The sequence below is a fragment of the Stenotrophomonas pictorum JCM 9942 genome (assembly GCF_001431585.1).
Taxonomy (GTDB): Bacteria; Pseudomonadota; Gammaproteobacteria; order Xanthomonadales; family Xanthomonadaceae; genus Stenotrophomonas; species Stenotrophomonas pictorum.
In genome coordinates this window covers 1-47,338 of sequence record NZ_LLXS01000022.1, presented here as the reverse complement: position 1 = coordinate 47,338, position 47,338 = coordinate 1, and the positions used below count along the sequence as shown (strand labels likewise).

General features: G+C 65.5%; 47 protein-coding genes and 1 pseudogene. 26 read left to right on the top strand and 22 right to left on the bottom strand.

The features are described from left to right. The first annotated feature begins 138 nt into the window (after positions 1 to 138). From ARC78_RS09090 to ARC78_RS09060, 7 genes are all read left to right on the top strand, one after another. Positions 139 to 2,100 carry a Z1 domain-containing protein gene (locus tag ARC78_RS09090; protein WP_241772713.1) on the top strand — a complete coding sequence of 654 codons (1,962 nt, stop codon included), beginning with the start codon at positions 139 to 141 and terminating at the stop codon, positions 2,098 to 2,100. Beyond that, entirely contained in the window at positions 2,084 to 3,112 is a 1,029-nt protein-coding gene (locus tag ARC78_RS09085) for a PD-(D/E)XK motif protein (protein WP_054659941.1), read from the top strand. The genes ARC78_RS09090 and ARC78_RS09085 overlap by 17 nt, the downstream gene beginning before the upstream one ends. Continuing rightward, positions 3,103 to 4,896 carry an AIPR family protein gene (locus tag ARC78_RS09080; protein ID WP_057506145.1) on the top strand — a complete coding sequence of 598 codons (1,794 nt, stop codon included), beginning with the start codon at positions 3,103 to 3,105 and terminating at the stop codon, positions 4,894 to 4,896. Before ARC78_RS09085 ends, ARC78_RS09080 begins: the two co-directional genes overlap by 10 nt. Positions 4,897 to 5,098: 202 nt before the next feature. Then, positions 5,099 to 5,596, top strand: coding sequence for a hypothetical protein (locus ARC78_RS09075; RefSeq protein ID WP_241772712.1), 498 nt, complete (start codon positions 5,099 to 5,101; stop codon positions 5,594 to 5,596). A gap of 600 nt (positions 5,597 to 6,196) precedes the next feature. Further along, a complete protein-coding gene (gene trmY / locus ARC78_RS09070; protein WP_054659711.1) occupies positions 6,197 to 6,790 on the top strand; it encodes a tRNA (pseudouridine(54)-N(1))-methyltransferase TrmY in 594 nt (197 codons plus the stop codon). Positions 6,791 to 6,898: 108 nt separating this feature from the next. After that, entirely contained in the window at positions 6,899 to 7,153 is a 255-nt protein-coding gene (locus tag ARC78_RS09065; protein WP_054659717.1) for a hypothetical protein, read from the top strand. 208 nt (positions 7,154 to 7,361) lie between these two features. After that, positions 7,362 to 8,420 (top strand): S66 peptidase family protein, encoded by a 1,059-nt coding sequence (locus ARC78_RS09060; protein WP_054659713.1) that lies wholly within the window; start codon positions 7,362 to 7,364, stop codon positions 8,418 to 8,420. Positions 8,421 to 8,559: 139 nt separating this feature from the next. On the opposite strand, the gene ARC78_RS16855 is transcribed toward ARC78_RS09060, so the two are convergent. After that, positions 8,560 to 9,168: a hypothetical protein gene (locus tag ARC78_RS16855; RefSeq protein ID WP_199398904.1), complete on the bottom strand. Its 609-nt coding sequence runs from the start codon at positions 9,166 to 9,168 to the stop codon at positions 8,560 to 8,562. Positions 9,169 to 9,415: 247 nt separating this feature from the next. Here ARC78_RS16855 and ARC78_RS09050 point away from each other — a divergent pair, with 247 nt between their 5' ends. Continuing rightward, a complete protein-coding gene (locus tag ARC78_RS09050) occupies positions 9,416 to 10,246 on the top strand; it encodes a DUF5694 domain-containing protein (protein WP_054659715.1) in 831 nt (276 codons plus the stop codon). A gap of 594 nt (positions 10,247 to 10,840) precedes the next feature. On the opposite strand, the gene ARC78_RS09045 is transcribed toward ARC78_RS09050, so the two are convergent. Both ARC78_RS09045 and ARC78_RS09040 read right to left on the bottom strand, forming a co-directional pair. Next, positions 10,841 to 11,623 carry a hypothetical protein gene (locus tag ARC78_RS09045; protein WP_054658927.1) on the bottom strand — a complete coding sequence of 261 codons (783 nt, stop codon included), beginning with the start codon at positions 11,621 to 11,623 and terminating at the stop codon, positions 10,841 to 10,843. A gap of 182 nt (positions 11,624 to 11,805) precedes the next feature. Continuing rightward, complete coding sequence (locus tag ARC78_RS09040) at positions 11,806 to 12,054, bottom strand: hypothetical protein (protein WP_054658926.1); 249 nt, start codon at positions 12,052 to 12,054, stop codon at positions 11,806 to 11,808. 392 nt (positions 12,055 to 12,446) lie between these two features. Between ARC78_RS09040 and ARC78_RS09035 the strand changes: the two genes are divergently transcribed. The 3 genes from ARC78_RS09035 to ARC78_RS09025 all read left to right on the top strand — a co-directional run bounded on the left by ARC78_RS09035 (position 12,447) and on the right by ARC78_RS09025 (position 14,865). Next, entirely contained in the window at positions 12,447 to 13,331 is an 885-nt protein-coding gene (locus ARC78_RS09035; RefSeq protein ID WP_054658925.1) for an acyltransferase, read from the top strand. Between the two features lie 249 nt (positions 13,332 to 13,580). Next, on the top strand, positions 13,581 to 14,504 hold the full coding sequence (locus ARC78_RS09030) for an N-acetylmuramoyl-L-alanine amidase (protein ID WP_096144937.1): 924 nt from the start codon (positions 13,581 to 13,583) through the stop codon (positions 14,502 to 14,504). Positions 14,505 to 14,514: 10 nt separating this feature from the next. Further along, complete coding sequence (locus ARC78_RS09025) at positions 14,515 to 14,865, top strand: hypothetical protein (protein ID WP_057506143.1); 351 nt, start codon at positions 14,515 to 14,517, stop codon at positions 14,863 to 14,865. Positions 14,866 to 14,944: 79 nt separating this feature from the next. Here ARC78_RS09025 and ARC78_RS09020 read toward each other — a convergent pair whose 3' ends face one another. Then, positions 14,945 to 15,316, bottom strand: a complete 372-nt coding sequence (locus ARC78_RS09020) for a glycine zipper 2TM domain-containing protein (RefSeq protein WP_054658921.1) — start codon at positions 15,314 to 15,316, stop codon at positions 14,945 to 14,947. A 183-nt stretch (positions 15,317 to 15,499) separates the two neighbouring features. Here ARC78_RS09020 and ARC78_RS09015 point away from each other — a divergent pair, with 183 nt between their 5' ends. Continuing rightward, positions 15,500 to 16,423, top strand: coding sequence for a M14 family metallopeptidase (locus ARC78_RS09015; protein ID WP_057506142.1), 924 nt, complete (start codon positions 15,500 to 15,502; stop codon positions 16,421 to 16,423). A 93-nt stretch (positions 16,424 to 16,516) separates the two neighbouring features. Here the strand turns inward: ARC78_RS09015 and ARC78_RS09010 are convergent, their stop codons facing one another. After that, complete coding sequence (locus ARC78_RS09010) at positions 16,517 to 17,422, bottom strand: LysR family transcriptional regulator ArgP (RefSeq protein ID WP_057506141.1); 906 nt, start codon at positions 17,420 to 17,422, stop codon at positions 16,517 to 16,519. 136 nt (positions 17,423 to 17,558) lie between these two features. Here ARC78_RS09010 and ARC78_RS09005 point away from each other — a divergent pair, with 136 nt between their 5' ends. Next, positions 17,559 to 18,194, top strand: a complete 636-nt coding sequence (locus tag ARC78_RS09005) for a LysE/ArgO family amino acid transporter (protein ID WP_057506140.1) — start codon at positions 17,559 to 17,561, stop codon at positions 18,192 to 18,194. A 42-nt stretch (positions 18,195 to 18,236) separates the two neighbouring features. On the opposite strand, the gene ARC78_RS09000 is transcribed toward ARC78_RS09005, so the two are convergent. Beyond that, positions 18,237 to 19,031 (bottom strand): carboxylesterase family protein, encoded by a 795-nt coding sequence (locus ARC78_RS09000; protein WP_199398903.1) that lies wholly within the window; start codon positions 19,029 to 19,031, stop codon positions 18,237 to 18,239. 125 nt (positions 19,032 to 19,156) lie between these two features. On the opposite strand from ARC78_RS09000, the gene ARC78_RS08995 reads away from it, so the two are divergent. From ARC78_RS08995 to ARC78_RS08985, 3 genes are all read left to right on the top strand, one after another. Next, positions 19,157 to 20,365, top strand: coding sequence for an MFS transporter (locus tag ARC78_RS08995; RefSeq protein ID WP_054660290.1), 1,209 nt, complete (start codon positions 19,157 to 19,159; stop codon positions 20,363 to 20,365). Between the two features lie 69 nt (positions 20,366 to 20,434). After that, positions 20,435 to 20,722 carry a hypothetical protein gene (locus ARC78_RS08990; protein ID WP_145974306.1) on the top strand — a complete coding sequence of 96 codons (288 nt, stop codon included), beginning with the start codon at positions 20,435 to 20,437 and terminating at the stop codon, positions 20,720 to 20,722. Positions 20,723 to 20,840: 118 nt separating this feature from the next. Further along, a complete protein-coding gene (locus tag ARC78_RS08985) occupies positions 20,841 to 21,920 on the top strand; it encodes an HDOD domain-containing protein (protein WP_096144936.1) in 1,080 nt (359 codons plus the stop codon). Here ARC78_RS08985 and ARC78_RS08980 read toward each other — a convergent pair. Further along, entirely contained in the window at positions 21,917 to 23,494 is a 1,578-nt protein-coding gene (locus tag ARC78_RS08980; RefSeq protein ID WP_241772711.1) for a phospholipase D family protein, read from the bottom strand. The genes ARC78_RS08985 and ARC78_RS08980 overlap by 4 nt on opposite strands. 123 nt (positions 23,495 to 23,617) lie before the next feature. On the opposite strand from ARC78_RS08980, the gene sstT reads away from it, so the two are divergent. Then, positions 23,618 to 24,826: a serine/threonine transporter SstT gene (gene sstT / locus ARC78_RS08975; RefSeq protein ID WP_057506137.1), complete on the top strand. Its 1,209-nt coding sequence runs from the start codon at positions 23,618 to 23,620 to the stop codon at positions 24,824 to 24,826. Positions 24,827 to 24,985: 159 nt separating this feature from the next. Here the strand turns inward: sstT and ARC78_RS08970 are convergent, their stop codons facing one another. Next, entirely contained in the window at positions 24,986 to 25,696 is a 711-nt protein-coding gene (locus tag ARC78_RS08970; RefSeq protein ID WP_057506136.1) for an rRNA pseudouridine synthase, read from the bottom strand. A 66-nt stretch (positions 25,697 to 25,762) separates the two neighbouring features. Beyond that, on the bottom strand, positions 25,763 to 26,260 hold the full coding sequence (locus ARC78_RS08965; protein ID WP_054660805.1) for a M48 metallopeptidase family protein: 498 nt from the start codon (positions 26,258 to 26,260) through the stop codon (positions 25,763 to 25,765). A 70-nt stretch (positions 26,261 to 26,330) separates the two neighbouring features. On the opposite strand from ARC78_RS08965, the gene ARC78_RS08960 reads away from it, so the two are divergent. Together ARC78_RS08960 and ARC78_RS08955 are read left to right on the top strand one after the other, a co-directional pair. Next, on the top strand, positions 26,331 to 26,885 hold the full coding sequence (locus tag ARC78_RS08960; protein ID WP_057506135.1) for a DUF2058 domain-containing protein: 555 nt from the start codon (positions 26,331 to 26,333) through the stop codon (positions 26,883 to 26,885). An 82-nt stretch (positions 26,886 to 26,967) separates the two neighbouring features. After that, positions 26,968 to 27,231 carry a DksA/TraR family C4-type zinc finger protein gene (locus ARC78_RS08955; protein WP_054658794.1) on the top strand — a complete coding sequence of 88 codons (264 nt, stop codon included), beginning with the start codon at positions 26,968 to 26,970 and terminating at the stop codon, positions 27,229 to 27,231. 18 nt (positions 27,232 to 27,249) lie between these two features. On the opposite strand, the gene ARC78_RS08950 is transcribed toward ARC78_RS08955, so the two are convergent. The 3 genes from ARC78_RS08950 to ARC78_RS08940 all read right to left on the bottom strand — a co-directional run bounded on the left by ARC78_RS08950 (position 27,250) and on the right by ARC78_RS08940 (position 30,715). Next, positions 27,250 to 28,506 carry a sugar transporter gene (locus ARC78_RS08950; RefSeq protein WP_057506134.1) on the bottom strand — a complete coding sequence of 419 codons (1,257 nt, stop codon included), beginning with the start codon at positions 28,504 to 28,506 and terminating at the stop codon, positions 27,250 to 27,252. Positions 28,507 to 28,641: 135 nt separating this feature from the next. Then, on the bottom strand, positions 28,642 to 29,223 hold the full coding sequence (locus ARC78_RS08945; RefSeq protein ID WP_057506133.1) for a mechanosensitive ion channel family protein: 582 nt from the start codon (positions 29,221 to 29,223) through the stop codon (positions 28,642 to 28,644). Between the two features lie 133 nt (positions 29,224 to 29,356). Then, positions 29,357 to 30,715: an Hsp70 family protein gene (locus ARC78_RS08940; RefSeq protein WP_054658792.1), complete on the bottom strand. Its 1,359-nt coding sequence runs from the start codon at positions 30,713 to 30,715 to the stop codon at positions 29,357 to 29,359. Between the two features lie 107 nt (positions 30,716 to 30,822). Here ARC78_RS08940 and ARC78_RS08935 point away from each other — a divergent pair, with 107 nt between their 5' ends. Next, complete coding sequence (locus tag ARC78_RS08935; RefSeq protein ID WP_054658790.1) at positions 30,823 to 31,155, top strand: zinc ribbon domain-containing protein YjdM; 333 nt, start codon at positions 30,823 to 30,825, stop codon at positions 31,153 to 31,155. A 9-nt stretch (positions 31,156 to 31,164) separates the two neighbouring features. On the opposite strand, the gene ARC78_RS08930 is transcribed toward ARC78_RS08935, so the two are convergent. Next, entirely contained in the window at positions 31,165 to 32,259 is a 1,095-nt protein-coding gene (locus ARC78_RS08930) for a tetratricopeptide repeat protein (RefSeq protein ID WP_083468457.1), read from the bottom strand. A 276-nt stretch (positions 32,260 to 32,535) separates the two neighbouring features. Between ARC78_RS08930 and thpR the strand changes: the two genes are divergently transcribed. The 4 genes from thpR (at position 32,536) to ARC78_RS08910 (ending at position 35,467) form a co-directional block, all read left to right on the top strand. After that, the gene (thpR, locus tag ARC78_RS08925; protein WP_057506132.1) at positions 32,536 to 33,123 is read left to right on the top strand and encodes an RNA 2',3'-cyclic phosphodiesterase; all 588 of its coding nucleotides are present in this window, start codon (positions 32,536 to 32,538) and stop codon (positions 33,121 to 33,123) included. Positions 33,124 to 33,189: 66 nt separating this feature from the next. Next, a complete protein-coding gene (locus ARC78_RS08920; RefSeq protein ID WP_054658786.1) occupies positions 33,190 to 33,789 on the top strand; it encodes an HD domain-containing protein in 600 nt (199 codons plus the stop codon). Between the two features lie 62 nt (positions 33,790 to 33,851). Then, complete coding sequence (locus ARC78_RS08915; protein WP_054658784.1) at positions 33,852 to 34,034, top strand: oxidoreductase-like domain-containing protein; 183 nt, start codon at positions 33,852 to 33,854, stop codon at positions 34,032 to 34,034. Between the two features lie 68 nt (positions 34,035 to 34,102). Next, entirely contained in the window at positions 34,103 to 35,467 is a 1,365-nt protein-coding gene (locus ARC78_RS08910) for a virulence factor family protein (RefSeq protein ID WP_096144935.1), read from the top strand. Here ARC78_RS08910 and mprF read toward each other — a convergent pair. Then, entirely contained in the window at positions 35,436 to 37,991 is a 2,556-nt protein-coding gene (mprF, locus tag ARC78_RS08905) for a bifunctional lysylphosphatidylglycerol flippase/synthetase MprF (RefSeq protein WP_057506130.1), read from the bottom strand. The two genes, ARC78_RS08910 and mprF, sit on opposite strands and share 32 nt — an antisense overlap. A 164-nt stretch (positions 37,992 to 38,155) precedes the next feature. On the opposite strand from mprF, the pseudogene ARC78_RS08900 reads away from it, so the two are divergent. Together ARC78_RS08900 and ARC78_RS16315 are read left to right on the top strand one after the other, a co-directional pair. Next, positions 38,156 to 38,788 (top strand): annotated as a pseudogene (locus ARC78_RS08900) (DUF998 domain-containing protein); the annotation flags it as partial. A 57-nt stretch (positions 38,789 to 38,845) separates the two neighbouring features. Next, positions 38,846 to 39,193, top strand: coding sequence for a RidA family protein (locus tag ARC78_RS16315; protein ID WP_054660472.1), 348 nt, complete (start codon positions 38,846 to 38,848; stop codon positions 39,191 to 39,193). Positions 39,194 to 39,259: 66 nt separating this feature from the next. On the opposite strand, the gene rnfB is transcribed toward ARC78_RS16315, so the two are convergent. The 8 genes from rnfB to ARC78_RS08860 form a co-directional block, all read right to left on the bottom strand. Then, complete coding sequence (gene rnfB, locus ARC78_RS08895; protein ID WP_057506129.1) at positions 39,260 to 39,679, bottom strand: Rnf electron transport complex subunit RnfB; 420 nt, start codon at positions 39,677 to 39,679, stop codon at positions 39,260 to 39,262. Positions 39,680 to 39,710: 31 nt separating this feature from the next. Next, a complete protein-coding gene (locus ARC78_RS08890; RefSeq protein ID WP_054659099.1) occupies positions 39,711 to 40,301 on the bottom strand; it encodes an HAD family hydrolase in 591 nt (196 codons plus the stop codon). A 49-nt stretch (positions 40,302 to 40,350) separates the two neighbouring features. Continuing rightward, complete coding sequence (gene metG, locus ARC78_RS08885) at positions 40,351 to 42,429, bottom strand: methionine--tRNA ligase (RefSeq protein ID WP_057506128.1); 2,079 nt, start codon at positions 42,427 to 42,429, stop codon at positions 40,351 to 40,353. A 96-nt stretch (positions 42,430 to 42,525) separates the two neighbouring features. Continuing rightward, a complete protein-coding gene (locus ARC78_RS08880; protein ID WP_054659101.1) occupies positions 42,526 to 42,969 on the bottom strand; it encodes a DUF2147 domain-containing protein in 444 nt (147 codons plus the stop codon). A 170-nt stretch (positions 42,970 to 43,139) separates the two neighbouring features. Then, positions 43,140 to 43,532: an SMU1112c/YaeR family gloxylase I-like metalloprotein gene (gene gloA2, locus ARC78_RS08875; RefSeq protein ID WP_054659103.1), complete on the bottom strand. Its 393-nt coding sequence runs from the start codon at positions 43,530 to 43,532 to the stop codon at positions 43,140 to 43,142. Next, a complete protein-coding gene (locus ARC78_RS08870; RefSeq protein ID WP_054659105.1) occupies positions 43,529 to 44,602 on the bottom strand; it encodes a serine hydrolase domain-containing protein in 1,074 nt (357 codons plus the stop codon). The genes gloA2 and ARC78_RS08870 overlap by 4 nt, the downstream gene beginning before the upstream one ends. Positions 44,603 to 44,622: 20 nt before the next feature. Continuing rightward, positions 44,623 to 46,524, bottom strand: a complete 1,902-nt coding sequence (locus ARC78_RS08865) for a DUF885 domain-containing protein (RefSeq protein ID WP_057506146.1) — start codon at positions 46,522 to 46,524, stop codon at positions 44,623 to 44,625. Positions 46,525 to 46,680: 156 nt separating this feature from the next. Next, entirely contained in the window at positions 46,681 to 47,319 is a 639-nt protein-coding gene (locus ARC78_RS08860) for a DUF502 domain-containing protein (RefSeq protein WP_096144938.1), read from the bottom strand. Positions 47,320 to 47,338 lie beyond the last annotated feature (19 nt).

The following is a 47,338-nucleotide window of genomic DNA, read 5'->3' as shown; positions in this document are numbered from 1 at the left end:
TGTGGATGTACAACCATGAACGCCCAAACATGGCCTTGGGCGGCATCACCCCCAAGCAGCGGTTGGCCATGGCCGCATAGCTCTACTTCTCAGAACTCTGGTTAATGGGGGGATTACCATGAGGCTGACAATGCATCCGTGGATACGGCCGACGACGTAATGGATGAGGCTACAGAGCTTCCAGATCAAGAGCATGACCCGACAGTTATAAACAAGCTGATCCGGCGCATATTGCACTCCTTCTCCCGATCCGCCTATGTAGGCTATACCGCCACACCTTTCGCCAATATTTTCATCCATGAGCGTGGCGAGACAAAAACCGAAGGAGCGGATCTTTTTCCTTCGGCCTTCATCCAGAACTTGGCTGCTCCCAGCAATTACGTGGGACCTTCCGTCGTGTTCGGCCATCCGTCCCCTGAAGGACGAACAAAAAAATTGCCGCTGGTGAAGGAAGTAGAGGATTTTCAGTCGAAAGACGGGCATACAGATTGGATGCCGGTCAAACACAGGAATGGGCATGTTCCTGTCTGGAGCGCCACAGAGCAGCTTCCCCCCAGCCTGCGCGCCGCAATCGATTCTTTTGTACTTGCTTGCGCTGCTCGCGTTCTGCGGGGCCAAGTCAATATGCACAGTTCGATGCTTGTCCACGTGACGCGCTTCAATCAGGTGCAGCAGTACGTCAAGGCTGACGTCGAAAACTACGTCAAGTCTTTGCGGCAGAGGATTGGCCGGAGAATGGGGCACGAGGAGATCTTGGAGCGATTTCGCGTCATATGGGAGTTGGATTTCCTGCCAGCCACGCACGAAGTCAGGGCCGCCGGACTTGGCGACATTCCCCTTGACGATTTTTCATGGGATGAGGTGCTGAAGGCTCTTCCCGACGTTCTTGAGGACATAGATGTCCGGATGATCAATGGCACCGCAAAAGATGCCCTGGACTATGAGGAGAACAAGGAGAAGGGGTTGAAGGTTATCGCCATCGGCGGGGATAAACTGGCTCGTGGGCTTACCTTGGAAGGGCTTTGCACCAGCTACTTCCTGCGTGCCTCGAAGATGTACGACACGCTGATGCAGATGGGCCGCTGGTTCGGCTATCGCCCTGGCTATCTCGACCTGTGTCGTCTGTACACCTCTCCCGATCTGGTTGAGTGGTTCCAGCACATCTCCGATGCCGCAGCCGAGCTACGGGAGGAGTTCGACCTGATGGCGAATTCAGGGGCTACCCCGAGGGAGTTTGGTCTCAAGGTGCAGTCCCACCCGGAACTCATGGTGACATCCCAGATCAAGATGCGGAGTGCCAAGACCCTGCTCCTCTCCTACAGCGGTCAACTCATGCAGACGATTTCGTTCTCAAAGGGGGATGCGCAAAAGAACATGGCTGCCACGCGCAGATTCATCGGGAACCTGGGGGATCCTCAAGAAAGGAACAAATTTGGAAACTCTTTCGGTGAAATTTCGAACTCGTGGAGCGGCCACCTGTGGAGCAATGTGTCTGTGCAAGCGGTTGTGGATTTTCTTGCCGATTACCGAACGAACAGTAACGCCCATCGGGTCAACAGTGCTGTCCTCGCCGAATTCATCCAGAAGATGTCGATGCTTGGTGAGCTGACCAGCTGGAATGTGGCCGTACTCGGCAAGCAGAGCGGTACTCCAATATTGCTTTCCCCAGGCATTGAAATTAACAAGATCAGTCGTGGTGCTGAGCTATTCGATGGTGGAAGATTCGCCATCGGTGTTCTGTCGGATCCGAAAGACGAAACCATTGGATTGAATCATCAGCAATGGGAAGCTGCCCTGCAATCCACAATTGAAATGTGGGAAAGCAAGAAAGAGGCGAAATCGACGGAGCGACCCACGACACCTGGTGGCCCAGCCATCAGAAAAGTTCGAGGACTCGGTGCCTTGGGAGTTCCTCCTGAGCCTGATAGGGGACTTCTTCTTCTGTATGCCGTGGATCCTCAGTTTGAGAAAAACACGTCGGATGGCTTGTCTGATGTCATAGGCTTTGCCATCAGCTTTCCGGGCAGTAAAGCCGATGCCCGGGTCGAATACAAGGTCAACAATGTAGGCTGGGAGCAGGATTATGGTGCCTCTGAATGAAGAGGAGCAGCTTGCCTCAGCGTGGCGGGCATTGAGTGGCGAAGCCGGAAGTGTGGGCTGGAAGGTCATTGATCTGTTCAGTGCCAACGGTTGCAAGGTCATGGCTGGAAGAAAGGGCACTGGTAACGAGGAGAGCCTTCTGGTTGGAATCTCTGGTGCAACGGTACCCGTCGAATCCCAGCTGCCTCGTGGACAAGGCTTCATATTCATCCACACCGAGTTGCCTGGAGATGCATCGAAGCGAACATGGTTTGCCTTGGTGCGTCAGCAGGGCGGTCAGCTTCCGCTGTTCTCCTTGATGGCCGCCGATCTCGTTTCGTTGCTCGCGCGCTTAGGTGGTGATGGAGGAGAAGGAATTCTTTCTGCCCTGATGACACGGATCCATGCATGGCAGAACTTCATGAAACACAACCGGCCAGACCTTCTCTCCGCAGAGGAGGAGATTGGTTTGGTCGGGGAGTTGTTTGTACTTGGAAATTTGATATCCGATGGGATGCTCGCGGCAGACGCGATCCAATCATGGGTCGGGCCCACCGACGGATTGCATGACTTCAGGATCGGTCCCGGCGGGATTGAAGTGAAGTCCACCACCGCTCCGAAGGGATTTGTGGCCAAGATCGGGAATCTGGATCAATTGGACAATAGCCTCTATCAGCCGCTCTATGTCGGTTCGGTCAGGCTTGGGCAATCCAACAACGGGAGTACGTTGCCCGATCTCGTTGATTTGCTCAAAGAGAAAATTCATGACGAAGCCGCGATCGCGCTGCTCTCCAGCAGGCTTGTTGCCGCCGGCTACATCGACTCCATGCGGAATAATTACGTGAGGCGCTTCGTAAATCGCGAGTTGGCCTATCGCTTGGTAGAGGATGACTCTCCTCGATTGACAAGGGCGAACGTGCCCAGCGCTATTTACGATGCCAAGTACACGATGGATCTGGATGTGATACCGGTGGTTGCGATCACGTTCAGTGAAATTTCTTCAAATCTAGGAGTGAATGCAGCATGGAGTTGATCGAGTTTCTGGGGCAGATTCGTGCCGAGGTGAGAGATGAGATCGCCGACAGGGCAGTCGCATCGGGAACAGCGTATCCCTATCCTGAGCTGGTCTTCTCGGAGATCGTCATGAAACACATGGAGGACGTAGGAATGACCTACGAGCCCCAGGTCTGTCACGTGGACGGCAGGGCCGGAAGGGGGAACATCCGATTGAGCGGGTACTCCATTTCCGAGGATGGAGATCGTCTTGATCTGTTTGTCACCGTGTATCTCGATTCTGAGGAATTGACGCCAATTCCAGACTCGGAGACCAAGCAAGCCGCCGAGTACTGCTTCCGCTTTCTGAAGTTGTCTGCGGAAGGGAAGATGGCAAAGACCCTAGATCCTGCCCATGACGGACATGAGCTCGCTGTTCATATCGAACGGGGATATGGGGAGCTGGAAGAAGTCCGGATCTACGTACTTACCGATGGGCAGGTCAAGACAAAGAATTTCAAGTCGCAGGAGATTGCGGGAAAGACCATTCGCCTCGAGGTAATGGATATTGAGCGACTGCATCGCCACCTTTCGGAAGGCAAGCCGAGGGACGAGCTGGTCGTAAACTTCACGGATGTCGCCGGCGGCCCACTGCCTTGTGTCTACATTTCCGGTGGAGACAATTCCTACGATTATGCAATGACCGTTTTCCCCGGAGAGGTTTTACGCCATCTCTATGACAAGTATGGAGCCCGCCTTCTTGAGGCCAATGTCCGATCATTCCTCAGTGCAACAGGCAAGGTGAATAAGGGGATACAGGTGACCCTGCGGTCAGAGCCGGAAAAATTTGTCGCCTATAACAATGGAATTGTGGTTGTTGCCGACGAGGCAAGCTTGGGGAGGACCACTCAGGGCGGTCCTGGGATTGCTTGGTTGAAAGGCATGCAGATCGTAAACGGTGGGCAGACAACGGCCTCGATTTATTTCACCAAGAAGAAATATGCTGACACCGATCTTGGAAGAGTTGGCGTTCCCGCAAAGGTCGTTGTCCTCAAAGCCGATAATCCAGCTGCGGAGGAGGCGTTGATCAGCGACATCTCCCGGTTTGCCAATAGCCAGAATACTGTCAAACAATCCGATCTCTCCGCGAACTCTCCTTTCCATGTTGAACTGGAAAAACTCTCGAATTCAGTGTATCTGCCCGATGGCGTTGGGCGCTGGTTCTATGAGCGCGCGGCCGGCAGCTATACAACCATGTTGGCCCGCGAAGGAAGTACACCAGCGAGGTACAGGAACCTTAAGACGAACGTTGTTCCGCCTGCACGTCGGCTGACCAAGACGGATCTCGCAAAGTTCCTCAATTCGTGGGATGGCAGGCCGGATCTGGCAAGCCTTGGTGGGCAGAAAAATTTTGCCCGGTTCATGGATGATGTGCGTGAGCGGGAAGAGCGTGGTGAGTCGATCATTCCAGATGCTCATGCATTCAAACGCATGATCGGCAAGGTGATTCTTTTCAAGCAGGTCCACTCGCTTGTCAGGCCAATGTTCCCGGCATTTCAAGGAAATGTGGCCATCTATCTTGTGTCGCTGATTGCCAAGGCCCATGGGGGCAGGGTTGATCTTGTTCGTATATGGGAGCAGCAGGGTATTTCTGGCGCGTTCAAGGATCAGATTCGGGTGTGGGCAAGGGAGGTAAATGCCGCCTTGCACTCGACGGCAAACGGCAGGATGGTCAGCGAGTGGGCAAAGAAGGAGGACTGCTGGAAAGAGCTTCGGGAGCTGTCGTTGGCAGACACTGCGGGTTTCATTCCCGAGATCAAATAGGGAGATCGCGGCCAAGCCTGCATTACTTTTTTTTGCGCATGTACCCTGATGCAGGCACGCTTGAGTGCGTGGAAAACCGGGCGCTGTCAGAGTTTTCTGACAGTTTCATCGGCAATCTGTGACAGCACAGAAAGACAAGGCCTGATAGTCATCTGATGCGCCATTGCCCGCAATAGGCCTGCCGCCAAGAAGGTGGCTTTCTATGAAAGGGAAGTTCGAAATGGCACAGAGCAAGGCTTCTTTGGTGTTGTCGCAAGAACAGGTAGACCGGATCAACGCAGCGTTGCTCAGCTTGGAAACGGAGCTGAGCCAGTTGACGGCCATGCAGCCGTTTCAGCGCCGGCGGATGTTGAAGATGGGGCCGGGCTCAGAAGTGTTCGCTCGCCGGGCATTGGAGGCGTTGGAGCAGAACCCGGACATCATTCCGCCCAGCCTGTCGGCAGCGCTGCCCGGTGCCAAAGCCGATTTGGTGGCGGTCGATCAGTTGCGGCCGATCATGGATCGCCTCAATCGGCTCGGCGGTCGTGCATCGGATACCGAAATGACATTGGGCAGCGACGTGATGACCGTGGCCTTGGAGGGCTACAACCAGCTCAAGGTCTCGGGTCGGGACAAGGGCTTGGACGCCTTGCGCAACGAGTTGGGCTTTCGCTGGAAGAAAAGCCGCCGCCGTTCCGAGCCGGAGCCCGAGTCGGCGTAAGCGGTAGTTATTGCGCATGCGTTCTCACAGGCCGCCCTAGGGCGGCCTGTTTCGTTGTGGGGGCGTTCGATGCCTCGGTGCAAGGCCAAAGCCGTTCGTGTTTGGGGCGCCAGGCCGGGGGCGCCGGAAGCAGTCCGAGGACTCGGTGGAGTAGCTGAGAAGCTATCCGGAATAGAAAAAAGGTTCAACGGAGTAGCTCGGAAGCTATCCGGAATAGAAAAAAGGCTCAACGGAGTAGCTCAGAAGCTATCCGGAATAGAAAAAAGGCTCAACGGAGTAGCTCAGAAGCTATCCGGAATAGAAAAAAGGCTCAACGGAGTAGCTCAGAAGCTATCCGGAATAGAAAAAAGGCTCAACGGAGTAGCTCAGAAGCTATCCTAGCGGGCTTTGCGCCTACCGGGGGGCGGCAATGGGAGGGCTGCCGCGGTGCTGGACACCTTGGGCCCCACTTTGCGGCTGCCGGCCCGGTGGCCGCCTGTCTAAGATGAGGGCAGGGAGGGCGCCCGGGCGTTCCGTAACATGGCCCAGTGGCTGGTTTCACGCGACAATGCGCCGGCGGCACTGCGCTGTCGCGTTTCCCCCGGACCCCTCACGAGCCCCATGCGAACTTTTGTAATGCGCGCGCGCGCCGCGCCCACCGACCGCCAGAAGCTGCTGGCCTCGGTGGGGCAGGACGCCCATACCGAAATCCTGGCGCACACGCTGATGAACGCCATCTTCGTGGCCCAGTCGCACCGCGCCGATGTGGTGGTCTATCTGGTGCTGGAAAGCACCCAGGACTTCTCGCGCACGGTGCGTTTCGAGGTCAATGCCATGCACGAGTTCAACGGCTTCCACGAGGCCGCGCTGCTGGGCAAGGTGGCCAAGGCGCTGGATGTGTCGCAGGGCATGGGCAAGGAACAGAGCCGGCCGGTGGAATCCGGGGTCACGGTGCGCACGCTCAGCTTCGAGCGGCTGATGCAGGAGCTGGCCGAAGACCACCAGCTGTTCCTGATGGACCCCAAGGGCACGCCGATCGGCGAGCAGGTGTTCGCCGACAAGCCGTGCTTCGTGCTGACCGACCATATCCCGATGCCGAAGAAGGTGATCCCCAGCCTGGAACGGATGGGCGCCAAGAAGATCACGCTGGGGCCGACGATGCTGTTCGCCTCGCAATGCGTGGTGTTGATCCATCACGCGCTGGACCAGCGCTGAGGCCGGGGCGCCTCAACCAAATGCTTCCCCCGATGTTTCCCAATGGCCACGTACAGGCGCAGTGCTTTGCGCCTGGCGGTGATGCCGATCCGATCAGAGATGCACGTCATGACGAAAAGCTACGATCCCCCTCTTACCGTGGGTTTGAACGGTCCTCTCTATCGCGTCGACAAAGCGATAAAGCTGGCCCAGAAACGGCTCGATACCGCGATGGACGCAAAGCGTCTGCACACCAGCCACAGTCTGGCAAACGAGGTGGTCAAAGAGGCGCGCGAAGCGCTGCGCAAGGCGGAGCAGGCGCGGGTGCTCAAGATTGCGGAGCTCGGCGCGGCGGCGGAAAAATACCGGCAGCGGCCGGCGTAATCCGTTGTTGTTGGCTCCCCGGTAATCAAGCGCCCCGCACTGCGGGGCTTTCTGTTTTCCGCGGCCACGTCGCGCGCGTGCGGCGCGCTGCAGGCACATATCGCGACGCGGTGCCGGAAAAACACCGGGCCCCCGTGCTGCGTTGCAGGTTGGCGGGCGTTGCGCGGGGTTGCTAGGCTGCGGAACGTTTTTCTTTGCGGGTGTGGGCATGGATAGAAGGCGTTTTATCGGCGGTGCGGCACTGGCGGCGGCACTCCCACTGACCGGCCTGCAGGGCGCAATGGCGGCGACGGCCGCGCCGCGCCGGTTGTTGCCGCCGGCATTGAACAAGGGCGACACGGTGGGGCTGGTCAGCCCGTCCGGTGCCACCAGCGAGCGGCTGGGCCTGCAGTTGGCGGGCGAGGCGATGGAAGCGCTGGGCTTGAAGGTGAAAACCGGTGCCCACTACGGCGCCCGCCACGGCCATCTGGCCGGCACCGATGCCGAGCGGGCCGGGGATTTGAACGCCATGTTCGGCGACAGGCAGGTCAAGGCCATCGTCTGCGTGCGCGGTGGTTCCGGTGCGGCGCGGCTGCTGCCGATGCTCGACTACGCGCGCATCCGCGCCAATCCGAAGGTGCTGCTGGGCTATTCGGATATCACCGCGCTGCATTGCGCGATCCAGGCCAAAACCGGGCTGGTGACCTTCCACGGCCCGATCGGCGCCGGTAGCTGGCCGCGTTTCAACGTTGACCAGTTCGAGCGCCTGTTCTTCAACCGCGAGCTGATGAACTACCAGAACACGACCGGCAGTGATGACGAGCTGGTGCCGCGCAAGAACCGTACCGTGACCCTGCGTGGCGGGCGCGCACAGGGCGAGCTGATCGGCGGCAACCTCACCGTGTTGACCGCGCTGGCCGGCTCGCCGTACCTGCCGGACTTCACCGGCAAGATCCTGTTCCTGGAGGACGTGGCCGAGGCGCCGTACCGCATCGACCGGATGTTCAGCACCTTGAAGCTGATGGGCGCGCTGGACAGGATCGCCGGCTTCATCTTCGGCGACTGCAACGACTGCAAGCCGGGCGATGGTTATGGTTCGCTGACGTTGGACCAGATCCTGGATGACTACATCCTGCCGCTGGGCATTCCGGCCTATACCGGCGCGATGATCGGCCACATCCGCGAGCAGTTCATTGTGCCGGTTGGCGGCAAGGTGGAGATGGACGCCGATGCCGGCACGTTCCGGCTGCTGGAGCCGGTGTTCCAGGCGCCGGCGGCCAAGGGCTGAGCCCGGTCCGCCGCGGATGCCAGATGGACAAGGCCCCGCCGTGCGGGGCCTTTGTCGCCTCAGGCGTGCTCAGTCATGCATTTCCCTGCGCCGGCCGCGCGCCTGTCCATCGCCGCCGGGGTCTGGCCGGTGGTCTCAGTCAATAGCCGTCGCTCGTCAGCGCCATGACGTCGATGAAGCGCCCCGTGGCATCGAACCGGCATCTGAATTGCTTGATGCCTTCGCTGCCCTTGTCGACCGTACCGTCGATCGAGGTGCTGCCGTCCTTGGCGCGGGCGACCGGATCGGTCTTCACATAAGCAGGCCGGGTAGCAAACATCCCGGATACCTCGCCACGACAAAACGCCGGCATGTTGCCTGGGGTTACAACGGGGCCACGCGCGGCCGGTGAGGCGGCCACAGTGGGCTGTGCAGCGTGAGACGCACCGCTCACGTCGGCCGTCGTGTGCATCTGGCACACGCCGTTCGCGCCGCCGCGTCCCGTATACGAGGCCGACAGCGTGCCGTCCGGGTTCTTGGACAGCGAGAGGGTCGTGCCGGTCGCCGCATCCCTGGCTTCGTAGTAGTTATCGTTGAATTTCTTCAGTACGGCTTCCTTGCCATTCACGTACACCGGCCCGCCTTCATCACCATGGACCTCCAGTCCAAGAGGACAGGTCGCGTTGAAGAGCGGCAGCCCGCCGCTGGATGCGGCCCATGTTGGCGGACTGATGAGCAGGACCAGGCCCATGGTGATTCCGATACGCATGATGTTGCTCCTGGACAGATAGGTGTGCCGCTGGCGCGGGCGGGAGTGGGGAGCGCCACGTTACGCCGATTCTCGTTGCGATGCCGTCAAGCGCACGGTCGGCCATCTGGCAGATCGTTGTCGTTGGGTGAGATCCAGCGGGTCCACTCGGGTTGGTGCTGGTGCCCTGCCGGTTTGGCGGTAAGGTCCCGTTGATCTGGCAGTGGTACCCGACTCGATGGCCGTACATACAACCTGAGGGCAAGAGATGAGTTTCAACCGATGGCAGCGCGCTGCGCTGCTGATGTGTGTGATGGCATTGCCTGCGGTGGCGGGTGCGACCGGGGGCACGCCGGCGCCGGGCAAGGTGCTGATGCTGGGGGCTTTCCACTTCGCCAATCCGGGGTTGGATATGGTCAAGTCCGGCGTGATCGACGTGATGACCCCGGCCAACCAGGACTATCTGGACGGGCTGGCCACGCGGCTGGCGGCCTTCGCGCCCACCGATGTGCTGGTGGAGTGCGAGGCGTCGGCGCAGCCCCGGCTGGATGCGGAGTTTGACGGTTACCGGAAAGGCACCTTCGCGCTGAAGTCCAACGAGACCTACCAGATCGGATTCCGCGTGGCGAAAGCGGCGGGACTGGACCGGGTGACCTGCTTTGACGAGGGCCAGGTGGGCTGGGAGGCGGAGCCGATGTTCAATTACATCAAGGCACACGATCCGGCGATGCAGGCGGCAATGGAGGCGACGTTCAAGATGTTGTCCGAGCGCACCGGGCAGGAGCAGGCCACGTTGTCGCTGCCGCAGCTGCTGCAGCTGCTGCAGCTGAGCAACGATGTGGCGCGTGATCGCGAGAACAAGGATCTGTATATCCGCACCAATGCGGTGGATGCCGGTGGCAGCTTTGCCGGTGCCGATGCCTCGGCCAGCTGGTGGCACCGCAATTTCCGCATGTATGCCAACGTGCAGAAGGCGGCCGCGCCGGGCCATCGCGTGCTGGTGATTGCCGGCTCCGGGCACACGGCCATCCTCAAGGATCTGCTGGCCATAGACAGCCAGCGGCAGGCCGAGGAGGTGAGCGGGTACCTGACGCCGTGATACCGGCGGGACAGTACCGGGTTCATTGGCCGGGCGAGCAGGGTGCCGGTCCGCGCCGGGATGGGGCATGACTGGCACGAATGCGGTGTGGCCGTCGGCGCAGTCGCGGTAGCGCCGGGGCGGCGCCTGTCCTGTTCAACGGGGACGTCGAGCAGGTGGTGTTGCCAGGGGGCGGCCCGTGCCGCCGGGGGGTGTGGTGCGGGCGTCGTTTGCGCGCCCGTCGCCGCGACGGACAACGTCACGGCGACACCGCTTGCCTTACTTGGCTTTCTTTTCCCGCTTCTCGGCCTTCTTTTCCTTCATCGTCTTGGCCGGTTTCTTCTTCTGGTCCTTCTTCTGGTCCATACCCTTGCTCATCATTTTCTCCTGGAGGTCGGGGGCGCCGTCCGGCAGCAGCCGTCGGCGGCGCAACAAGCGCACGCCAGCATAGCCGGTTGAGCGCCCCTGAAAATGGACTCACGTAGGAACCGGCGGCTTTTCCGGCAACGTCCCGACAAAACCCGGCGGGCGGTTACCTCGACCTCCACCGGAATTGAAAAAGCCCCGCATGGCGGGGCTTCTTTTTTCAGCGGGCGATCGGGCGTGTGCCGGTGCTCAGATGTCCTGGTAGGACGTGGCGGCGGCGATCACGCTGCGCAGGCGTTCGATTTCCGCGCTGGGGTCTTCGGGCAGGTAGTGGCGGTCGCCAAAGTCCTGCACGCTGGTGGCCAGCGGTTCGAGCACCACCCGGGTGCGTTTTGCATTGCGGATTTCCAGCGTGGTCCAGGTCTCGTCGCCGCGCACAAAGCCGATGGCGAACTCGCGCTTGTGCCGGCCGCCCGGGACCAGGCCCCCCCGGTCGCGGTAGTTGTCGGTCAGGGTGGTGGTCACTACCGGCGTTTCGGCGTCGTCCAGATACAACGCGGCGTTCCACTCCAACGCGCTGATCGGCAGCGGGCTGTTGTTCTCGATGGTGGCGCTGATCTTCGGTGCCAGACCGAAGAAGTCCTTCTCGATCCGGAAGGCGGTCTGCACGGCGGTGACCTGTGCCAACTGCGCACGCACTTGCGCCGCCTGCAGGGCCTGCGGCTCCAGCGCCGCGATCCGCGCCGGATAGGTTTCCAGCACCTGCGCCACTTCACCGCGGATGATCTGGCGCGGACTGTTGCCGGGGTAGCGGCTGTGCAGGCGGTCCAGATCCAGGTCCGACACGGCCCAGTTGAAGCCCTGCTGTTCGTGTTCGCTCATCTTGGCAAAGACCGGGTTGAGCGAGGCGAAGTACGGATCGGCGCCGTTGCCGGTCACCAGGGCGGTATCCATCGGGCCACCACAGGCGGCAAGGACCAGCATCAGTGGCACAGCCACGAGCAGGCGCAGGCGGGAGAGGGAAAGCGGCATCACAGGGCTCCTGGTGAAAACAGCGGTCACATCGACGACGAAGCAGGGATATCGGCCGCAGCGGCGTGTGCTTGAGGCCGGTCGCCTGTTGCGCGGGTTGCCCTCCACCAACGAAGAAGGCCCCGCAATGCGGGGCCTTCCGGAGACGGGGCGCGAGGATGCCGCGCCCTGTGCTGGCGGCGTTACGCCTTGGCCGCCTCGGGGGCGGCAGCCTTCTTGCGCTCGGTGTTGCCCTTGGAGCGGAAGGCGGTGACGTTCACGCGCATCGGCGTGTTGCCCAGCACCTCGACCTTGCCACCTTGCTTGCGGAATGCGGCCAGGTCCGAGGCGATGCTTTCGCTGGTGATATCGAAGCTCATGCTCTTGCTGGCACTGGCCTGCTTCAACTTCGAGGACGTGCTGCTGCGGTGGGTTGTAGCCTTGCGGGGCATCGGATTTCCTTCTGTCGATTCGCCGTTGGCAGGCGCATTGCCGCCCGGCGGAACGGCAACGCTGCCGCTGACGGCGTCGTTGCCACGATCGTGACTTCCCGTGGAGGTGGCGCGGAATGAGCGCCGGTACGCCCCCGGTAGTGGGGTGCGCGAAGGAGGGCGGGGAAGCGCGGACATCCTGCACAACCGTCGCTGAACTTGATGTTATTTGGCCCGGAATCCGCAAAAGCCGATGTGATAGGGCGGCGGGGCGTCTGCTGCCGCAGGACCGGGCGCCGTTGCCGGGCCTCAAGCGCCCGCCCGCGTCTACCCCTTTGGTCGGACAGGGGAACGGTGGCGGTTTTGCTACCCTGTGGCACTTTCCTGATTTTCGGGGTTGCCCCGGTGCTCTTATGAAGTGGCTGCGCGTTGCTCCCATCCTGTTGCTGATCGCCCTCAATACGCTGGCCCATTGCCTGCCGCTGTTCGTGGTGGCGCTGGTCAAGGCGGTATTGCCGTTCGAGCGGGTGCGGCTGGCCTGCAATCCGTTGCTGACCGGTCTGGCCGAGAGCTGGGTGGCGGTCAACAGCGCGATGCTGGCGCTGTTCACCCGCACCCGTTTCAGCGTGGAAGGCCAGGCCGACCTGCAGCGTGACGGGCACTACCTGGTGCTGGCCAACCACCAGAGCTGGGTGGACATCGTGGTACTGCAGAAGGTGTTCAACCGTCGCATTCCGCTGCTGCGCTTTTTCCTGAAGCGTTCGCTGTTCTGGGTGCCGGTGCTGGGCCTGGCCTGGTGGGCGCTGGATTTCCCGTTCATGGGCCGCTACACGCGCAAGCAGATCGTCAGGAACCCGGAACTGGGCCGTCGCGATATGGAAGTCACCCGCAAGGCCTGCGAGAAGTTCCAGAGCATTCCGGTGGCGGTGATGAACTTCGTCGAGGGCACGCGTTTCACCGCTGAAAAGCACGCCGCGCAGTCTTCGCCGTTCCAGCACCTGCTCAAGCCCAAGTCCGGCGGGGTGGCCTTCGTGCTCGATGCGATGGGCAAGGGGCTGAACGCGTTGCTGGATGTCACCATCGTCTATCCCAAGGGCATCCCGTCGATGATGGATCTGATGAGCAACCGGGTTCCGGAGATCAAGGTGCTGATCCGCCAGCATCCGATTCCGGCCGAGTTGATCGGCGGCAATTACCAGGACGACCGCACCTTCCGCGCGCAGTTCCAGAAATGGATGAACGGCCTGTGGCTGCAGAAGGATGCCGACATCAGCGCGCTGCTGGCCGGCAGGAACTGAGCATCGTAGAGAGTTAAAGCAAAGGCCCCGACAGGGGCCTTTGTTGTATGCGGTGCTGGCTGTTCAAGGGCGGTGCTGTGCCGTCACACCATTGCGTATCCGTGATGGGCTTTGGAAAAGCCATACGGTGCGATGAGTCGCGGGCAGCGCATCACTGGAAGTGTGATGACAGTCCTGTTCGATTAACCCGTCATTGACGGTGAGGTTGCTACATCTCCGCCTGCAGGGGCCATCAGGGATGGAGGCAGCATGGAAAGAGCGACAGATCCGGCGGTGCAGACGACTCCGATGTCGTTACGGGAGCAATTGCAGGGTTCCATCGTCGAGCTGGGGCTTGGCGCGGCATTGGAACAGGGGTTACTCGAAGCGCTGCATGCCGAAGTGAAGCGAAATCCGGTAATGGCGCGCGTGGATCAGGTGCTGGTCAACGAGGACCGTGTGTTCGCTGTGTATCGCCCCTTCGGCGAGCAGCCTCCGGTCCATCATGTGAATGTGCCGTTGCGCGGGGTGCAGCAGACGAGCGCCACGGAGCCGGTGGTGGGAGCGGATGGTTACCTCACCGATCAGGCGGTCACCCGGCATGAAGTGCCGGGGCTGGGGCGTTCGTCCATGGGCGAGCCTGTTGCGCTGGTGATGCACCGGACCGAGTCGGCAACCGCCGCGAGCGCTTTGAAGAGCTTTGCCAGCGGCCGCGATGGGGTCCAGTACGGCACCCACTTCCTGATCGACAAGGACGGGACGATCTACCAGACCGCGTCCCTTGGCCAAAAGACCCTGCATGTGGGCAAGATCAAATCCCGCTGCGTGGAGGAGGGAACCTGTTCGGAGGAGGAATCCCGGCTGGCGGAAAAGCGCGGCTTCAATCCGACGGCGACCCACAATCATGAAAAAGCCAAGCAGTACCCGCAGCGCTATCCCCTCAATGAAGACAGTGTCGGAATCGAGGTGGTGGCGCGACATGTCGATGGCAGTTGGGAGGCCCCTACCGCGGCCCAGACCGTCGCAATCAACCGTCTGGTTGGAATTCTTCAACAGCAGTACGGACTGGGAGAACAGGACGTCTATGCGCACGATGTCGTTTCATACAAGACCCTCGGGGAGGGGGCTGGCCTGTATCAGCCTGCTGCTGTTGTCGACAATGAGCGGGTGCAGCAAGGGGGACCCTCGCGCTGAGCAGGAGCGCATGGATCTGCCGCAGGTGCTGAGTATCCAGGGTGCCCGCCTGGCGGACGAACCGGCAGCTGGCGGCGTCCAGTTGCCCAGGGCGTGCAGCGAATGGAGGCTGGATGCCGATGCGGCCGGCCGGTTCTTCGCGCTTGCCACCGAGTACCCGCAGATGCCGACGCAAGGGTTCTATCAGCTGCCCTGCAGCATCGAAGGCGTGGTGCAGGCCGATGGCAAGCGTTGGGATTTCAGTATCAATGCCGCCGGAACTGCGGTGTGGAAAAGTGGCGATGTCACCCGCTATTTCGGCTGCAGCACGGCGGCCTGCGCACCGCTGGTACTGCTGATGCCCGACAACGGTGAGCCCTGAGCGCAGCGGCTGTGGCAGTGGCTTCCCTTCGATAACAAAGGCCCCGACAGGGGCCTTTGTTGTTTGCGGGGACGGAAGATCAGCGATAGACCCGTTCGCAGCGGGTTTGGACCACGCGCTGGCCGTTGCGCTCCTGGTTGCGGCCCTGCACATTGCGGCCGACCAGGCCGCCGGCCACTGCGCCGCCGACAGTGGCGAGCTTGCGGCCATTGCCCTTGCCGACCTGGTTGCCGAGCAGGCCACCGATCACCGCGCCGGTGGCGGTGCCGGCGACGCGGTTCTGGTCGCGGGCGTTGTTGGCCACTTCCACGTCGTGGCAGACCACGCGGCTGCCATCGTCGAAGCGGCGGCCTTCATCGCGTGGGCCATAGGTCTGTGCGTGCGCGCCACTGGCGACCAGCATGCCTGCAGCGAGCAGGGTCGCTGCCAGCGGGAAGGAAACAATGCGCATAAGAGGCTCCTTGGCGTGTTGGAAACGGCGTGTTGCAGCCTGCCTGTGCAGGCCGAAACGGAAAATGAAACGGCGCGATCGCGGTTGCGTTGCGGTTCATGCAAACGCCCATGCCCGGCATGAACCGGCGCGTGGCTTGGGTGTAGAGTTCGGCCCTGTCTTCGACCTTTGACGAGTGTGTGTATGAATACCGCTGCCGCTTTCTATCCCGTGGGCACGCCCGGCCAGCCGTGGGGCGCGCCCGAACGGGCGCAGTGGCTGGCGCGGCAGACCGTGCAGCGCAGCTACGCCGCGGAAGTGGTGAGCAAGATCGACGCGCTGCGCGAGCGCTTTGATGTGTCGCAGTACGGGGAGCTGGACTATCCGTCCGGTCGCTATCCGTTGTTTGCGATCCGCAGCCGCAACTGGGACGAGGCGTTGCCGGTGATGCTGGTGACCGGGGGTGTGCACGGCTATGAGACCAGCGGCGTGCAGGGCGCACTGCAGTTCGTGGACCAGCATGCGGCCGACTACACCGGTCGCTGCAATCTGCTCATCGCGCCGTGCGTGAGCCCGTGGGGCTATGAGCGCATCCAGCGCTGGAACGCGCTGGCACTGGATCCGAACCGCTCGTTCGTGCCCGACAGCCCGGCGCAGGAATCGGCCGCCCTGATGGCGCTGGTGGCGCCGCTGCAGGGCCGCTTCCTGGTGCATATCGATCTGCATGAGACCACCGACAGCGACGAATCCGAATTCCGTCCGGCGCTGGCCGCGCGCGACGGCAAGCCGTTCGAACCGGGCGAGATTCCCGATGGTTTCTATCTGTGTGCCGATTCGCTCAACCCGCAGCCGGCATTCCAGCAGGCGGTCAACGCCGAAGTGGCCAAGGTGACGCATATCGCCCCGGCCGATGCGCAGGGGCAGATCATCGGTTCGCCGGTGGTGGCGCCGGGCGTCATCGAGTATCCGCTCAAGGCGCTGGGACTGTGCGCCAGCATCACCGATGCCCGCTACACCACCACCACCGAGGTCTACCCGGACAGCCCCAAGGCCACGCCGCAGCAATGCGATCTGGCACAGGTGGCGGCAGTGCGCGGGGCACTGGACTACGCGCTGGCCCATCGCTGAGTGCGGGGGGCGCGACGCGGAGCCGGCCCATCCGGGTGAGCCGGGTGGGCTTTCTGCGGGATTGCAGGCGTGCCGGTGAGGGCGCGCAAGGCGTTACCTGCGCTTGCGCACCAGCATCGCCGAAGCCTGCAGGATGGCGCGGGTCAGCAGCGCCATCGAGTTCACCTCGCCCTTCCAGTGCTGCCAGTACAGCGGCACGTCCTCCCACGCGCGCGCTTTGACGTAGACCAGCCGGCCGCTTTCCAGGTGGCGGCGCACCAGCGGCAGCGGGTTCATGGTCCAGCCCAGTCCGCCGAGGTTGGCATGGACGAAGGCGCGGGTGGAGGGAATCCACCAGGTGGGCGCATCGAGCGGATGGTCGACGCCGGCCAGACGCCGCGCGTAGCGGGCCTGCATGTCGTCCTTGCGGTTGAATACCAGCACCGGCGCCTGCGCCAGCGACTGGGCGTTCACGCCCTTGGCGAAATGGCGGGCGTGGAATTCCGGGGTGCAGGTGGCGGCGTAGCGGATGCTGCCCAGCGCGTGGATCTGGCAGCCCTGCACCGGTTCGGACAGGGTGGTCACCGCGCCGAGCACCGCGCCCTGGCGGAGCAGGGCCACGGTGTGGTCCTGGTCTTCGGTGTGCAGATCCAGCGTGGTGGAGGTGTGCTGCGAGAAGGTCTGCACCGCCTCGGGGAACCAGGTTTCCATGCTGTCGTGGTTGACCGCCACGGCGATGCTGGCGCGTGGCAGTTCGTTGTCGGAGATGCCGATGCGCTCGAAGGCATCGCGTTCGAGCAGGGCGGTCTGCTCGGCCAGCTGCACCAGGATCTGTCCTTCGGCGGTGGCCACGGTCGGGCTGGAGCGCTTGACCAGCAGCTTGCCGACCCGGTCCTCCAGCGCCTTGATCCGCTGCGATACCGCCGAGGCGGTGACATTGAGCGACAGCGCGGCGCGCTCGAAACTGCCTTCGCGGATCACCGCGGCCAAGGCCCGCAGCTGGGCGTGATCGATGCGCATCGATTAAGTTCCGCTAAAGATGGTTAACGAAGTTTAGCTCCACTTTTTGATGCTGCATTGCGACAATTGCGTCGTTCAGTCGCGGCGGTGATTCCCCCCGCTGCGGCGCTCCCCCTCGCAACAAGGCAGTTTCCCCATGTTTTCGGTTATCTCCACCCAGGCTGCCGGCAGCGCCTGGCTCAGTGGCGCCGGTATCGGTATCGGTCTGTTTGCCATCGTCGGCGCGCAGAGCGCCTTCATCCTGCGCCAAGGCATCATGCGCCAGCACGTGGTCCCGATCATCGCCACCTGCTTCGCCATCGACGCCAGTTTCATCTTCGCCAGCGTCGCCGGGCTGCGCACGCTCACCGACCAACTGCCATGGCTGACCACGGTCCTGCTGTGGGGCGGCGTGGCGTTCCTGGCCTGGTATGCGCTGCAATCGGCACGCCGCGCGCTCAGCGGGGGCGGCGGCATGCAGCTGGACGATGACGCCGAGCAGTCGCTGCGCACCGCGCTGATGGCGGCGGCGGGTTTTTCGATCATCAATCCGCACTTCTGGCTGGACATGATGGTCATCGGCTCGATCGCCGACAATTTCGGCAACAACCGCATGGCCTTCGCCGCCGGTGTGGTGACCGCCAGCGCGGCCTGGCTGACCATGCAGGGACTGGGCGCGCGCCTGCTGGCGCCGCTGTTCACCAAGCCCTCCACCTGGCGCGTGCTTGACGGCACGATCGCGGTGATCCTGAGCGTGCTGGCGCTGACCCTGGCGATCCGCGGCGTCGGCTGAGCCGCGCATCGCGCCGGTGAGCCGGCACGGCGCGCGCGCCGCTCAGGGACGCCGTTGCTGGAACAGCCACGCCCACATCGCCGGATCGCGGTAGGTCGGATCCCAGGCGTTGTGGCCGACACCAGGCAGTTCGGTGTAGCGCAGGTCGGCGCCGACCCGCTGTGCGGCCTGCGCGATCAGGCGCGCATCGGTCGGTGGCACCACGGTGTCATCGGCGCCATGGAACATCCACACCGGTACCCCGCGCAGCCGGGTGGCCACGGCGGTGTAGGGATCGGTCTCATCGGCCACCTGATCCACCCGCAATGTGGTGCGGCCTATGCGCGGGGCGGTGATCGCCGCACACACCGGCACCAGCGCGGCGAAGCGCTGGGGCTGCATCAAGGCCAGTTCCCAGGTGCCGTAGCCGCCCATCGACATGCCGGTGAGGTAAATGCGCTGCGGATCGGCGTGGAACTCGGTACTGGCCGCATCCAGCGCGGCCAGCGCCATGCGCGCGTTGCGGCCCAGCCATTCCTCGTCCTGGGGCACCTGCGGCAGTACCACCAGCGCCGGGAAGCTGTCGGCGTTCTTTTCCAGCCACGGGCCGAGCCCTGCCAGCAACTGGCGGCGGCCATCGTCGCCGCGCTCGCCCGAGCCATGCAGGAACAGCACGACCGGTGTCCCGGACGGATCCCGGCGGGCCGGAACGAAGACCTGGTAGCGGAACAGGCGGCCCTCGAACGGCAGCTCGCGCGCTTCGAAATGACCGCGGCCGGCGACCGCCGTACTCGTGCGTGCAAGGGTGCAGGCGGTGGACATCAGCAGCATCGACAGCACGATCAGCAGGCGGGTCATGGGCGGCTCCGGCAGCGCGGTGGCGGCCAGCTTAAGCGCAGCGGCGGTGCGCCGTCATCGCTTCGGGCGGCCGGCGCAGGGCGTTCCGCGGCAGGTCATGCGCCGCTGGCTAGACTGGCTGCAATATGACCGAGCTCAAACCTGTCCTGTGGACGCCGGGTTTCCTGCTGGCGTGCCTGGCCAACTTCCTGATGGGCCTGTCGTTCTACGTGTTGATGCCGACGTTGCCGTTCCACCTGGTGGAGCAGCTGCAGATCGGTGAAGCGACGGTGGGCGGCATTCTTTCCAGCTATGTGATCGCCGCGCTGCTGGTGCGGCCGTTTTCCGGCTTCATCGTCGACCGATTCAATGCCAAACATGCCTACCTGGCGGCGCTGGCCGGGTATGTGCTGCTCACGTCCGGCTATCTGCTGGCGCATACCGTCCTGGCCTTCGTGATCGTGCGGCTGGGCATCGGCGTGACCTTCGCGGTGCTCAGCACGGCGGCGGCGACCCAGGCGATCGACATCATTCCCTCGGTGCGCCGCGGGGAGGGCATCGGCTTTTTCGGTCTGATGAGCAGTCTGGCGATGGCGCTGGGGCCGATGGTGGGGCTGTGGCTGATGGACCACTATCCGTTCGAGCTGATCTTCAAGGTGTCCATCGGCGCCGGTATTGGCGGATTGCTGGTGGCCACCCGCGTGCGTTCATCACACAAGCAGCGCCGGGGCACGGCAACGGTGCTGTCGCTGGACCGGTTCCTGCTGGTGCGGGGTCTGCCACTGGCGTTGAATCTGGCGGTGATCGGGCTGGGCTACGGCATGCTGCTGGCGTTCGCGGCGATCTATGGCAAGCAGCTGGGTGCGGCCAACACCGGGATCTTCTTCACCCTGATGGCGGTGGGAATGATGGTTTCGCGTGCGTTCTCCGGGCGGCTGATCGATGGCGGCAACGTGGTGCGGGCCACCCATGGCGGCACCGCCGCGATTGTGGCCGGGCTGGGGATGATGGCCATGGCGCCGGGGCCGGGGCTGTATTACGCCGCCGGCGTGCTGGTCGGCTTCGGCTTTGGCGTGGTCTATCCGGCCTACCAGACGATGATGGTAAATCTGGGCGGGCATGCGCAGCGCGGTACCGCGGTGGCCACCTATTTCTCCGCGCTGGATGTCGGCATCGGACTGGGCATGGTGGTGGCCGGATTGATTGCCTCGCAGGTCGGCCTGGCCAGCGCGTTCGCCACCGGTGCGGTGCTGACCATCGGTGCGGGGCTGACATTCGCGCTGGTGCTGGTGCGCCGCGTTGTTCCCACCACCGCCACGCAAACACCGGTAACGACGGGCGCCAGCGAGCGTTGATGTGCCAGAATCGCCGGCGCCGGAAGCGGCGTATGGAAGCGCGGTATCTACACATCACAGGGGAAAACAATGAAAAAGCTTTTTGGCGTGGCACTACTGTGCCTGTTGTCTGCATGTAGCCAGGGTTTGAACGGCACCTATGGCGATCAGCTGGGGATCACCCGTTATGCCTTCCAGTCCAATGGCGAGGTGACGGTTGAAGCCATGGGCGTGTCACAGAAGATGAGCTATGAACGCGACGGCCAGTCGCTGAAAGTGCAGTTGCCGCAGGGCAATGCCCAATTGAACTTCACCATCAAGGAAGACGGTTCGCTGGAAGGCCCGATGGGGATCGTCCTGGAAAAGGTCGAAGAGTAAGCAACACCGCGTCACGCCGGCCCTGTCCGGGGCCGGTTGCCTGGGCGCCGGGCGTTGTTCGGCGCTCTGCTCAACTCGCTGCCGCCACGGCCGATAGGGATGGTGGGGTTCTGCACGGATGGCGCATACGTTGAACATGGTGATTCTGGCGGCCATCGCGGCTGCATTGGCAGTGGTTCTGATCGCGCGTCTGGCCGGAGGCCGGAAGCTGCCTGCGCGCTGGTCGTCGCGGTCACCTTCCGACACCGGCCCGCAGGCGTCATTGCCGCAGGTGCAACCCATTGCACTGAGCGCATTGCGCCAGCAGTTCCATGTGCTGGCACTGGGCCTGCCCGCGCTGCCCGAGGAAACGCCGGGGCCGGCACATCAGGCCCTGCTCACCGAGGTCAGCACCACGCTGGGACGGGCGGACCTGTCGCCGCGCTACACGCCGCGCCGTCCACAACTGCTGCCCCAGCTGATCCAGAGCGTGAATGACAGCACCGCTTCGGCGCGTTCGATCAGCCGCATTATCGGCAGTGATCCGGTGCTGGCGGTCAACCTGCTGCGGATCGCCAACAGCCCGCTGTACCGCTTCCAGCGCCGCGAGGTGCAGAGCATCGAGCGGGCGGTGACGCTGGTGGGCAACGACGGCATCCGCCAGATCATCTCGGCGGCGTTGATCCAGCCGGTGATGAATCCCTCCGACCGCGACGGCGGCCGCTTCTCGCGGCTGTTGTGGGATCACACCCTGCGCATGTCGCTGGCCGCGGCCGACCATGCCCGCAGCATGGAGCGCGAGGACGGCTTCGCCGCGCAGCTGGCCGCGTTGCTGCGCGGGCTGAGTGTGGCGATGGTGGTGCAGGCCACCGCCGATGCCTACGCACGGCGGCCGTTGCTGCAACCCTCGGCGGTGGTGCTGCTGCAGCTGATCGAGCGCTGTGCGGCCGAAACCGCCGCGCGCATCGCCCGGCACTGGGAGCTGGCGCCGGCCATCGTGCAGGCGCTGCAGGACAGCGACGGCGCCGGCAGTGGGTTGGGGCGCTCGCTGCAGCTGGGGGAGCTGGCCGCCTCGCTGTCGATGCTGTGCAATGCCGGGGCACTGCCGGCCGACGAGGCCGAGGCGCAACTGGCGCTGCAGCTGCCGGCGCATGTGGCCGGCTGGCTGTGGAAGCGGGTCAGTGCCGATGCCGCCGACGGCGCCGACAGCGCGGCCTAGAGCTGCGACTCCAGCGGCAGCCAGCGGATCAGGCGGGCGGTGGCCCGCTGCAGCAGCGAGGCGTCTGGTTCGGTGCCCAGCACCTCCGGCGGCGAGGACGCCCATTCCAGCCAGCGCAGGTCGTGCTGGCGATCCAGATAGACCCAGTAGCTCAAGGCCGGGCTGGCCAGACGCAGGTATTCGCTGCGCAGGCGCGCGGCCAGCACCGGATCGTCGAACACCGCGCCCATCTCGGTGTTGAGGTAGGCCGAGCGCGGGTCCAGGTTGAACGAGCCGACAAAGCCGCGCCGGTCATCGACCACGAACGCCTTGGTGTGCAGGCTGGCGCCGGAGCTGCCGAAGGTGGACGCCTTGTGGCGGTCCTGGGCCTTGAGTTCGTACAGGCGCACGCCGCCGGCCAGCAGCGGTTTGCGGTAGCGCATGTAGCCGCTGTGCACGGCGGCGACATCGTTGGCTGCCAGCGAATTGGTGACGATGCCGACCTGTACGCCGTGGGCGACCTGCGCGGTCAGGCCGGCGGTGCCGGCTTCGCCGGGGACGAAATACGGGGAAATCAGCAGCGCCTTGTGCCGCGCGCTGGCCAGTTCGCCGGTCAGCCGGGTGACCAGCCAGTCGCTGCGGTCGGCGCCGCGCAGCTTCTGCGGTGGATCGGAGTGGATCTGCACGCCAGCGGTCCAGTGCAATCCCAGCTCGCCTCCGACGTACGAATCGGCAAGCCGCGCGCGCACCCGCTCCAGGTAGGGCAGGCTCTCGCGCTGGCGCGCTTCCTGCCCGGACTGGTTGATGAACTTGGCCAGATCGCGTTCGGAAGCGCGGTGCAGGGCGGCGATCGGCACCACCATGTCGCTGTTCCAGAAACTGTCGAAGATCGTGCTGGCCTGAGCGGCTACGGGACCTGCCAGCAGCACGTCCAGATCGCGGAAGTTCACATCGGGCTTGGCGTTGAAATACTCCGCGCCGATGTTGCGGCCGCCGACGATGGCCACGCGGCCGTCGGCGATCCATGCCTTGTTGTGCATGCGGTGGTTGATGCTGAAGACCCGCTGCACCATTTCCACCAGCCGCCACAGGCCCTCCCGGTTGCGGAACGGGTTGTACAGGCGGATCTCGATATTGGGATGGGCATCGAGCGCCATCATCAGCGGGTCGAGCCCGACCGCGTTCATGTCATCGAGCAGCAGCCGTACCCGTACCCCGCGCTGGGCGGCGTCATAGACATCGCGCGCCAGCAGGTGGCCGACCATGTCGTCGTGCCACATGTAGTACTGCAGGTCCAGGCTGCGCCCGGCCTGGCGGGTGATGATGGAGCGGGCGGCAAAGGCTTCCAGGCCATCGCTCAGGAACACCGTGCCGCTCTGCCCGGGATGGGCGGCGAGCAGCGGTTGCAGCTGGCGGTCCAGCAGGGTCTGCGCCGGCTGGACCGGCAGTGCGCTCGACGGCGCGCCGACCGCCTTGGGGGTGAGCCGGTCGCCAAGCAGCAGGCCGCTGATGACCAGCAGCACCAGGATGCCGAGCACATGGCCGGCCAGGCGCAGCAGGCGCCGGCGCGGCGGGCGGGGAGGCGGTGTGTGCATGGACACCATCCTAGCGGGGTTTACGGGGTTGCCGTCGCCGATCCTCCATCCATGACGTTAAGGGGATGCGGTGGCGGCCATCGCTGGGGGAGAATCGGCGTTTGCCCTGTGCCGAGTCCTGCGATGACCGACCGTTCCTCCTCCTTCCGCGCGCCCAGTCTGGTGGTGCAGATCGTCATCGGTCTGGTGGCCGGCATCGTGTTGTCGATGCTCTGGCCGGCCGGAGCGAAGGCGGTCGGGCTGCTGGGGACGGTGTTCATCTCCGCGTTGAAGGCGGTGGCGCCGATCCTGGTGCTGGTGCTGGTGGCCGCGTCCATCGCCAACCACCGCCAGGGCCAGAAGACCCATATCCGCATGATCCTGCTGCTGTATGTGATCGGTACCCTGATCGCGGCGCTGGTGGGGGTGGCAGCCAGCTTCCTGTTCCCCAGCACGTTGCAGCTCACGGCCGCGGCCGACGCCGGGCTGAGCGCGCCCGGTGGCATCGGCGAGGTGCTCAAGACGCTGCTGATGCAGGTGGTCGACAACCCGGTGCATGCGCTGCTCAATGCCAACTACATCGGCCTGCTGGCCTGGGCGGTGGGCCTGGGGCTGGCCTTGCGCCAGGCCAGCGCCGCCACCCGCACGCTGCTGGGCGAGCTGGCCGACGCCATCACCTGGCTGGTGCGGATGGTGATCAAGCTGGCGCCGCTGGGCGTGTTCGGCATCGTCGCCTCGCTGCTGGCCGAGTCCGGGCTGGGCGCGCTGACCGACTACCTGCATCTGCTGGCCGTGCTGGTCGGCGCGATGCTGTTCATGGCCTTCATCGGCAACCCGCTGATCGTGGCGGTGGTGACCCGCCGCAATCCGTATCCGCTGGTGCTGCGCTGCCTGCGCGAGAGCGGCCTGACCGCGTTCTTCACCCGTTCCTCGGCGGCCAACATCCCCGTGAACATGGAGCTGTGCCGCAAGCTGGGGCTGCACGAGGAAACCTACTCGGTGGCGATCCCGCTGGGGGCGACGATCAACATGGCCGGCGCGGCGATCACCATCTCGGTGCTGACACTGGCCGCGGTGCATACGCTGGGCATCGCCGTGGATCTTCCCACCGCGCTGCTGCTGAGCGTGCTGGCGGCGGTCGGTGCCTGCGGCGCGTCCGGGGTGCCGGGCGGCTCGTTGCTGCTGATTCCGCTGGCCTGCGGGCTGTTCGGCATTTCCAACGACGTGGCCATGCAGGTGGTGGCGGTGGGCTTCATCGTCGGCGTGGTGCAGGACTCGGCCGAAACCGCGTTGAACTCCTCCACCGACGTGGTGTTCGTGGCCGCGGCCGAACAGGCGCGCACGCGCCGCTGATGCGGCGATGCCGCGGGTGCGCCCGTTACCGGGCCGCGCGGCCTCTCATCGGGGGGATCGGTAGCCGGGCGCCGGCGTTGCGACTGCAGTTTCTGGTGGTGCCGGCGCGGCGGCCGCGCTGCGGCTGCTGGGCCCGCCGCTGCTGCCGGCGACGCCGCCTCAGAAGCGTCGGGTCGCCGGGAGGTAGCGCCACTGGCCTTCGGGCATCTTGCTCAGGCCGATCTGGCCGATGCGCAGGCGGCGGATCTGTTCGGCCTTCAGCCCGACCTGGGCGCACATCCACGCCAGCTGGCCCGGTCGCACGTCCTTGATCGCAAGCCGCAGGCGCTGCTCGCTCTGCCAGCTGACTTTGCAGCCGGGCAGGCTGCGGTTCTGGTAGATCAGCCCCTGGGTCAGCTTGGGCATCGCCCACGGCGTCGGCTCGCCACTGACCTCCACCACGTATTCCTGTTCCAGGGTGTGCCCGGTTTCGAGCAGATGGCGGCGGATACGCCAGTCCTGGGTGAACACGACCAGGCCGCTGGCGGCGTCGTCCAGTGGCATCAGTGCCTCCAGACGCAGGAAATGACGGCGCAGCGGGCGGATGCCCGAGTAATCGCCCTCGAAGTGGTTGGCCTCGGTCAGTAGCGCCGGCAGGTCGGCGCTGCTGGCGCCGGCCGGTTTGTTGAGCAGCAAGGTCGCCGGTTCGGCGGCCTCGGCACTGGCTTCGCTGGCCACGGTGACGGTTTCCCCGGTCACCATCGTCTGCGGGGTTTCCACCACCACACCATCGACGCTGACCCAGCCGCCTTCGATGTACTGCTGGGCCTGCGCGCGCGAGCACTGCAGCAGCGCGCAGACGCGCTTGTCGAGACGGATCGGGGTGGTCATGGCGGCGGGAAGATCAACGACGGCCGGCGAGTGTAGCGCCGCAGGCCCCTCGCCGCGATGGCCGGCTCAGGCGCTCTCGTGTTCCAGCGCGGTCAGATACAGGCGCAGATCGAACTCGAACTGGTGGTAATCCGGCTCCATGTGCAGGCACAGCTGGTAGAAGGCCTTGTTGTGGTCGGCTTCCTTCATGTGCGCCAGCTCATGCACCACGATCATCCGCAGGAACTCGGCCGGGGCGTCGCGGAACACGCTGGCGATGCGGATTTCGCGGCTGGCCTTGAGCTTGCCGCCATGGTTGCGGGAAATGGTGGTGTGGGTGCCCAGCGCGTGCTTGATCACCTGCAGCTTGCCGTCGTAGAGCACCTTGCCCAGCGGCTGCGACTGGCGCAGGTGGCGGTCTTTGAGCGCCTGCACGTAGTCATAGAGCTGGCGGTCGTTGCGCACGGCATGGGGTTGCGCATAGCGCTTGCGCACGGCCTCGCCGAGCTTGCCGGCGTCCAGCAGCTCGCGGGCGCGCTGTTGCAGGTGCTCGGGATAGCCGTTCAGGTACTTCAGGGGGAGCATTGGCATCGGCAGTACGTGGGGCAGGCCGGTATCATGGCAGGCCACAGCAACAGAACCGCGAATCACGAAGATGGCAAAGGCGAATCCGCTGCAGGAACAGCTGCTCAAGGCCGGGCTGGTCAAGAAATCCCAGGTGTCGCAGGTCGCGCGCGAGCAGGTCAAGGCACGGCATGGCAAAGGCCCGGCGGCCCCCACCGAAAGCCAGCGTGAGGCCGAACGCGCCCGCGCCGAAAAGGCCGAGGCCGATCGCCTGCTGGCGGCCGAGCGCAATGCCCAGCGCCGTGCCGAGGAGCTGCGCGCGCAGGCCCGGCAGATCATCGCCGACCGCAAGCTGCCGCGCGCCGGCGAGCAGGAATACCGTTTCAACGACGGCACGCTGATCCGCACGCTGCTGGTCGATGATGCGCAGCGCAAGCAGTTGTCCGCGGGTGCGCTGGTGATCGTCCGTCATGCCGACGGTTTTGCGTTGCTGCCACGGGTGGCGGCGGAGAAGGTGCGTGAACGCGCGGCCGAACTGATCGTGCTCGACCACGGCCAGAGCGCGGATACCCCGGTGTCCACCGGCAATGCCGAGGATGACGCCTATTACGCGCAGTTCCAGGTACCCGACGATCTGATGTGGTGAGTCGCCGCGGCGGCGTTGTCCCGTCGTTCAAGCAACTGCGCTAGGCTGCGGTCACGTCATTTCCACTTCGGAGCTGGCAACCATGGCCACCGGTTGGGCGGGCGATACCGCCGTTCAGGATCAGATCGACGCGACGGTCGAAGACGCGATCAAGCGCGCCCGCAGCCGCCTGCCCAGCGGCCCCGGGCTGGAGCATTGCGAAGAATGTGACGCGCCGATTCCCGAGGCGCGCCGCAAGGCCGTGCCCGGCGTGCGGTTGTGTATCGCCTGCCAGCAGGCGCGGGACGAGGACGAAGCGTTCAGTGGCTACAACCGCCGCGGCAGCAAGGACAGCCAGCTGCGGTAGCCGCTGCCGGCGCAGGCCTCAGTGCTGCCCGGAGCGCAGCTGGAAGCTGCCGCGCCAGCGCAGCAGCGCGAACAGGCACCACAGCCAGCCGGCGCTGGCGATCAGCCCGCCGACCAGACCGATGTGCTGCATGCCCAGATGCAGGCTGACCTGGCTGCCGATCAACGCGCCGGCACCGATGCCGATGTTGAAGATGCCCGAAAACAGCGCCATCGCCACGTCGGTCGCATCCGAAGCCAGGTTCAGCACCTTGGACTGCATCGACAGCGCGAAGCTGATCATCGCCACACCCCAGATCGACACCAGCAGGTACAGCAGCCAGGCGTTGCCCAGGCCGGTGCGCAGCAGCAACAGGCAGGCGGCCAGGGTGCCGATCGCGGCCAGCAGGAAGCCGCGTGGCCAGCGCGTGCCGAAGCGGGCGAACAGCACGCTGCCGACAAAGCCCATGCCGCCAAACAGCAGCAGTACCAGCGTGGTGACATGCGCATCGAAGCCGCCGATGGCCTGTACGAACGGCTCGATGTAGCTGTAGCCGGTGAACTGCGCCGAGATCACCACCATCACCAGCACGTACAGCGAAACCAGCGCCGGGCGTCGCAGCAGCAGCGGCAGGCTGCTGGCCGAGCCACTGTTCTGGCTGGGCAGGGCCGGCAGCAGGCGGGCCAGCACCAGCATCACCAGCAGCGCGACGCCGCCGATGGCCAGGAAGGTGATGCGCCAGCCCAGCCATTCGCCGACGATGCGGCCCAGCGGGATACCCAGCACCATCGCCACCGAGGTGCCGGTGGCCAGCAGCCCCAGCGCCTGCGGACGCTTGCCTTCCGGTGCCACACGTACCGCCAGCGAGGCGGTGATCGACCAGAACACCGCATGCGCCAGGGCGATGCCGATACGGCTGGCCATCAGGACCGGATAACTCCAGGCCACGCCGGAGAGCACGTGGCTGGCGATGAACAGCGCGAACACGCCCAGCAGCAGCCGGCGCCGGTCGAAGTTGCGGGTCAGCAGCATGCACGGCAGTGAGGTCAGTGCGACCACCCAGGCGTAGATCGTCAGCATCAGCCCGACCTGCTCGATCGGTTTGCCGAAGCTGCCGCCGATATCGCTCAGCAGCCCGACCGGGACGAATTCGCTGGTGTTGAACACGAATGCGGCCAGTGCCAGGGCGATGACGCTGAGCCAGCGCTGGCGGTCGCTGCGCGGGGCTTGGAGCTGGGCAACGGCAAAAGCGTCGCCTGCCTGCGGGGCAGGGCAAGAGGAAACGGGGGAGGACATCGTTGACTGGAGCGGCGACCGGTGGGGACGGTCAGTGGCGGCAATTTTCGCACGGACGGAAGGCACGCGCGTGAACCGCGCCGGTGGTGGGCGACCGGCGCAGACAGAAAGGCCGGCAATGGCCGGCCTTTTTCATCAGCCATCCCCCTGGATCGGCGCTGGCAAGGCGTCGGTGCCCCGCCAGCGGCGCAGACCCCGCTGGAAGAACAGGCTGTTGGGGATCTGCATCAGCGTGCCTTCGACCGGGCCGCCGATCTCGGACAGGGTGGTGTAGATCAGGTTGATGTCGGTGACCACTCCCTTCAGGCCGGGCTTTTCGCCGTTCTCCAGCAGTTCGATCTGGTCGCCCAGCCGGAACGGCCGGGTGGTGAAGATCAGGAACGTACAGAAGATGTTGGAGAGCACACTCCATGCGGCAAAGAACGCCACCGCGCCGACCGCGGCAAAACCGGTGAAGGCGGTCCACAGCACCGACGGGGCGACGCCGACCTGGTTGAGCAGGGCCAACGCGGTGGCGGTCCAGATGACGAAGTTGGACAGTCGCCGGATCGCCAGCTCGATCGGCGCCGGCAAGGTGTAGTGGCGGCCGAGACGGGCCAGCAGGTGCCGGGTGAACAGACGAAACAGCCAGGCGACAAGCAGGATCAAGGCGATCATGAGCCCGGTGTTGATCGGTTCGAGCCACTGCTGCAGCGAGGGCGGGAGGTAGTGCTTCATCCGGGAAATCCTTGTGTTGCGTGACGCGCTGCCGTGGCTGCAACGCCACAGGAATACGTGATGCGATGAGGGCTGATTGTCGATGACCCCGAGCCGGGCCGCCAGCACGGGACGCGGGTACCGCGCTGTTCGCCTAGCGGAGGGTCGCCGCCAGCGCCAGCCCCTGCACGACACCGAACGAGGGGTCGCCGTGGACCACGGTCGCACCCGGGAACGCCGCCGCAGCGGCGTGCTGGATGTAGCCGGCGCGTGACATGCCGCCGGTCAGGAACACCGCCGTCGGGTCATGGCCGATGTCGGTGCGGACCTGCTGCAGCAGGGCGTCCAGTTCACCCAGATAGCCGCGCGCGGCGCTGGCCAGTTGCGGCGCATCGGTTTCCACGCTCAGCCCCGGTTCGATGAAATTCAGTGCGCTGGCATGGTGTGCCGCGCCACTGAGCGCGATCTTGCAGCGCTCCACCTCACGGTACAGGCGCGCGGTGTTGCCGGTGTCCTGCAATGCCTGCAGGCGCGGGCCGTAGGGCGCCTCCACCGCGTCGTAGTTGTGCTGGCGGAAATCGCGCTGGCGGGTCATGTCCTGCACCATCGCCGCTTCGACGTAATGATGGGTGGGTACCCGGGTGATGCCGCGGCCGAATAGCGGCATGTAGCCGGCCAGGCTCAGCGCCAGATCGATATCGGTACCGCCGCGGGCGATACCCCAAGCGCGATGGATCCGCGGGGCGGCATCGCCGCCGACGCTGGCGTGGGCGATATCGGTGGTGCCGCCACCGACGTCCACGATCACCGCCTCGTGCCGCTGCGCACTGACCGCGTGGTAGTGCATGGCCGCGGCGGCGGGTTCTTCGAGGAAATCGATCTCATCGAAGCCGGCCGCCAACGCAGCGCTGCGCAGGATCTCCAGCGCCTGGTCGTTGCCCGCCTCGCCGATCGAGCTGCGGAACTGCACCGGGCGGCCGAGCAGGGCGCTGCGCACATTCTGGCCGAGCTGCCGGGAGGCGGTCAGGCGGATGTGTTCGAGGATGTGGGTGGCGATGCCGGTGATGGTCTGCCGGGCGCGCGGATGCAGGTTGTAGCCGAGCATGGATTTGGGGCTCTGCACCAGATTGCCTTCGTTCTCCTCGAAGTAGGCTTCCAGCGCATCGTCGCCATAGAGCGCGTTCTGCAGCAGCGCGGTGGAGCTGCGCGGCTCGCGGATGCGTTCTTCCATCCACTGCCGGCGCACGACGCGGATCGCATCACTGCGCAGCTGCTCGAAACCGCGCTCGCGGCCGGCCGCGCGGGCATCGCGCCGGCCGGATTCGATCAGCTCATCGAGCTGCTGCTCCAGCTGGGGCGTCAGCTCGAAATCGTTGGGGTCGCGCATCACCTCGGGGAAATACACCGTGGTGCGGAACTGCTGGGCCTGGCCAAAGCTGACCGGCACGACCTTGCCGTCGATCAGCGCGGCGGCGGCGGAATTGCTGGTGCCGAAATCGATACCGAGTTTCATGAAGCGTGAAGGCTGGCGGACAAAACGGCCGCGCACTTTACTACGCGGCCGGCAGCGCGGCGTGAGCGGCTACAATGAACGGTCTTTCATGTTGTCCGGGAGTCGCCATGTCCACCTCATCCTGCCCGCAGTGTTCGCTGGAAAATATCTATCAAGACGGCGCGCTGTGGATCTGCGCCGATTGCGGCCACGAATGGGTGCCGGGCGAAGCGGCTGCCAGCGCGCTGGTGGTGCGCGACAGCAACGGCAATGTGCTGGTGGCCGGTGACACCGTCACCGTGATCAAGGACCTGAAGGTCAAGGGCTCCTCGATCCCGCTCAAGCAGGGCACGGTCATCCGCAATATCCGTCTGGTCGAAGATGATGCCGAGCACATCGAAGGCAACTCGGAAAAGATCAAGGGACTGGTGCTGAAGACCTGCTTCCTGCGCAAGGCCTGAGCTGCCGTCTCAATGTGAGGGGCGCCGGGCCTGCAGCCGTCGCAGGCTGTCCAGCTTGGCCTGGTAGAGCGCGCGTTGCCGCTCGTTGTCGCCCAGCTGCCGCGCCCGTTCCATCTCGCGTTCGGCAAGCCGGTTGTCGCCACTGAGGAAATACGCGCGCGCCAGCCCGAAATGGAACTGGTGCGCGTTGTCGTACAGCTTCAGGGCGTTGCGGTAGTAGTGGATCGCCTGCGCATAGTCGCCGCTGCGCTCGGCCTGGGTGGCCTGCATGAACTGGTAGAACGGATCGCGTGCGCGGGCGCGGTCCAGCTTTTTCTGCAGGCGCGCGGCATGGGGAATGTCGCCGGTGCGCGTGTACAGCGCCACCGCATTGGACAACGCCGGCGCATGTTCGCCGTTGATCGCCAGCGCCGATTCCAGGTCACGGGCCGCGGCGGCGTTGTCGCCCACCCGCGATTCCAGTACGCCGAGGTTGTTCCAGGTGGCGACAAAGCGCGGGTCCATCTGCAACGCCGCATCGAAGTAGGCGCGCGCGGCGGGATAGTCGCCCGCAGCCAGATGCTCGACTCCCCGGTTGTTGTAGAAGTGCGCGATCGCACGCCGGTCAGAGATCGGGCGCGGACCGCGCCGGTCGTACAGCACGTTCTGGTCCAGATCCAGGGTGGCGTGGCGTCCGCCCACGCGCAGGCCGACATTCACGTGGCCAGCGGTGAAGATCAGTCCCTGGTCCTGGTACCACGACACCACCTGGCCGACCTCCTGCATCCGCGCATCCAGCCCGATCTCCCGCGCCAGCGCCACGAACAGCAGGGTGAAGGACAGGCAATTGGCGCGCCGCTGCTGCCAGACCTCGGCCACGCTCAGCGTCGCCCCGGTGTCGTATTGAAGGGCCAGCCCCTCCGGCTGGAACACCAGTTCGACCAGCCGTTGCAGCCGCAGCTCCGGTGAGTGCGTGGTGTCGATCACCCGGGTCTGCAGCTGCGCGCGCAGCTCCGCCGGGATGGCCATCAGCTGGGTGGGTGTGGGAAGTTCGGGGGGCGCGGTGGCAGGGGCCGGCGACAGGCTCGAGCCGGCAAGCAGGATCAAGGCATTCCAACCGATCATGGCGATCACCCGGGGGCTGCTGTTGCGCGACCAGTGTAGGCCTGTGAGAGGCGGGCCGGCGGGTTTTCACACAATCCACAACCGGTGTGGACCAGCCCTTGGCAAAGGTGTGGATAACCACCGGCAGGCCTTGTGCCACCTGCATTGCCGAAGGTTGGTCAAAAATTGATCAGGGGCGGGTCGGGGGCGGTGGGGTCTGCTAGTATCCGCGGCCCCAGACAGTATTGACCCGCCGCGAGGGCTCGGCCCGGGCCGGCAGGCTTTCTACGCCAGATCATGACGAAGTATCTTCCTTCTACCGAGGCCCAGCTGTCGCTGGGTCTTGGCAGCGACATTCCCACCGAGCGCCTGTTCTTCGCGGTGTTGCCGGACCCGGCCACGGCCGCGCGGATTGCCGAGCTGGCCGAGGGGTTGCGCGAGGAACATGGTCTGACCGGGCACCCGCTGGCGCGCGAGCGCCTGCATATCACCCTGCATCATCTGGGCGACTATGCGGGCCTGCCGCCGAGCCTGCTGGCCAAGGTGCAGCAGGCCGCTTTGCGGGTGCGGATGCCCGAGTTCGAAGTGTGCTTCGACCAGGTCGGCAGCTTTGCCGGCAACCGGCAGAATCCGTTCGTACTGCGCAGCGACTACGGCGCCGAACTGCTGCACGGGCTGCATCAGGAACTGGCGCGCTGCCTGCAGGGCGTGGGCGGGAAGCCGGACCCGCGTTTCACCCCGCACATCACCCTGCTGTACGACAAACGGCGGATGCCGATCCAGCCGGTGCAGCCGCAGCGCTGGTTCGTGCGCGAATTCGTGTTGGTCCGCAGTTTCCTGGGGCAGACCCGCTATCAGCTGGAAGGCTGCTGGCCGCTGGGCTGAGCCCGCATCACTACTGGACTGCAGGCCAGGGCTTGCAGGCGGGCGTGGGCCTGCGAAGATGCCGTCATGGAAGAGCTGCCGCTGTCATTGCCGCCACCGCTGCTGGCCGAGGTCAAAGTCGCCTACGCGCAGCCGCCGCGGGCGTATCACAACTTCGGCCATGTGCAGGCGCTGCTGCACCACTACCGCGACGTCGCCGCCGGGCCCGGCTGGCAGCAGCCGCTGGAGGTGCTGCTGGCGGTGCTGTACCACGATGCGATCTACGAGGCCGGGCGTGGCGACAACGAGCTGCGCTCGGCGCAACTGGCGCAGCTGGCGATCGGCCGCTGGCTGGCCGATCACGATGTCGATGTGGCGCGGGTGATGGCGCTGATCGAACTGACCGCGCGCCATGGCAGCGTGCGCAGCGCAGATCTCGATCACGATGCCGCGCTGTTCCTGGACAGTGACATGGCCATCCTCGGTGCCCCGGAGGCGGTGTTCGACGCCTACGACCGCGGCATCGCCGAGGAATACCGCGGCAAGGTGCCCGGCTTCCTGTTCCGGCTCAACCGCCGCCGTTTTCTGAAAGGGGTGCTGGCGCAGCCGCGCATCTTCTTCAGCGACTTCTTCCATGCCCGCTACGACGCCGCCGCGCGCGCCAACCTGCGCCGGGTCACGGCCTGAGCGCGGCCACTGGCTAGAATGCGCGTTGACGAATTGCCGGTGCGGTCCCCGTGGTCGATGTAATGAACGTGCAGCCCCTTCCCGATCCGGACCCGCGTCCGCAGCCTCCGCAGGCGCCCGGTCCGAACGAGTGTTGTGACAGCGGTTGTCCGCTGTGCGTGCTGGACCTGTATGCCGATGAGCTGAACCAGTACCGGCAGGCGCTGGCGGCCTGGAAGCTGCGCCACCCCGACGCGCTGGACTGAGCCGCCGCCTCGACAGCCGGTTCCGCGGCGCAGGGGTACGCTGCGCATTCCGGTGATGGGAGTGGCTCATGACGCACGCGCGGCGGTTTGTCTGGGGGATGCTGCTGTGCCTGCTGGTGGTGCCGGCGATGGCGCAGCAGCACGTCAGCCACGGCCGTTTCGAGCAGGTGCCGGTGTGGTTGCCCGCCGGCCCGGTGCAGCGCGTGGTGCTGTGGTTCTCAGGCGATGGCGATCGTGCGCAGCGTGAGGCGCGGCGGCAGGCGCTGCGCCAAGACGGGGCGATGGTGGTGGAGGTCGATACCGGCCGCCTGTACCGGCGGGTTGCCAGCGAGGGCGGCGACTGTGGTTTCTCCGCCGGCGATGTGGAGAATTTTTCCCGCTACGTGCAGGCGTTCTTCCACGTGCCGACCTACCGTCTGCCGATTCTGGGCGGTGATGGCGACGGTGCGGCACTGGCCTATGCCATCGCCACGCAGGCCGACTCCGCGATCTTTGCCGGTCTGCTGACCGAGGACTTCTGCCCGCGACTGCATAACGCCACGATGATCTGCGGCGATGCGATCCATCGCGCGGAACTGGTGCCGCAGGCGTTGCGGTTTCCGTGGTTGAACGCGGCCCACCGCAACGGCGCCTGCCCGGCGGCGGCGCTGACCGGCTTCCGCACGGCGATACCGCTGTACCGCGATTTCGCGCGGACCCGCAGCGGCAGCGCGATTCCCGGCGAGGTGGCCGCGGCCCGGGTGCTGGGCGCACAGCGTGGCGTCAGCCTGCCGCCGGTGCCGTCCGATCTGAGCGGGCTGCCGCTGGTCGAGGTTCCCGCCCCCGGGCAGGACGATACGTTCGCGGTGTTCGTCTCCGGGGATGGTGGCTGGGCCGGACTGGACAAGGACGTGGCCGGTGCGCTGGCGGCGGCGGGAATCCCGGTGGTGGGACTGGATTCGCTGCGCTACTTCTGGAGCCGGCGCACGCCGGCCGGTTTCGCCACGGATCTGGACCGGATCGCGCAGCACTACGCGCGGCAGTGGAAGCGGCCGCGGCTGCTGCTGATCGGCTTTTCGCAAGGCGCCGACGTGTTGCCGGCGGCGATCAACCACCTGCCTCCGGCCTCGCAGGCGATGCTGGAGATGACCGTGTTGATGTCGCCGGGCAGCACCGCCTCCTACGAGTTCCATGTCAGCAACTGGCTGGGCGGCGATGATGACGCCGGTCTGCCCATCGCGCCGGAAATGCGCGCCTTGCCGGCCGCTCGTACGCTGTGCCTCTACGGGCAGGAGGACGCCGGGGCGCTGTGCCCGAAGCTGCCGGCCAACAGCATCAGCGTGGTGAAATTGCCCGGCGATCACCATTTCGAAGGGGATTACGAAGGACTGGCCAAGGTGATCCTGCGGCGTCTGGCGGCACTCACTTCTGGCGCTGCGGATCCAGCGAAATAAGCCGGGTTACATCCAGCAAGGCGGCCGGCAGGTGCATGCCGCCGGGCGCGGCCAGATAGCGGGGACGCCACTCCGGTGCGAACTTGGCCTTGAACCGGCGCAGGCCGCCAAAGCCATAGAAGCGCTCGCCATGGCGGGCGACGAGGTTGGCAAAGCGGTTCCAGCGGCCGGCGAGGCGATGCTCGGCCAGCCCGGTCAGCGGCGCCATGCCCAGCGAGAAGCGGCGGTAGCCGTTGGCCGCCCCCCACAGGAACAGCTCGATGAACAGGAAGTCCATCGTGCCTTTGGGCGCGTCGGGATGGTGCCGCATCAGGTCCACCGACAGTTCCCGTCCAGCGGGCGCCTGCCAGAGGTTGGCGAAGGCCACCGCCCGGCCGTCGGCTTCCACCACTGCCAGCGGGAAGCGCAGCAGGTAAGCCGGGTCGAAACTGCCCAGCGAGAAGCCTTTCTCCTCGCCGGCTTTTTCCTCGAGCCAGCGCTCGGAAATATCGGCCAGTACCGGCAGCAAGCCCGCCACCCCCGGCGCGGGCACCAGCCGGAAGCACAGACCGGCCCGCTTGCCCTTGTTCCAGGCCTGGCGCAGCTCGGCCCGTTCGCTGCCGGCCAGGCTGAAGTCCTGCAGCGGGACCATGGCTTCCTCGCCCAGTTTGACCAGCGTCAGCCCCAGATCGAGGTAGGTCTGCCAGTAGCGTTCGCCGGTCTGGTAGAACACCGGACGCAGACCCAGGCGGTCGGCGGTTTCGCGGAATCGCCAGACCAGTTTCCGGGCGACTTCCGGTGGTCCCACCGGATCGCCCATCGCCACCAGCGAGCCGCCGTAGCGCTGCATCATCACAAAGCCATCGCCGGCCTCGCTGCGCAGGACCGCCTTGTCGCCGATCATCACCAGGCAGGCCTGGGTGTCCTGGGCCTGGGCCAGGACGTCGCGCAGTTGCTCCAGCGCATCGGGGTCGGGCAGCGGGAGCGGGGCGCGGGTGCTGTGCAGCAGTCGCGCCAGCCCGAACACGATCACCGCCAGGCACACCAGCAGCAGCGCCCGCAGCGCCCGCGGCGCGTTGCCGGAGGTGGCGAACTGCCACCACAGCTCGTTCCGGTATTCCACATGGCTGTAGACGAAGAACAGCAGCCAGAGGGTGGCCGCCAGCACCAGCGCCACATTGCGCAGCCATGGCCATGACCAGGCTTCATCAAGCAGGGCGCCCTGCCGGTAGAACTCGCGGCGCGCGGTCCACAGCGCGAGCGCGGCCAGCGGCAGCAGCAGTGCCACCAGCAGATGCCCGCCGCGCAGCCACACCGGCAGCGGCAGTACGGTGCACAACGCGAACGCCAGCAGCCATGCCGAATGGCTGCGGCGCTGCAGGCCCTGACCGATGAGCAGCAATGCCACGCCGCCCAGGCTGCCCAGCAGGTGCGAGGTTTCGATCACCGGCAGCGAGGCGGACAGCTGCCGGTGGCGTGGTAGCGGCAAGGTCCCGTCGATCACCAGCAAGCTGCCCACCGCGAACACCGCCAGCGCGAGCAGATTGGGCAGCCACGGACGCACCACCGCCCAGGCGCTGCCAGCGCCGCTGCGCAGGGGCCGGCGCGCGCTGGCCAGCCCCGCCAGCAGGGCCGACAGCAGCAGCGGCAGCAGGTAATAGGTGAGGCGGTAGGCCACGGCCGCCGCAAGGATGGCCGCCGGCGGCACCTGCGGCAGCAGTTTGAGCAGGCTCCACTCGAACACGCCCAGTCCCGCCGGAACGGTGGATATCAGCCCGGCCACTGTGGCCACCAGGTACACCCCGACAAATCCGATGAAACCCGGTTCCTGCGGTGGCGGCAACAACACGTAGAACGCCGCCGAGGCCAGGCACAGTTCGACCACGCTCAGCGCGGTGATCTCCAGCACCGTGCGGCGGTCGGGAATCCACAACGGGTGCTGCCGCCACCCAATCCGGCGGCCGCTGCGTCCGACCAGCACCAGCAGGGCGGCAAAGGCCAGCAGCATGGCGATGCCCAGGCCGGACACGGTGGCGGTGGTCAGTGGCAGCACCCGCATCGCTGCCCCCGGTTCCAGCCACAGAGCCAATCCCAACAACAGCCACGCACCGAATCCGAAGCCCAGCGTGCTCATCAGCACCACTTGCCCGATCTCGGCCAGGCTCAGGCCCGCGGCGCCGTAGCTGCGCAGACGCACCGCGCCGCCGGTGAGTGCGGCAAACCCCAGCGTCTGCCCGGTGGTATGGGCCAGGAAGGCGGTGATGCCGATGCGTGAGGCGGGCAACCGGTGTCGGGCGTGGCGCAGGCCGATGGCGTCAAAGCCGATCAGGCAGCCATAGCTGGCCAGGCCCAGCAACGTGGTCAGCGCCAGCTGTGGCCACGTCAGCCCGCGTAGGGCGCTGCGGATCTGGTGATAGCCGTGTCCACCGAACTCGCCGGCCAGCGCATGCAGGGCCAGGGCCATGATGACCAGGGTGGCGGCGATGGCGGCAGCGCGGCGCCAGCCTTCGAGCGCGGGTCCCGGGGTGGCAGCTGATTCACTCATGCAGGTCTGGTCGGGCTGATGCACCGGGGCCGGTGCGGGCGCACCAGACTATCGGGTGGGTGTTAGGACGGTGGCAAACCTGTCCATCGACGTGTCGTGATGCCTCGGCCCGGGGTAATAGACTGCCGGGTCTTTCCCAACCGGCGGCATATTCCCGCGGAGCGATGGACGGCGAACAGGACCAGCCCGCACCCGTGCAGCGTGCGGCGATGGCGACGGTAGTGATCGGCCTGGCGGTGTTTGCCGGCGTCGGGGTGTGGCTGCAGTTCGTCCGTACCGATCTTGACTGGCTGCATGCCACCTTGAGTCTGTACCTGCACGGTCCCTACGGCCTGTGGTTGCGCAGCGCCTATTGCCTGCTGGCGTTGGCGATCACGCTGCTGGGCTGGATGTTGTACCGGCAGATGGATGGTGCGGCACGTCGCGGCCTGCCGGCGGTGCTGTTCGGCGTCGCCGGACTGGGCCTGGCCGGCGTGGCGATCGGTGACAGCTGGTTGCCCGGCAATGCGCCCACGCTTGCGCCGTTCGTGCATGCGCTGTCGGCGCAGACGGCGTTCCTGTGCGTGACCGTGGCGATGCTCCTGCAGGCCTGGTGCTTCGGTCGCGATCGGCGCTGGCAATGGCTGCATCGACGGGCGTGGGAATGGGCGTGGCTGACCTTTGCCCTACTGTGGCTGCACGTGCTGTGGCGGGCCAGCCCGCGCGGGCTGGGTCAGAAGCTGGTCATCGCGCTGGTGGTGGGCTGGCTGTTGGGGATCGCCCTCGCGCTGTGGCGGGCCGGGCGCAAAGAACCAGCTGAAACTTCCGGTTCGGGTCACAATGGCGCGCACACTCACAGCAAGGAATCCCCCCCCATGATCCAGCGCTTCGATACCGGCCCGCGCATGTCGGAAATGACCATCCACAACAACGTGGCCTACCTGGCCGGGCAGGTGCCGGAAGACACCAGCGCCGACATCGTCGGCCAGACCCAGCAGGTGCTGGCCGCCATCGACGAGCTGCTGCGCACGGCGGTGACCGACAAGTCCCACATCCTGCGCGCGGAAATCTTCCTGGCCGATATGGCCGACTTCGCCGGCATGAACCAGGCGTGGGATGCGTGGGTGCCCAAGGATGCCGCCCCGGCCCGTGCCACCGTGCAGGCCAAGCTGGCCCGGCCGGACTGGAAGATCGAGATCGTGATCACCGCCGTGGTGCCGTAGACCTGCGGGCGTATTTCCTGCGTGCAAACGAAAACGCCGGCGGAATCCGGCGTTTTTGCTGCCTGCTCAGCGGGCGGGCTTCAGCTCGATGCAGTCCACCGGGCACGGCGGGATGCACAGCTCGCAGCCGGTGCACAGGTCCGCCAGCACCGTGTGCATGTACTTGGCGCCGCCGACGATGGCGTCCACCGGGCAGGCCTGGATGCACTTGGTGCAGCCGATGCAATCGGCCTCGACGATGACGGCGACCTGGGCCGGTTTGTGTTCGCCGCGGCTGCGGTCAAACGGCATCGCCGGCACGCCGAGAAGGTGCGCCAGGGCCCGCGCGCCGGCATCGCCCCCCGGGGGGCAGTGATCCACGCCGGCTTGGCCGCGCGCCATCGCCTCGGCATACGGACGGCAGCCGTCATAGCCACACTGGCCGCACTGGGTCTGTGGCAGCAGGCGGTCGAGGCGTTCGATCAGGGTGATATCGGTGTCGTGCATGCGGGGCATCGGGCTGCGCGGAAAGGATGGATCAGGAAACCGGCTTGCCGCGGTACCAGCGCTCATGGGCCAGCGCGAGCATCGGCCGGTCTTCGCGGCTGTCACCGTAGGCATGGATGCGCTGGTATTTGCCCAGGTCAAAACGTGTGCGGATCAGGGCGGCCTTGCGCGGACCACAATCGTGGCCGGCATAACGCCCGGTGAGGCGGTTGTCCTGCACTTCCAGCCGGTTGCAGATCATCTGCAGGCCCAGCGCGTCGCACCAGGGCTGCAGATACAGATCGATGGAGGCCGACACCACCGCGACCGTGTGGCCCTGCGCCTTGTGCCACTGGATCTGCTCCAGCATCTCCGGGCGCACCATCTCGTGCAGGTGATCGCGCGCATAGTCCTGGGCCATCCGGGTGATCTCGCCGGCGTGACGGCCGCTGAACACCTGCGCGGTGACGCGGCGGCGGATACGCGCGGCCGAGATCAGCTTCAACCGGTAGGCCAGCAGCCACGGGCCGATCCGCCACCAGGCCTGCGCGCGCTGTTCGGGCGTGGCCACACGGCGCAGGAACCGGCTGTAGGTGTCACAGACTGTGAGGGTGTGGTCGAAGTCGAACAGGGCCAGTTGCATGGTCCGCTCCGGTCGGGAGGGGCACGCAGGGTAAGCGCGCCCGCTGCCCTCAACGTACCGGCATGCCCGGCTGTGCGCCGGCATCGGCGTCGAGCAGTGCCAGCGCGCCGCCGTCGAAACCGGCCGACAGGATCATGCCCTCGCTCAGGCCGAAGCGCATCTTGCGCGGGGCCAGGTTGGCGATGAACACCACGTTGCGGCCGACCAGCGCTTCCGGCTCGGCGTAGCTGCCGCGGATGCCGGAGAAGATCTGCCGCTGGCCGAGGTCGCCGGCATCGAGCAGGAAGCGCAGCAGCTTGTCCGAGCCGTCGACGAAGCCGCATTCGATCACCTTGCCGATGCGCAGGTCGAGCTTGGCGAAATCATCGATGCCGATATACGCCGAGGCTTCACCCTCGGCCTTGGCCTCGGTCTTCACTTCCGCCTTGGTGGGCTTCTCGGCCTTGGCCGGCTTGGCCTCGGTCGTGGGCTGGGCGGTGAGGGTGTCCTTGGAGGCGTCGGTCATGGCGTCAATCATCTTGGGGTCGATACGGGTGAACAGCGGCACGTAGGCGGCGATGGTGTGGGCGGTGAGCGGGGTGGCGATATCGCCCCAGCCGCGCATCGGTGCGTTGAGGAAGCCCTCGGCCTGCTGTGCGGTGGCCGGCAGCACCGGCTTGAGCGCGGCCACCAGCACGCGGAACAGGTTCAGGCCCTGGGTGCAGACCGCCTGCAGTTCGGCATCGGCGCCGTCCTGCTTGGCGATCACCCACGGCTTGGTGTCGTCGATGTACTTGTTGGCTTCATCGGCCAGGGCCATGGTCAGGCGGATCGCGGCGGCCGGGTCGTTGCGCTCATAGGCCTCGCGCACCGGTGCCAGGGCGGCGACAAAACGGTCGTACTGGGCCGGATCGGGCAGCGCCTCGGCCAGCTTGCCGTCAAAGCGCTTGGCGATGAAGCCGGCGCAGCGGCTGGCCAGGTTGACGAACTTGCCGACCAGATCGGCATTCACGCGGGCGGTGAAGTCGCTCAGATTCAGGTCCAGATCGTCGACACCGCCGGAGGACTTGGCGGCGAAGTAGTAGCGCAGCGCTTCCGGGGCCAGGCCCACGTCCAGATAGGTGCGGGCCATCACGAAGGTGCCGCGCGACTTGCTCATCTTGGCGCCGTCCACGGTCAGGTAGCCGTTGACGTGCAGCCTGGTCGGCGCGCGCAGGCCGGTGCCGTGCAGCACCGCCGGCCAGAACAGGCCGTGGAAGTTGACGATGTCCTTGCCGAGGAAGTGGTGCAGCTCGGTGGTGCTGTCGGCAGCCAGCACAGCATCGAAGTCGTCGCCGGTCCTGGCGCACAGGTTCTTGAAGCTGGACAGGTAGCCGATCGGCGCGTCCAGCCACACATAGAAGTACTTGCCCGGGGCGCCCGGGATCTCGAAACCGAAATAGGGCGCATCGCGCGAGATGTCCCACGCGCGCAGGCCGCCTTCGGCATCCAGCCACTCGGCCAGCTTGGCCTTCACACCCGGCAGGGCCACGTCACCGGCCAGCCACTGCCGCAGGAAGTCCTGGAAGCGGCCGACCTCGAAGAAGTAGTGCTCCGAATCGCGGATCTCCGGCGTGGCGCCGGACACCACCGACTTGGGCTCGATCAGGTCGGTCGGGCCGTAGGTGGCGCCGCAGACCTCGCAGTTGTCACCGTACTGGTCGGCCGACTTGCACTTCGGGCAGGTCCCCTTGATGTAGCGGTCCGGCAGGAACATGCCCTTGGCCGGGTCGTAGAACTGGGCGACCGAGCGGCGGCTGATGTGGCCGGCGGCGTCGAGCTTGGCGTACAGCGCCTCGGTCAGCTCGCGGTTGGCGGCCGAGTTGGTCGAGTCGTAGTGGTCGAAATCCACGCCGAAGGCAGCGAAGTCGCGCTCATGGCTGGCCTGGATGTTGGCGATGAAGGTTTCCGGGCTCACCCCGGCCTTCTCGGCGGCCAGCATGATCGGCGTGCCATGGGTGTCGTCGGCGCAGACATACCAGACCTTCTCGCCCAGCAGCCGCCGCGCGCGCACCCAGATATCGGCCTGGATGTAACCCACCAGGTGGCCGAGGTGGAGCGGGCCGTTGGCATAGGGCAGGGCATTGGTGACGAGCGCGGTACGGGTCATGGCCATCGTTTGCAGCAGGGGAACGCGGGATTATCGCATGACACAAACGAACAACCCGGCCGCAGCCGGGTTGTTCACAGGTGCCGGGGTGGGGGCTTACTCGCGCAGCCAGGTCTGGGTGCGGCAGATGAAGGCGATGCAGCCGGAGACTTCAAGCTTGCGGCCGTTCTCGACCAGCTCGACCTTGGAGCTGTAGGTCTTGCCCTTGGCCGGGTCCAGGATGGTGCCGCGGGCCCACTTGTTGGTGCCGTCCGGGCGCAGGTTCCAGAGGATGGTCATGCCTTCGATCGGCTTGCCCTTGTTGGTGCCCTCGCACTTGTCGCAGACCGGGTGCGGGCCCTGCGCCGATTGCAGCACCTGCAACACCTTGCCGGTGAGTGCGCCATTGCTGGCCTGGGTGATCTCGACGATGGACTTCACCTTGCCGGTTTCGTCGTCGATGGTTTTCCAGCGCCCGGCGGCGCTGTTGGACGCACCGGCGGAAAAAGCGGCAGCCATCAGCGGCAGGGCCAGCAACAGGGTTTTGAACGTGGTGCGCATGTATCCCCTCCCAGGGTTCGTCTGAACGTCCGGCGCTGCCGGCGTGGGAGCGAATGTAACCGCATTCGGCGCCGTACGGAATCCGCGCCGCAACACGTTCAGCGCCCGGGCGGTCGCGTTCCGATGGCGGGGACTGCTGCGCCGTGCGGGGGGGCCGGCGGCAGCCCGGTTCAGGCGGTTTCGTACAGTTCCAGCGGCAGGTTGTCCGGATCGGCGAAGAAGGTGAAACGGTGCCCGGTGTACTCGTCCACGCGGACCGGCTCGCAGTCGATGCCTTCGGCCTGCAGATGGGCGACGACATCGTCCAAAGCCTCCACGCGGAACGCCAGATGGCGCAGGCCGCAGGCTTCCGGCCGGCTCGGGCGCTTGGGCGGCGCGGGGAAGGAGAACAGCTCCAGCTGGCTGCCATCGGGCAGGCGCAGGTCCAGCTTCCATGACTGGCGCGGCTCGCGGAAATGCTCGGCGAGCACCTCCAGACCGAGGATGCGGGTGTAGAAATCGCGCGAGCGGGCGTAGTCCGAAGCGATGATCGCCACATGGTGGATGCCGGACAGCCGCTTCATTGCGTGGTCTCCTGCCAGCGGCGGGCGATGGCCAGCGCCAGCGGATAGGGTTCGGGTTCGTTGCGGTTGCTCAGCACGATCACGGTCAACTTCTGCGCCGGGTAACGCACGATCACGTTGCGGAAACCGATGCTTTCGCCGCTGTGCCACAGCGCATCGCCATTGATGCGCCAGCCGAAGCCGTAGTGCGGTACATCCGGCTCGCTGGTCTTCGTGGCCGGGCTGAAGGCCAGTTGCAGCGAGCTCGCCTTCAGCAGGCGCTCGTCGTACAACGCCGCATCCCACTTGGCCAGATCGTCGAGGGAGGAATAGATGCCGCCATCGCCGAGCACCGCGCTGGTGGTGCTCTGGTCGGTGCGCTGCCAGCGGCCGTCGATCTGGCTGTAGCCGTAGGCGCGGTTGGGGATGTCGTCCACGCCGTCCTGGTGGGCCCAGGTGTTGCGCATGCCCAGCGGCAGGAAGATGCGCTGGCGCAGGAAACTGGCGAAATCGCTGCCTGAGGCCTTGCCGACCACCAGGGCCAACAGCGCATAACCGCTGTTGCTGTAGCGGTAGTCGCTGCCCGGCGTGAAATAGGTGCGGTTCTCTTTCTGCAGCAACGCAAGCACATCGCTGTCATGCACCTGGCGGGTGTCGGCCGGATCCATCAGGTCTTCGTAGTCGAGCAGACCGCTGGTATGGCTGAGCAGCTGGCGCAGGGTCATCGTGTCGGCCACCGCCGGCAGGCCGGGCAGCCATTTCTTCAGCGGATCGTCGATGGACAGCTTGCCGTCCTCGGCCAGCAGCAGGATTGCCGCGGCGGTGAACTGCTTGCTCACCGAGGCCAGCCGGTAGTTGCTGGCGGGTGTGGCCGGCGTGCCGTCTTCGAGCACCGCCAGCCCGTAGCTGCGGCGGAAGACGGGCTGACCGTCCTTGAGTACCAGCACCGAGGCGCCCGGCACCTGGCCGTCATAGCGCTGCATCAAGCCATCGATGCCCGGATCGGCGGGCAGGCGCGGGAGCGCGGCGACTGCCAGGGTGGAAAACGCGGACAGGCACAGCGGGGCGAGTCGGTATATCCATCGGGACATGGCAGCTCCTTGCAGGGTTGTCAGATTTTCTTGCTGGCGATCCAGCGCTCGATCTTGCTGTCCAGGATCTCCAGCGGCATCGAGCCGTCTTTCAGGATCTCATGGTGGAACTCGCGCGGATCGAAGCGCTCGCCCAGCTCGGCTTTGGCCTTGTCACGCAGCAGGCGGATCTTGACCTCGCCCACGCGCGGGGCCAACGACTGTCCCGGCAGTGCCATGAAACGTTCGACTTCGGCGGCGGCATCGCTGGCGGAGATGTCGGCGTTCTTGACCATATAGTCGATGGTCTGCGCGCGGCTCCAGCCTTGGGTGTTGAGGCCCGTATCGGCCACCAGGCGTACCGTACGCAGCAAGGTGGTCTGCAGGTAGCCCAGATGCTCATAGGGATCGCTGTACAGGCCCAGCTCCTGTCCCAGCGATTCGGCATACAGGCTCCAGCCTTCGACAAACGCCACATCTCCGCCCAGGCGGCGGAAGCGCGGCAGCGCGGTCAGCTCCTGCTGCGCGCCGAGCTGGAAATGATGGCCGGGAATGCCTTCGTGCAGGTATTGCATGGTCACCGCCCAGCGCTTGCGCGACGGCAGGTCGGCCGTGTTGACGTACAGCACGCCGGGCTGTTGGCCATCGGCGCTGCCGGGCTGGTAGCTGGCAGCGCTGCTCGTCAGGGCCCGTCCGGGCTCGACCGGTCTGATTTCCAGTGCGGCCTTGGGGCGGTGGTTGAACAGCGCCGGCACGGCGGCATCGACCTGTTGTCCGACCTCGGCATAGCGTGCCAGCAGGGCGTTTGCGTCATTGAAGACGAACTGGCGATCGCTACGCATCGCCTTGAAGGTCTTCTGCATCGAGCCGCGGATCTTCGAGGCCTTCATCAGCGCGGTGATGCGCTGCTGCAGATCCTTGACCTCCTGTTCGCCCAGCGCGTGGATTTCCGCCGGCAAGCGCACCGGGGTGGTGGTGCTGGCCACGTTGTAGGCATACCAGGCCTGGCCATCGGGCAAGGCGCCCATGCCGTCGGTAGTGCGCGCAGCGGGAAGGTACTCGGTGGCGATGAAGCCGCGCAGCGAGCGGTAGGCCGGCATCAGCCGGTACTCGATCATGCGTTTGTATTCGGCAGTCAGGCGCGCCTTGTCCTCGGCGGAGAAGTCATCTGGCAGGTTGCGGATCGGTCCCCAGAAAATGCTTTCTTCGGCGCTGGGCCTGATCACCGCATCAAGCTGCGGCAACACCTTTTCCATCAATGCGCGCGGCTGCACGACGCCGGCGGCCATGCCTTCCCGCATGTTGGCGATGGCCTGGTCGAACAGGGCGGGCACCGCGAGCGAGCGCTTGGACCAGTTCTCGTAGTCCTTCACGGTGCGGAACGGCTGGGCGCCGGCACCGGAGCCGAGCACGGCGACCAGGCTTGAGACGTTGTTGTACGGATTGATCGGCAGCATCCAGCTCGGGTACTGCTCGGCCTTCAGTGAATTCTGCGCATCGCGCAGGAAGATCTGGTAACTGAGCAGGTCCTGGCCCTGCAGGCCGTCGGGATTGATCGCTTCGACCTTGCCCCGCCACTGCACCATGAAATCGTGCGATTGCTGGCGCCAGGCGGCGGACAGGAAATTCGGCAGCTGGTCGTTGAAGCGCGGGTCGCCCTGGAAGGTGGCCTGCAGCGGGTTGAGCCGCATCGAGGCATCCCAGTATTCGTCGTAGATGCGGTTGAGTTGCGCGGCCTTGTCCTGCTTGACCGGCAGCGGTGCCGGCCGGCGTGCGGGCGCGCGCGGTGCGCTGCGTGGCTTGGCCTTGGGCTTTGCGCTGCGGCTTTGCGCGGTAGGCGTGCGCTGGCTCTTCTTCTTGGCCGCGTCGGCAGGGGCCGCCGCGGAGATGGTCACGAGGGCGGCGATGGCAAGCGCGAGCAGGCGCGATGGGCTGGAGGGCATCAGCAGTTCCAAGAACACTCAAGCAGGCGAGCTTGCCCCATTCCGCCGGCCACGACCAGACGGAACAACGCTCGCACGGTTGCGGTACAGCTGTGGTTGTTCTTGCGTTTGCCGCGCTGAAGCCTGGGGCTTCAGCGTGTTGCCGGCCTCGCCGGTTCAGCGGTCGCCGGCGCGGGTGAACGGCACGGTTTCAGGCGCCACCGCACCTCCGGAGATGATGAAGCTCATCGCCTGGTCCACGCTCCAGTCGGTCGGGGTCAGCAGTTCCACCGGCACGATTTCCAGATAGCCCGAGGTCGGGTTGGGGGTGGTTGGCACATATACCGCCGCCAGCTCGCGGCCGGTGCCGGTTTCGCGGATGACGCGGGTGACCAGTCCGACCGATTTCATGTCGCGGTGCGGGAAGTCGATCAGCACCACGCGCTGGGTGCTGCCGGGCTTGGTCTGCAGGATGTCCAGCAGCTTCCTGGCGCTGTCATAGATGATGCTGGCCAGCGGAATACGCTGGATGACCGCGCCGAACCAGCGCAGCAGCTGCTGCCCGACCACGCGGCGGCTGAGGATGCCCACCAGCAGGATCACCAGCAGCGTGGCCAGCAGCGCGATGGTGTCCTGCACCCATTCGGCCTTCACCCAGCCCAGATAGTCCGGGAAGGAGGCGGCGATGCGTTCGGACAGCGGGATCACCAGCGGGCTGCTGATGCCCGACAACATGACAAAGACGAACTTGACGACCACCCAGGTCAGCCAGATTGGCAGCAGCGTGAGCAGGCCGGTCAGAAACAGGCGTTGCAGGGAGGGGCGAGGGGCGACG

Excerpts from the sequence above, each read along its gene's own strand:
- ARC78_RS09040 (WP_054658926.1), bottom strand. The coding sequence starts at position 12,054 with ATGCCCCGCAAGGCTACAACCCACCGCAGCAGCACGTCCTCGAAGTTG.
- mprF (WP_057506130.1), bottom strand. The coding sequence starts at position 37,991 with ATGAGTGAATCAGCTGCCACCCCGGGACCCGCGCTCGAAGGCTGGCGC.
- ARC78_RS08910 (WP_096144935.1), top strand. The coding sequence starts at position 34,103 with ATGACGCACGCGCGGCGGTTTGTCTGGGGGATGCTGCTGTGCCTGCTG.
- ARC78_RS08970 (WP_057506136.1), bottom strand. The coding sequence starts at position 25,696 with ATGACCACCCCGATCCGTCTCGACAAGCGCGTCTGCGCGCTGCTGCAG.
- ARC78_RS09085 (WP_054659941.1), top strand. The coding sequence starts at position 2,084 with ATGGTGCCTCTGAATGAAGAGGAGCAGCTTGCCTCAGCGTGGCGGGCA.
- ARC78_RS08890 (WP_054659099.1), bottom strand. The coding sequence starts at position 40,301 with ATGCAACTGGCCCTGTTCGACTTCGACCACACCCTCACAGTCTGTGAC.
- ARC78_RS09075 (WP_241772712.1), top strand. The coding sequence starts at position 5,099 with ATGAAAGGGAAGTTCGAAATGGCACAGAGCAAGGCTTCTTTGGTGTTG.
- trmY (WP_054659711.1), top strand. The coding sequence starts at position 6,197 with ATGCGAACTTTTGTAATGCGCGCGCGCGCCGCGCCCACCGACCGCCAG.
- ARC78_RS08980 (WP_241772711.1), bottom strand. The coding sequence starts at position 23,494 with ATGCACACACCGCCTCCCCGCCCGCCGCGCCGGCGCCTGCTGCGCCTG.
- ARC78_RS09020 (WP_054658921.1), bottom strand. The coding sequence starts at position 15,316 with ATGCGCATTGTTTCCTTCCCGCTGGCAGCGACCCTGCTCGCTGCAGGC.
- thpR (WP_057506132.1), top strand. The coding sequence starts at position 32,536 with ATGACGAAGTATCTTCCTTCTACCGAGGCCCAGCTGTCGCTGGGTCTT.
- ARC78_RS08950 (WP_057506134.1), bottom strand. The coding sequence starts at position 28,506 with ATGTCCTCCCCCGTTTCCTCTTGCCCTGCCCCGCAGGCAGGCGACGCT.
- ARC78_RS08990 (WP_145974306.1), top strand. The coding sequence starts at position 20,435 with ATGAAAAAGCTTTTTGGCGTGGCACTACTGTGCCTGTTGTCTGCATGT.
- ARC78_RS09050 (WP_054659715.1), top strand. The coding sequence starts at position 9,416 with ATGAGTTTCAACCGATGGCAGCGCGCTGCGCTGCTGATGTGTGTGATG.
- ARC78_RS08865 (WP_057506146.1), bottom strand. The coding sequence starts at position 46,524 with ATGCCCTCCAGCCCATCGCGCCTGCTCGCGCTTGCCATCGCCGCCCTC.
- ARC78_RS08965 (WP_054660805.1), bottom strand. The coding sequence starts at position 26,260 with ATGCTCCCCCTGAAGTACCTGAACGGCTATCCCGAGCACCTGCAACAG.
- ARC78_RS08945 (WP_057506133.1), bottom strand. The coding sequence starts at position 29,223 with ATGAAGCACTACCTCCCGCCCTCGCTGCAGCAGTGGCTCGAACCGATC.
- ARC78_RS09005 (WP_057506140.1), top strand. The coding sequence starts at position 17,559 with ATGTTTTCGGTTATCTCCACCCAGGCTGCCGGCAGCGCCTGGCTCAGT.
- ARC78_RS09010 (WP_057506141.1), bottom strand. The coding sequence starts at position 17,422 with ATGCGCATCGATCACGCCCAGCTGCGGGCCTTGGCCGCGGTGATCCGC.
- ARC78_RS09080 (WP_057506145.1), top strand. The coding sequence starts at position 3,103 with ATGGAGTTGATCGAGTTTCTGGGGCAGATTCGTGCCGAGGTGAGAGAT.
- ARC78_RS08940 (WP_054658792.1), bottom strand. The coding sequence starts at position 30,715 with ATGAAACTCGGTATCGATTTCGGCACCAGCAATTCCGCCGCCGCCGCG.
- ARC78_RS09000 (WP_199398903.1), bottom strand. The coding sequence starts at position 19,031 with ATGACCCGCCTGCTGATCGTGCTGTCGATGCTGCTGATGTCCACCGCC.
- ARC78_RS08880 (WP_054659101.1), bottom strand. The coding sequence starts at position 42,969 with ATGCGCACCACGTTCAAAACCCTGTTGCTGGCCCTGCCGCTGATGGCT.
- metG (WP_057506128.1), bottom strand. The coding sequence starts at position 42,429 with ATGACCCGTACCGCGCTCGTCACCAATGCCCTGCCCTATGCCAACGGC.
- ARC78_RS09035 (WP_054658925.1), top strand. The coding sequence starts at position 12,447 with ATGAAGTGGCTGCGCGTTGCTCCCATCCTGTTGCTGATCGCCCTCAAT.
- ARC78_RS09030 (WP_096144937.1), top strand. The coding sequence starts at position 13,581 with ATGGAAAGAGCGACAGATCCGGCGGTGCAGACGACTCCGATGTCGTTA.
- gloA2 (WP_054659103.1), bottom strand. The coding sequence starts at position 43,532 with ATGAAGCGGCTGTCCGGCATCCACCATGTGGCGATCATCGCTTCGGAC.
- ARC78_RS08930 (WP_083468457.1), bottom strand. The coding sequence starts at position 32,259 with ATGATCGGTTGGAATGCCTTGATCCTGCTTGCCGGCTCGAGCCTGTCG.
- ARC78_RS08870 (WP_054659105.1), bottom strand. The coding sequence starts at position 44,602 with ATGTCCCGATGGATATACCGACTCGCCCCGCTGTGCCTGTCCGCGTTT.
- ARC78_RS09045 (WP_054658927.1), bottom strand. The coding sequence starts at position 11,623 with ATGCCGCTTTCCCTCTCCCGCCTGCGCCTGCTCGTGGCTGTGCCACTG.
- ARC78_RS16315 (WP_054660472.1), top strand. The coding sequence starts at position 38,846 with ATGATCCAGCGCTTCGATACCGGCCCGCGCATGTCGGAAATGACCATC.
- ARC78_RS09060 (WP_054659713.1), top strand. The coding sequence starts at position 7,362 with ATGGATAGAAGGCGTTTTATCGGCGGTGCGGCACTGGCGGCGGCACTC.
- ARC78_RS08985 (WP_096144936.1), top strand. The coding sequence starts at position 20,841 with ATGGCGCATACGTTGAACATGGTGATTCTGGCGGCCATCGCGGCTGCA.
- ARC78_RS08955 (WP_054658794.1), top strand. The coding sequence starts at position 26,968 with ATGGCCACCGGTTGGGCGGGCGATACCGCCGTTCAGGATCAGATCGAC.
- ARC78_RS09065 (WP_054659717.1), top strand. The coding sequence starts at position 6,899 with ATGACGAAAAGCTACGATCCCCCTCTTACCGTGGGTTTGAACGGTCCT.
- ARC78_RS08915 (WP_054658784.1), top strand. The coding sequence starts at position 33,852 with ATGAACGTGCAGCCCCTTCCCGATCCGGACCCGCGTCCGCAGCCTCCG.
- ARC78_RS08960 (WP_057506135.1), top strand. The coding sequence starts at position 26,331 with ATGGCAAAGGCGAATCCGCTGCAGGAACAGCTGCTCAAGGCCGGGCTG.
- ARC78_RS09025 (WP_057506143.1), top strand. The coding sequence starts at position 14,515 with ATGGATCTGCCGCAGGTGCTGAGTATCCAGGGTGCCCGCCTGGCGGAC.
- ARC78_RS08995 (WP_054660290.1), top strand. The coding sequence starts at position 19,157 with ATGACCGAGCTCAAACCTGTCCTGTGGACGCCGGGTTTCCTGCTGGCG.
- ARC78_RS08920 (WP_054658786.1), top strand. The coding sequence starts at position 33,190 with ATGGAAGAGCTGCCGCTGTCATTGCCGCCACCGCTGCTGGCCGAGGTC.
- ARC78_RS09015 (WP_057506142.1), top strand. The coding sequence starts at position 15,500 with ATGAATACCGCTGCCGCTTTCTATCCCGTGGGCACGCCCGGCCAGCCG.
- ARC78_RS08935 (WP_054658790.1), top strand. The coding sequence starts at position 30,823 with ATGTCCACCTCATCCTGCCCGCAGTGTTCGCTGGAAAATATCTATCAA.
- sstT (WP_057506137.1), top strand. The coding sequence starts at position 23,618 with ATGACCGACCGTTCCTCCTCCTTCCGCGCGCCCAGTCTGGTGGTGCAG.
- rnfB (WP_057506129.1), bottom strand. The coding sequence starts at position 39,679 with ATGCACGACACCGATATCACCCTGATCGAACGCCTCGACCGCCTGCTG.
- ARC78_RS16855 (WP_199398904.1), bottom strand. The coding sequence starts at position 9,168 with ATGCGTATCGGAATCACCATGGGCCTGGTCCTGCTCATCAGTCCGCCA.